The sequence below is a fragment of the Staphylococcus coagulans genome, from assembly GCF_002901995.1.
In the GTDB taxonomy this organism is placed as follows: domain Bacteria; phylum Bacillota; class Bacilli; order Staphylococcales; family Staphylococcaceae; genus Staphylococcus; species Staphylococcus coagulans.
In genome coordinates this window covers 1-54,763 of sequence record NZ_PPQN01000017.1, presented here as the reverse complement: position 1 = coordinate 54,763, position 54,763 = coordinate 1, and the positions used below count along the sequence as shown (strand labels likewise).

Below are 54,763 nucleotides of genomic sequence, written 5' to 3'. Positions count from 1 at the left end.
GATTTTGTATATAGAGTATAAGTATTTTGATTATTTTTATATTCATTGATTTATATTAATAAAATAGAATACCTAAGATCATACCTATCAAAACAATAGACCAAGAAGGCAATTTAAAATACATTAATGATATGAATAATGAGCTGACTAAAGCAAAATCTAATTCGGATTTAATCGTTGATGTCCAAATCGGGTTATAAAAAGCAGCAATAAGTATACCAACTACACCTGCACTAATCCTTTCAAAAATCCTTCAGCATAAATATTAGATTTAATATTATCCCAGAATGGCAAAATTCCAAATAACAAAAGAAATGCTGGTAGAAAAATAGCAATAGTAGCCAATATTGCTCCTCCAACACCTTCTATAGACATCCCAATATATGAAGCAAATGTAAATAACGGTCCGGGTACAGCTTGAGCAGCAGCATAACCTGTTATGAAGTTATCGGGCGATATTAATCCTGATGGTACAAACTCATTTTTCAATAAAGGTAAGACCATGACCTCCCCCAAAAACTAAAGACCCTGATCTATAAAAACTATCAAACATTTTTAACCACAGATTATTTGTCATAGAACTGGCTAAAGGTAATAAGGTTAATAGAAAAAAGAATAATGATAATGAAAAAACACTTAACTTTTTAGATAGCTTGAATGAATTGTTTTTTATTGTAGTTCTATTTGTTGAACTTTGCTTTAGAAAGATGAGACCATATACACCGGTTATTGGTAGTGCAATAACCTGTACATAAAGATTATTACTAATGATAACATAAGAACAAACAATGCTAATACAATAGTGGTTTTGGTATTGGTTATTTTTTTACCCATTCCTATTAATAGCTTGAGCTACAACAGCAACAGCTACGAGTTTTAAACCTTGCATCCAAGTAAAACTTGTATCACTACTCGTAAATAGCGATGAAAAAAGCATTAGTATAATTACAGAAGGAGCGTAAATCCGATAAATGAGATAATACCTCCACTGACGCCACCTCTTATAGTTCCTATACCAATACCTACTTGGCTACTTGTAGGACCGGGTAAAAACTGGCAAAGTGCTACCAAATCAGAATACTCTTTTTCATCAAGCCATTTTCTTTTTTACATATTCATCATAAAAATAGCCTAAATGGGCAGTAGGTCCGCCGAATGATAATAAACCAAGTTTTAATGCAACAAAAAATATATTTATATATTTATACATAAAACCCTCCTTGTATTTGGCAGATTCATCCTTTACTTAACTATTGAATTCTTTAATTTTTTTGCCAATTTCATCTCTAATACGCTGGAATTCTGACCACTCTTTACCTGCTGGATCATCAAATCCCCAGTGCTCTTTTTTTACGTTTGGTGGTAGTGTAGGACAATTATTGTCTGCATCGCTACATAAGGTCACGACTAAATTCGATTGTTTTAAAATATCATCATCAATCAAGTCGGATGTATGATTTGAGATATCAATATTTACTTCTTTCATAGCTTCTATTGCTTTAGGATTAACACCATGTGTCTCAATACCAGCAGAATACACATTCCAATTTTCACCTAATATTTTCTTTCCCCAACCCTCAGCCATTTGACTACGACATGAGTTTCCAGTACATATAAAATAAATTGTTTTCTTTTCCATAATTCATTCCCCATTTCTTAAAATATGATTAGTGTAAGGTATAAACCCAAGAGTGTTACAAATAATACTGGGATAGTAATAACGATTCCAGTTTTAAAGTATGTTCCCCAAGAAATCTTTACACCTTTTTGAGTTAAAACATGTAGCCACAATAATGTTGCTAAAGAACCAATGGGTGTAATCTTAGGCCCTAAATCAGAACCGATGACATTCGCATAAACCATACCTTCTTTTAATATTCCTGTAGCACTGGATTGACCAATCGCTATCGCATCTATTAAAACAGTTGGCATGTTGTTCATAATTGAAGATAAGAAAGCAGCTATAAAGCCCATGCCTATGATACTGCTGAATAATCCATGATTTGAAATGTTTGATAGTACATTAGCCAAAGTTGTTGTGATTCCTACGTTTTTTAAACCAAATACAACTAAGTACATACCGATAGAAAATAGAACAATATTCCAAGGAGCACCTTTAATTACTTTTTTAGTATGAACTGCTTTAGATTTACGGGCTAACAATACAAAGATGAAAGCAATGATGCCAGCAATAATTGATACAGGGATCTGTATAAACTCACTAATAAGATAGCCTAAGACCAGTATTGCTAATACAACCCACGAAAACTTAAATAATTTAGGATCTTTAATTGCATTTTTAGGCTCTGTAAGATCTTGTGTATCGAACATTTTAGGTATAGATTTTCTGAAATATAACCATAAAACGAGAATACTAGCAATGAGAGAGAATAGATTAGGAATAATCATTCGGCTAAAATATTCAATAAATTCAATATCAAAGTAATCTGCAGAAACGATATTAACTAAGTTACTTACAATTAAAGGTAATGATGTAGTATCCGCTATAAAACCGCTAGCAATAATAAAAGGGAAAACCATTTTTTCATTAAATCCTAGATTTCTTACCATTGCTAATACAATAGGCGTTAAAATTAAAGCTGCACCATCATTTGCGAAAAACGCAGCTACTATCGCTCCTAATAGCATGATTAAAACAAACATTTTTAAACCGTTACCGTTTGAAGTCTTAACCATATGTATCGCAGCCCATTCAAAAAAGCCAATCTCATCTAATATTAGTGAAATGAGAATAACAGCTACAAAAGTTAAGGTAGCATTCCAAACAATACCTGTTACTTCTAATATATCGGAAAAACTTACAACCCCTGTAATGATAGCAACGATAGCTCCAATTAAAGCTGTAATACCAATATCTAATCCTCTAGGTTGCCATATTACAAAGATTAAAGTTAAAAGAAAAATCACAATTGCTAAAATGGTCATCCACACTCACCTGATTTCACATTTTTGCATACACAACGTTGATTAGATGTATTAATGGTGTTTAAGTTTTGAATAATCTCACCTAAAATAACATGATTAAGTTGATACATGTGTTTGTTACCTTTTTTTCGTGAGGTAACTAACTCACTTTCTACTAAGAATTTCATATGATAACTTAATGTAGGTTGCGAAAATTGAAAATGCTCCAGCAAGTCACAAGCACATAATTCGCCACAAGATAGTAAGTCTAGTATTTCTAACCGACTTGGATCTGATAAAACTTTTAATAGTGCTGATAGTTCTTTATAAGACATTAATCCACCTCCTTGATAATAAATAGATTAACATCTATATAGATTACTGTCTATGTTCTATTCTATATATCGTCTGACGAGTCATAACAACTTCTTTTGCTATAGCGCTAATAGACTTGCTCAGTTTAAGTAATGCAACAGCACGATAATAAACTAAACGTTTGTATGGATCTTTAGCACGAGGAGAATAAAGTACAGGACGCCCCCTTATAAATACCTTTTTCTTTTAAGTAGTTAACGGTTTGAATAATCTCATCATAATTTCGTCCTAATCTAACAATTGATCCCACCACTAAACGGTCTCCCATTCTCACGAAATTCAACTTTTCTTGAGAAATAGATCTGTTTTTAGTATTTTATCAGGTCTAGTATTTTCTGAAATGAATTTTGTTGACAGTTATAAAGGCGTTAATGTTAAAGGGGATGACTTTTTGCTAATAAAACAGGATTGCGTTTAAAACAAGTATTAAATGATGTATGGGCGTTTTCATACCCAATGTTTCCTTTTTTATGGAGGTACTTAAATGGTTGGAAATTTAGCTGACTTTCCCTGAAGCAGAATGTCAAAAAACGATGGGAAGATATCATATACTTGAATGTTATTTAAAGAATTTAAAATTAGTAAGAGCAGTTAGTAATTTAGCAAAAGTGCCAAATCGTCTACTTGATAATTGACAACAAAGTAGGGCAGAATATGTGATATAGTTTTAAAATTTAAGACCAGATGGTAAAATTAAAAGTATCATGTTATTAAAAGATAAAGGAGTAATCACATTGATGAATCTTGAAGGTAAAACTTTTGTAGTGATGGGTATTGCGAACAAACGAAGCATCGGTTTCGGTGTTGCAAAAGTATTGGATCAACTAGGGGCGAAGTTAGTATTTACATACAGAAAAGAAAGAAGTTTTAAAGAGCTAGATAAATTAATTGATCAGTTAAATCAATCTGAAAAACACGTTTATCAAATCGACGTTCAAAGCGATGAAGATGTTGTGAATGGCTTTGAACAAATCGGTCAAGATGTGGGTAAAATTGATGGCGTTTTCCATTCCATCGCTTTTGCACGTGTAGAAGAGTTAAGAGGTCGTTTTTCAGATACATCTCGTGATGGTTTCTTACTTGCACAAGATATTAGTGCATACTCACTCACGATTGTTGCGCGTGAAGCAAGAAAAATTATGAATGAAGCGGGTAGTATCGTGACTTCAACCTATATTGGCGGTGAGTTTGCTGTACCAAACTACAATGTGATGGGTATCGCTAAAGCTAGCCTCGAAGCGTCAGTGAAATATTTAGCAGCAGATTTAGGTCAGGATAATATTCGTGTCAACGCGATATCTGCTGGTCCTATTCGTACGTTGAGTGCGAGAGGTGTCGGTAGCTTCACTACAATTTTAAAAGAGATTGAAGAACGCGCACCATTGAAACGTAACGTTGATCAAGAAGAAGTAGGTAAAACTGCAGCTTATTTATTAAGTGACTTTTCATCAGGCGTTACTGGAGAAAACATTCACGTGGACGCTGGTTTCCACGCGATTCGCTAAGTCATTGATAGGATAAAGAAAAGCGATTAAACAGGTTTCTCCTACGTAATTGAGTTGACAGTTTAGCGCGCTAATCTAATAAGTGATAAAAAAAAGCAATTTCGCTCATCGAGAGGGAAATTGCTTTTTTCGTTGAATCTCAAAACTGAAATTCGAGGCGTTTTTAATCGTTCTTTATAAAGCCATATGACATTTATATCTTTTAAAAAGACTTAGAGAATACTGTTATCATCTACATTACTTTGTGCTTTGTGTAAAATTTGATGACGATATTTGTAAACATTTCGTGCAATTGTCTTAAGGACAGCATATAACGGGACAGCTACCAAGATAAGCATGAAACCGCCTAAACTACCAGAAGCTAAAATAACAATAATAATTGTTAATGGGTGGATGTTTAAAGATTTACCCATTACGTTAGGCGTGATAACATTACCTTCTAATTGTTGCGCTATTAAAGTGACAACACAGACCCATATAAAGGTTGAAGGACTTTGAATCAATCCTAAGATACCTGCTGGTAAAAATGCCATCCATGGTCCTAGAAATGGAATCATATTTGCTACGATGGCAAACATGACGAGTAATAATGTATATTCTAGACCAATGATACTATAGCCGATGTACAAAATTGTTCCGAGGATTAAACTCACTGTAACTTGACCTTGAATATAAGATTTTAATGTTTGGTTCAAATCTTTTAAAAGTGTAACGACAAATATTTTACGCTCACCATTAAAAAAACGTGCAACTGCTGGAATAAAACGTTCGTGATCTTTCAACATATAGATTAAGAAAAACGGAACTAAAATTAACAAGAAAAGTGTGGACACAATACTTGTTACAATATTGAGTGAGTTAGATAAAATATTTGATGCCATTTCACTAATGTAAGAAACGATATCATTAATTTTGTCAGTGACTTGTGATGGAAGTCGATCACGTTGGTCTAATGCAAAATTAATAAGACGTTCAGCTTCACGTTGTATAAACGGGATTTGGTGAATCAGATTCTCAATTTGTGTTGCAATGACAGGTCCAATAACACCAATGACAGCACCAATAAGGGCTGTAAGACCAAGTAAAATAATTGTAATACTTGCCCAACGTGGAATATGCCGTTTTTCTAACATCTTTTGAAAAGGCAAACAAATATAGAATAAAAAGCCACTTAATAGTAAGGGCAATATGATAGATTGAATAATGATAACGATCGGCATAAAGATATGATTGACATCTATGAATAATTTAATGAGTAAAAATAAAAGCAACAGTGCGATGCCTGAACGAAACCACACTTTATTCGTCATAAATTGTTCCTCCTTTTGTAAACACTTATATTTTAGTATAGCCCAACTGAATACGTGTTAAAAGAAAAAAATGAAATCTCGACAATAAATCTTTTCAATTTTTATTTAGTATGTGAATTTTAATAATAAGTTGCACGGAATTTATTAAATGTGTATACTGATAGCAGATTTATCAGAAAATTTAAAAATTTAACGGGATGATAGGGGGCATGTGTATGTTAGAAGTGATTGTGGGATGGCTAAATGAAGTGGTGTGGAGTAAACCGCTCGTTTATGGTTTGTTACTTACAGGTATCGCTTTTAGTTTAATGACACGTTTTTTACAGGTTAGACATTTTAAAGAAATGATTCGATTAATGTTTCAAGGTGAAAAGTCACCGACAGGGATTTCAAGCTTTCAAGCGATTGCCTTGTCTTTAGCGGGTCGTGTCGGTACAGGGAATATCGTGGGTGTTTCTACTGCAATTTTTATTGGAGGCCCCGGAGCCGTTTTTTGGATGTGGATTACAGCATTTTTAGGGGCAGGCACAGCTTTTGTTGAATCAGCATTAGGCCAAATTTATAAAAAAGAAGAAGATGGAGAGTATCGAGGAGGTCCAGCTTACTATATCGAACGTGGCATCAAAGGTAAATTGGGCAAAATTTATGGGTTGATATTCGCAATTGTCACGATTATTTCTGTTGGTTTATTATTGCCAGGTGTTCAATCCAATGCAATTGCAAGTTCCATGCATAATGCATTCGGAATACCGTCATGGATTATCGCCGTAGTACTAGCGGTCATTTTAGCATTAATTATTTTTGGTGGTGTCAAATGGATTGCCAATGTAGCAACAGCTGTTGTCCCTTTTATGGCAATTATTTATATTTTAATGGCTGTTGTTATTATTGTGTTAAATATCCAAGAAGTGCCTGCATTATTCGCACTGATTTTTAAATCGGCTTTTGGTATGGAAGCCGCATTTGGAGGCATTATCGGTGCAATGATTGAAATTGGTGTGAAACGAGGGCTTTATTCGAACGAAGCGGGCCAGGGGACAGGCCCCCATGCAGCTGCTGCGGCAGAAGTTTCTCACCCAGCGAAACAAGGTTTGGTTCAAGCGTTCTCTGTTTATGTTGATACGTTATTCGTTTGTACAGCAACAGCATTAATCATTCTTATTTCTGGCACATATAATACTACGGATGGGTCAATGGCTAAAAATGGGATGCCGAATTTAATTAAAGATGGTGGTATTTTCGTACAAAGTCCCGATGGTAGTAAAGATTACTCTGGAACTGCGATGTATGCACAAGCAGGGATTGATAAGGCGATTCAAGGATCAAGTTATCATTTTGACCCAAGTTTTTCAGGATTCGGCTCATACTTTATAGCGATTGCACTGTTCTTTTTCGCATTCACAACGATTCTCGCTTATTATTATATTGCCGAGACGAATGTAAGTTTCTTAACGAATCGAATTGCTAAAAATCAGAATAAACTTTGGCAAAATGTCACACGTCTTGTACTCATTGCTGCGACAGCTTATGGTGCAGTTAAAACTGCTGATACTGCTTGGGCAATGGGGGATTTAGGTGTCGGTATGATGGCTTGGTTAAATATTATTGCCATTTGGATGCTGCATAAACCTGCAATGCATGCATTAAAAGACTTTGAAAGACAGAAAAAAGAAAAAGGAACGGGCAAAACAGCAACCTATCAACCCGATCCGAAAGAGATTCCAACAGCTACATTTTGGTTAGAAGACTATCCTAAGCGATTGAAAGAGAATCAACTCGAGTAAATAATATAATATTTTATATAGTCTTTCGTTTAATAACATACCAAATGAGTCGTACATCATTTGATAGATAAATTCAAATTATATAATAAAATTAAGTTTTTTAGATTAACACATGAGACGTCTCCTGATACAATGAGATTAATTCGTATGAGGAGGCGTCTTTTTATGACATCATTTACGCCAGGACAAATAACAGAAACACAATTTAAAAGTGATTATTTAGAAAGAGAAATCACATTATCCGTCTATTTACCGAAAGATTATTCGGATTTATATAAATCAAAAGTAATCATATGTTTTGATGGCCAAGACTTCTTTAGATATGGTCAACTTCATCGTGTATATGAAAAGCTGAGGAAAAAAGGTGAAGTTGAGCGTGCAATTATTATTGGTTTTCATTATGAATCAGTGAAAGATAGAAGTACTGAATTTCATCCACAAGGGGAAAAAGCAGCGAAGACGGTTCAAGCTGTAGTTAAAGAGTTACTTCCATGGATAGATCGTCAGTTTGCAACGTATAAGGTTGGCAATGCGCGCTTATTATTAGGAGATAGTTTAGCTGGTAGTATTGCACTTTTAACTGGCTTAAGTTATCCACGTGTGATGAGTCAAATTGGGATTTTGAGCCCTTATTATGACGACATTGTGAAACAGATTTTCGAAAGATGTCAGTTTAAATCACATTTAAATATTTGGCATGCGATCGGCAAAGAAGAATGTGATTTTAAATTACCGACTACAGGGAAACAAGCAGATTTCTTAACACCGAATCGTGCATTCAGAGATTTAGTAGAATGCGAGCAAGTGACTTATTATTACGAGGAATTGGATGGTGGACATAACTGGAAAACTTGGCAAAAAGAACTACCAAAAATACTCGCACACTTTTTAAGTAACTAATTATTAGAAAATTTGCTATAATAGAGGCAAGCGAAAACAAAGGAGGAATTGAAATGATTCTAGGGTTAGCGTTAATTCCATCAAAAGATTTCCAAAATGAGGTTAATGCATATCGTAAACGTTATGATAAACACTACACAAAGATTAAACCTCATATTACTATTAAAAGTCATTTTGAAATTGATGATCAAGAAATTGATAGTGTAAAAGCTGAAATTGAAAAACGTTTAGAAGGGGCTAAAGTTGTTGATATGCATGCAACAAAAGCTTCTAATTTTGCGCCAATCACGAATGTAATCTATTTCAAAGTTGAAAAAACAGAAGCGTTAGTGGATTTATTTAACCGCTTTGATGGAGACGATTTTTATGGGAAATCAGAGCATCCATTTGTTCCGCACTTTACAATTGCTCAAGGTTTAACGAGCCAAGAGTTCGAAGACATTTATGGTCAAGTTCGTTTAGCAGGTGTTGATCATAAAGAAACAATTGAGCAAATTTCATTGATGAAATATGATGACACAGAAGATGAATGGAAAGAAATTGAAACATATTCATTGGGGTAGAACGCGTTATGAGCGTTTTTGAAGATGGCCCTTCATCACGCATACTTAAATAATAAAAACCTTTTAAAGCAAACACTTTAAAAGGTTTTTTCGTACTGTCGATTTGCCTTGAATGTGGCGATTGACAGTTTTTATTTGATTAGATCCAACCCTAGCATGTTGAATTATTTTAATATGTGTTTTTAAGTCAAAATCGATTGCTTGAAGTAGCCATGTAACTTTATGATTGATGACGTTTTACAAAATAGCTACCATAAAAAATAGCTAAGAAAAAGATAATCAGTGCTGCAAAATAAAAAGTATAAATAGGACTGCCAAAAAATTGTGATAATGGACCACCAAATAAAGGCCCTATCATGGCACCGAAGCCTTGTATACTATTAATCACGCCCCAAGTTTCTTCTTGTTCACTTGGACGGATAAAACTTGCCATGAAAGTGTTCCAAGCTGGCAACAGGATACCATAAAGCACACCAATGAAAAAGGCGATTATCCACACGACAACAATATGTGTTAAGAACGTTAAAATAAAAATAGAAGTACCGTAAATTACAAACCCTAAAAAGATAACGAAGTACATGAAACGTGTCGAATGGGCATCTATGATTTTTGATAAAAATAACATTGAAATGGTGCAACCTACGCCACCAATAACAATTGCAAGCGTGTATTCAAGCGTCGTCACACCGACTATATCCAAGGCATATTGCGGGAGCACAGGGACTAATGCACTGATTGCGAGCCCTTGCAATAAGATGCCTGGAAATAAAATCAAATGACGTTTAGATACACTCACAATTTGACGTAATTGCTGCTTCACATTTTTCGTATTGTAATCGGTCAACTTAACTTTTACAAACCAATACAAGATGAACGCGATTGCGACACATAGCGACATTAAAAAATTGAAATGTGTTGGATGTGATTTGAATATAAGGTTCATCGTAATCATACCGGCTAGCATCCCGGAGAGCCAAGAAAAATAGACATAGCCCATCTGTTTTCCTCGTGTTCGTTCATCGACACTTGCCAACATAATCACCCAAATTGGACACACAGCAATACCGAGCATAATAGAACTTAAAATGAGCACTACAGGTGAAGTAGGCATAAAAATAACTAAAAACAGGCTCACAAGGGCTAATATAAAACCTAAAGTGAGCACGATTGTTGGTCCAAGACGCTTTAAAACGAAGCCAACAAAAAAGTTACTAATAGAATCTGATATAAAATGTATGGAAATTGCAATTGAAGTGATACTGACTGCAATCGATGTTGCTGTTGGCAATAGTGGTAAATAACTCAGTACGTACATTCCTCGCGCAAATTCCATCAAAAATAAAATAACTAAGAGAATATAAAAATTTCTCATAGTCATTTTATTTGACGAGTAGTTTTGCATATAAAGGCACCTTTCCATAAACAGTTTCACATTGTGATGCGTTATAAAGTAGGTCGAGTAAATCCTGACATAAACGTTGTGTTGCATTAGGTTGACGTGCTTCTGCCATATTTTGAATCATTGCGTTGATTTCATTAGGATGACGTGTAAGATGTGTGACGATATCAATCGCTTCAGAAGGTGTATCTGCAATTTTTCCAAATGCTTTTTGTTCGAAGTATAAAGCATTTTCAAGTTCTTGACCTGGTGCAGGATTTAAGAAAATCATTGGCACTTTTTGAGTAAGTGCTTCTGAAATTGTAATACCACCAGGTTTCGTAATCATGAGGTGACTTGACGCCATCCACTCGTTCATATTGTTCGTATAACCTAAAATTAAAACATGGCGATTCCCTTTAAATGCTTTACTTAATTGACGTTTTAATTCTTTGTTGCGACCACAAATCATGACTACTTGGGCATTTGGACTTTCATCAATGATACGTTGAATCATTTGTTCAAACCCTTTAGATACACCAAAGGCGCCTGCAGACATTAAAATTGTTTGTGCTTTTGGGTCTAAATGATGTTGAGTCAGCCATACTTCTCGATCGATACGGTCTTCAAACCGTGCTGAAATAGGAATACCAGTGACTTTAAGTGTTTCTCTTGGAATGCCAACACTCGCAAATTCGTCTTTTAAATCTTCTGTTGCTAAATAGTATCGTGCAGAATAAGGTGTAATCCAGTTTTTGTGCATGCGATAGTCTGTCATAACAGTGGCAATAGGGATGTTCATATTAAATTGTTCTGTTAAAACTGACATGACAGGTGTTGGGAACGTCAACAAAATTAAATCTGGTTTTTCTTTTAATAGTAAGTTTAATAATTTATTTAAACCGTAATATTTATAAAAACATTTATCTAACTGGTCTGGGCGGCTATAATAAAATGCTTTATACATACGACGAAAATATTTAAAACTATTGATATACCATTTCTTACAGATTGATGTCATAATAGGATGTGCTTCTAAAAATAAATCATGTTCTATCACTGTAAGATGTTCAAGATTCATATGACTGAGTTCTTCAATAATACTATTTGTCACTTGTATATGACCATTACCAAATGATCCCGTGATAATCAATATTTTTTTCTTTTGAGCTACCATGATAGCCACCCTCCGAGATATTCAGACTTATTACTTTTCTATGTAAGTGTATCGCAATTTGGGTTATTTGTGAAAAAATTAAAAGATTTATTACAAAAATCTTAAAATGTTAAAATAAACAGTATATATGTTCATAAAATATTTAATGTTATTTTTTAATACATAGTATAATAGAAAGAAAAAACAAATAACACCTAAAATCGGCGACAATTTCATTATATTATCTTAATATACAACAAAACTCGGCACAATAGTAATTTAAAGATTTAGGGCTGCGGACGTATTAAAATCAAGGACTAAAGTTAATTTTATTTACCCTTAAAATGTAGAAGGTAATCTTTTTTATCGCTTAAAATGTTTAACACGATGTGAACTAACTCACGCGCTGAAATCATAATGTACGCTGAGTATGGCCTCAAAACGGTTGAGTATGAAGTGATAACCTTGTATTGTCTAAGAAGAAATCTCAAATGAAATTAACTTTTCATTCTCGTTCTCACGAGAGAAAAGTGTATAATATATGCGTATATCAAAAAAGGAGAGATGTCTGTGAACGCGCAACAATTGTTCGAAAATATATTAATAAAACAAGTCATAGGAAGTTTAGATAGAGACATAAATGATATTACGACTGATTCTCGGACAGCGAAAGCCGGAAGTATTTTTGTAGCGTCTAAGGGCTATACTGTTGACAGCCATCGTTTTGCACAAAATGTTGTTGATCAAGGATGTCAAGTGGTCGTGGTGAATAGATTATTAGAGCTAGAAGGTGATGTCACACAAGTGATTGTACCGGATACGTTACGTGTTGCGAGTCATCTCGTACATCATATTTATGATTTTCCAAGTCAACATTTAACAACAATCGGTGTGACAGGGACAAATGGAAAGACTTCAATTGCGACAATGATTCATCACATCTATAGAAAGCTTGGAAAAGGAAGTGCCTATCTCGGTACGAACGGCTTTCAAATTAATGAAACATTAACAAAAGGTGAAAATACGACGCCAGAAACCGTTGTACTTACTAAGAAAATACACGAAGCTGTTGAAGCTGGCGCCGAAGCAATGACTTTAGAAGTATCCTCACATGGCTTAAGTTTAGGGCGTTTAAGTGGTGTGGAATTTGATGTTGCTATTTTTTCTAATTTAACGCAAGATCATTTAGATTTTCATGGCACGATGGAAGCATATGGACATGCTAAATCATTATTATTTAGTCAACTCGGTCAAGACCTTAGCCGTGATAAATATGCTGTTATCAATGCAGATGACGCTTTTTCAAACTATTTAAAATCGGTAACGCCATATGAAAGTATGACATATGGCATAGACAATGAGGCACAATTTATGGCAACAAATATTGTTGAAACGTTGCAAGGGGTGACGTTTGATTTTGTAACGCCATTCGGTACATATCCTGTTAAATCACCTTATGTTGGACGCTTTAATATTTCAAATTTAATGGCAGCGATGATAGGCGTTTGGGTTAAAGGCACAGACCTCGACACGATTTCTAAAATCGTTGCTGACCTTGAACCTGTAGAAGGCAGATTAGAAGTATTAGATCCTTCATTACCTATCGATTTAATTATTGATTACGCGCATACGGCTGACGGCATGTCTAAACTTATCGATGCCGTGCAACCTTTTGTAAAACAAAAATTAATATTTTTAGTAGGTATGGCAGGAGAACGTGATTTGACGAAGACTCCTGAAATGGGACGTGTCGCATCTCGAGCGGATTATGTCATTTTTACACCTGACAATCCAGCAAATGATGACCCTAAAATGTTAACAGCTGAGCTCGCAAAAGGCGCAACGCATGATAATTACGTAGAATTTACAGATCGCGCTGAAGGCATCCGGCATGCGATTGCAGTTGCTGAACCCGGAGATACCGTTGTACTTGCTTCGAAAGGAAGAGAGCCTTATCAAATTATGCCAGGTCATATCAAAGTACCGCATCGAGATGATTTGATTGGATTAGAGGCAGCTTATCAAAAATTTGGTGGTGGTCCAAGTGAAGATTAGAGAAAGCCATAGTGAGCATCTTTCAGTAAAAGTATGGCTTTATCATAATAAAGGTGAAGGCTATATTCTCGTTTCTATACCTGACTTACATTGGTCAATTCAAGTTGACGATACAATGTTTGGAGAAACGCTAACAGAACACTTATTGATGCATTTATTTAATGTTATTGATGAACAAGAAGCGGAAGTTTTAGCTTTACGCATCACACGTTGGATACAAGAAGTATAATTAAAAGGAGATTTAAGATGAGTATTAAAGAAGAAGTGACGTCTCGGAAGACCTTTGCGATTATATCGCATCCGGACGCTGGGAAAACGACATTAACAGAAAAATTATTATATTTTAGTGGTGCTATTCGAGAAGCAGGTACAGTCAAAGGTAAAAAAACAGGTAAATTTGCGACAAGTGACTGGATGAAAGTAGAACAAGAACGTGGGATTTCTGTAACAAGTTCAGTCATGCAATTTGATTATGATGATTTTAAAATCAATATTCTCGATACACCCGGACACGAAGATTTTTCAGAAGATACCTACCGTACATTAATGGCCGTAGATAGTGCAGTGATGGTTATTGACTGTGCGAAAGGAATTGAGCCACAAACTTTGAAACTCTTTAAAGTTTGTAAAATGAGAGGTATTCCTATTTTTACATTTATTAATAAGCTCGATCGTGTAGGGAAAGAGCCTTTTGAATTGTTAGATGAAATAGAAACGACGCTAGGGATTGAAACTTATCCAATGAATTGGCCAATCGGTATGGGACAAGGGTTCTTTGGTATTATTGACCGTGCAACACGTACAATTGAGCCTTTCAGAGATGAAGAAAATGTGTTACACATCAATCAAGATTATGAACTTGAAGAGTCACATCCTATCGCGAATGATAGTTTATTTGAACAAGCGATTGAAGAACTCATGTTAGTAGATGAAGCAGGCGAAACCTTCGATGAAGAAGCACTTATGAAAGGGGATTTAACACCAGTATTTTTTGGTTCTGCCCTTGCGAATTTTGGTGTGCAAAACTTCTTAAATGCGTATGTCGATTATGCGCCAATGCCTCATGCGCGTCAAACTGAAGAAGAAGTTGAAGTGAGTCCTTTCGACCCACAATTTTCTGGATTTATTTTCAAAATTCAAGCCAATATGGATCCTAAACATCGAGACCGCATCGCTTTTATGCGCGTAGTAAGTGGTGCTTTTGAAAGAGGCATGGATGTCACACTCCAAAGAACAGGTAAAAAGCAGAAAATCACACGTTCAACAAGCTTTATGGCAGATGACAAAGAGACAGTCAACCACGCTGTAGCAGGAGATATTATCGGTTTATATGATACAGGTAATTACCAAATTGGAGATACGTTAGTGGCCGATAATCAGAAGTTCCATTTCAAAGCATTACCGCAATTCACACCAGAAATATTTATGAAAGTATCGCCAAAAAATGTCATGAAACAAAAACATTTCCATAAGGGGATTGAACAATTGGTACAAGAAGGGGCAATTCAATATTATAAATCTCCGCATACCAATCAAATTATTTTAGGTGCTGTGGGTCAACTTCAATTTGAAGTGTTTGAGCATCGTATGAAAAATGAATACAATGTTGACGTGGTCATGGAGCCTGTAGGTAAAAAGATTGCACGTTGGATTGAAAACGAAGAAGATGTTCAAGACAAGATGAGTACTAGTCGCTCAATTCTTGTTAATGATCGTTACGACAATAAAGTCTTTTTATTCGAAAATGATTTTGCGACACGTTGGTTTGAAGAAAAGTTCCCAGAAATTAAACTGTATAGTTTACTGTAAGAAGTGGGACGTGTACTTTAAAGAGTGAAAAAATTATTTTTGTATTGTTATTTTGATAGAAAATTGGGTATAATGTTTACATCATAATTAAATACCTGTGACTGACTTTGGTCAGAGGGGAGTAACTTGATTAACGTGTCAATCGTTAATAACGCTTTGTCGTCATTACGAAGAACAGTGATTCTTCCGGTGAAGCGGGCATCTGTTTGTGCTAAGTGAGACCTTTGCTATTGATTTAGCATGGGTCTCTTTAATTATGTCTGTGACATAAAGACAGTAACAGAGACGCTTAATCAAATGACTATTGATATATTGAGTGTTTATAAAAACTTTTTGTCATATTTCAATTACTGATAAAAGTCGAAGGAGTGATCTTGCAATGGATCCAAGTTTGTTATTAACTTACGGATGGGTTGTATTGGTTTTAGTCTTTTTAGAAGGCTTATTAGCAGCTGACAACGCCATCGTAATGGCTGTTATGGTTAAGCACTTGCCACCAGAACAGCGTAAAAAAGCCCTCTTCTATGGTTTGTTAGGTGCTTTTGTATTTCGTTTTATTGCTTTATTCTTGATTAGTATTTTAGCTAATTTCTGGTGGATTCAAGCGTTAGGTGCAGCTTATTTAATATACATGTCCACTAAAAATCTATATGAGTTTTTCAAAACTAAAGATAAAGGCCACGAGTACCCTGACAATGATGATCATCATTATGACGATGAGGGTGTAGAGAAAAAAGTAAGCGCTAAAGCGTTTTGGTTAACTGTGGCTAAAGTTGAATTTGCAGATATTGCGTTTGCCATCGATTCAATGCTGGCAGCATTAGCAATTGCCGTGACATTGCCAAAAATTGGTGTCCACTTCGGTGGTATGGATGCCGGTCAATTTGCGGTTATGTTTGTGGGTGGATTAATTGGTGTCATTTTAATGCGTTTTGCAGCCACATTCTTTGTTGAGTTATTAAATAAATATCCTGGCCTAGAAGGTGCGGCTTTCGCAATTGTAGGTTGGGTTGGTATTAAACTTGTCATCCTAGTACTTGCGCATGATGACATCGGATTAATTCCACACGATTTCCCACACTCAGCAACATGGCAAATTATATTCTGGACAGTGATGATTGGACTTGTCGTTATCGGATGGTTCACATCAATGGTTAAAAATAAAAAAGATCAAAAACATTAACATGTTAAAATCAAATCTTGATATACAGGGTTCGAACAAAGGATTGTTCGGACCCTTTCTTCTTAAAAAAGACTTATGCTATGAGAGATTAAGATTTACTTTTTGAGTCTTGAACGCAATTGGTTTCATACCGTTTTGATAATGTATCTTGTAACGAAGGATTTAGGATTTTTGATATTAAAAAGTGAATTTTACAGAAATTTAAGCGCTGATATGTCATAATAGAGTGAGAGCAACATAAGGAGGGCGTGCAATGGATCAGGATAAAAAACATGTGATTCCGAGACATCTATATAAAAGAAAAAGACGTGAGTTTTTTCATAATGAAGAGCGTGAAGCCAGATTGAAGGCAGAAGAAGAAGAAAATGCGCTCAAAGCTGAAAAGGAAAAGGCTCAAGTTAAAAATAATGAAGAGCGTGTGAAAGACAATCTACGCAAAGCACGCATTGAAAAAATTACTCATGATGATGGTGATAAGTCCCAAAACAAAGTGAAGCACGAAACAGAACCAAACAAAGAAGCTTCAAGACCGATTCAGGAAACATCGTCTGTGTCAATTAATGGCAGTGAAGCAGAGCAATCAAATCATAAAGATGCAGAGACACAACAAGAAAGGTCTGAACAGGTGCAATCATCCAAACAAGTGGATGACAAAGAAAATCAAGATGATCATCAAGACGCAATGACTGAAACACCTGACAAACACCAACAAGAACATCCTCCGAAGCATCAGTACTCAACGAAGCGCGATTGGACTGAAAAAATCACGCAATTTCTTTCTAGAGAATGGGCTAAAATTCTCATTATATTAGCGATTATTTTAGTGGTCATTTTATTATTTGCAATATTTAATAATGTGAATAAAAGTGAAAATGACAATGTCAAACAAGCGATTCAAGAACAGCAACATCAAAAAGGTACAAACAAAACGGTTACTAAAACGATGGAAAACGCAAATCTCGCAGTTAAATCCGTGGTATCTATAGAAAATAATAGTAAGAGTACACCAGATACAGTTCAAGATGCTAAGCAACAAACGCAAGAAGAAAAAGAAAGCGGATCAGGTGTCGTCTACAAAAAAGTGGACGACACCCTTTATATATTGACGAATGCCCATGTCGTCGGTGATAGAGAAAAGCATGAATTAACATTTGGCGACCATCAAACCGCAATGGGTAAAGTAATAGGAAAAGACAAATGGTCTGATCTTGCAGTCATGACCGTTCATGCACCTAAAGGCGATGTTTTAAAGCCAATTAAACAAGGCGATTCAAGTGCTTTAATTTTAGGTGAGCCTGTGATTGTAGTAGGAAATCCTTTAAGTTTAGATTTTCAAAATACAGTTGGAGAAGGCATCGTATCGGGTCTCAATAGAGATGTACCTGTTGACATCGATAAAGATAATGAATACGATACACTATTAAGTGCCTTTCAAGTGGATGCACCGATTAATCCAGGTGATTCTGGCGGTGCCGTTGTTGATCAAAATGGTGAACTGATCGGGATAGCATCACTAAAAATTAGTATGCCGAATGTACAAAGTATGGGTTTCGCGATTCCTATTAATCAAGCGATACATACAGCAAAATTGCTCGAAAAAGATGGTGAAATCAAACATCCAAATACACATCTTCAGTTAGATAATGTCATCGATGTGACAGATGCAACAAAAGATGATTATAACGTGAATAAAAGTTTAACAGAAGGCGTAATGGTGAGTAATATTGACGATGACAGTTCTGCTCAAAATTCAGGGTTGAAAAAGGGTGATGTCATAGTAGAATTAGATGGTAAGCCGGTTAAAGATAAATTGGCCTATCGACAAAAATTATTTGAGCATACAAACTTGAAAGAAGCATTAAAATTAAAAGTGATACGTGAAGGTGAGGTTAAGCAAATCTCATATAAATTGAATTAGCTTTGGGGTGAATGGCTTTGTCCATAGTCAAATTTTTATTGAAAAGATCGAGCCCACAGCAAGGGATTGTCTTATATTACCTTGTCGCTATCGTTGGTGCGTTTTTACTGTTGAATTTGCCGGGTGTACATAAGCCTGGTGTCAAAGTAGCACCCATCGATACTTTGTTTGTCGCTGTTTCGGGTGTAAGTGTAACGGGGTTAACACCGATAAACATTTCAGAAACATATTCTGCCTTTGGTTACATTGTCTTATTGATTATCCTTAACATTGGCGGTATCGGTGTAATGGCGATTGGTACATTATTATGGGTTGTATTAGGAAAGCATATTGGAATTCGAGAGCGTCAACTCATTATGTTGGATAATAACAGAGAATCGATGAGTGGGACAGTTAAGTTAATTTTAGATATTGTAAGAGCAATTTTAGTGATTGAGTTAGTAGGGGCAACACTGTTAGCATTTTATTTTTATCGTGACATTCATAACATCAAAGAGGCTATCTTACAAGGTGTGTTTGTTTCTATCTCAGCAACAACGAACGGAGGTCTCGATATAACAGGTGATTCACTCATTCCATACGCGAATGACTACTTTGTCCAAACGATTGTTATGTTTCTGATCGTATTAGGCTCAATTGGTTTTCCTGTGTTATTGGAGATTAAAGCTTATATTAAAAATAGAATACCTAATTTTAGATTCTCTTTATTTACGAAAGTTACGACCGTCACTTATTTAATGATATTGATCGCTGGTGTACTCGGTATTTTAATGATTGAAGGTCGTGGTGTTTTTGCACACGAATCTTGGCACAAAACTTTGTTTTATGCCATGTTTCAGTCTGTGACAACGCGAAGTGCGGGATTAGAGACATTCGACGTTTCTCAATTTTCAGATGCAACCAACTTATTAATGGGTGCATTGATGTTTATCGGTTCCTCTCCAAGTTCTGTTGGTGGCGGTATACGTACAACGACTTTTGCGATTATTATTTTATTTGTGATTAATTACAAGCCGAATGCTGAGAAATCCTCAATTAAAGTGTTTAATCGAGAAATCCATAATCAAGATATTCAACGCTCATTTGCAGTGTTCTGTATCGCGATAATGCTCACGTTTTTAGGGATGTTTATAATCATTCTGTCAGAAGGAAGTCATATTGAATTTGTTAAAATTTATTTTGAAATTATGTCTGCCTTTGGTACGTGTGGGTTATCTACGGGGATTACTTCGCAGTTAAGCAATGTCTCAAAAGTTGTGTTGATGGTTTTAATGTTTATCGGTCGTGTAGGTTTAATCTCATTTATCATCATGATTAGTGGTAACCGTGAACCATCAAAATATCATTATCCAAAAGAAAGAATTCAGATTGGTTAAAAGGGTAACTTTGCATTATTTCTTTGAAAGTAGCAATCTATTTTAATCTATAAAAAGGACCTCCATCTTATTTTGGAGGTCCTTTTTATGTTTCATACTTTTAAGGAAGTATGATTAATTTTTAGAATGAATATGTTCGTCAATGTGACGTGTCACATCAACCCAACCACGCCAACCAACGTGAACGGCATCACTCATATAGTAAGGTTCATAATCTTTATCTGATAAATCTACGACATGGCCATGATGAGCCTCAATTGTTTTTACTATTTTTTGAGTAACCGGCAATCTTCTTTCTTTTGGAAGATTGATATGGTCATACCACTTACCATTAACAGGTAAGAGTACGTATTGCACGTCTGCACCTGAGTGGTTTAACGTATCTACGAGTAAAGCGAGGTCGTCATATTCAACTGAATTTGTATGGAATTCATGTTGACGGCTTACAGATTTTTTCTTCTGTAATTTTTTCCAATATTTATCTTTAATGTGATATGGATTTGTTTGACTTTGACTTTTTCCATATTCTAAAGCGTTTTCGTCTAATTTATTCCAGTTTAATGGTTGTTTCTTGTGTTCTTCTAACAGTTGTGGAAGTTTATTCGTGTGATGAATCGGTAAATAAGCACGTATCGCTTCCATTTTTTCCAGATGGTTCTCATATAAAGGATTTAAGAAATGACCATCTGAATGATGTTGAGTAGCCATATTTTTTAAAAACTCATTATCTTTATTATCTTTAAAGTGCAATAAGCGTTTTGCAAAACGCACTTTGATATCATTTGGAATATGTGGATTTTCAAAAATACTGTTGATTTGTAACTTAGAAGAACGCCCTTGATAGTTTAACTCAGTTAATCCATGTTTAGTAAACCATTGAGGTGAAACAATCACTGTCATTTTTTTGTCTTTCAAATGATCATATTGAGCGCCCAATGTCATCACTTGAATCAGGTCCGTCGAACCGCCGATACCCATATAAAATAAATCTTTTGTATGTCCTTTAAGTAATAATGCTGGTTGAAAAGGATCATCTTTTGTAAGTTCACTTGAACCATATACAGGGTAATAATGTGAGTCTTTAAGCATGTCAGTTTGTAAATATTCACCTTTTAACATGTTACTGTCATTAGCAACTTGATATTTAGGTAATTGGCTTGAGAGGTGAGGTGGAACAAACCATTTTGCTGGTAACAATATAAAGACAACAAATAATACGATACTTGTTAAAAATGCAATGAAGTAATGTTGCTTTGATTTCATCGTAATTTTGCCAATTCGTTAATGATTTGATTTGGCGTTGCCCAATCCTCTCTATTAAAGTCCATAATTGATACTTCGATATCAAGTTCCTCTTGAAAAGCAACTAATAATTGAACTGACTGTAAAGAATCCATAATACCCTCTTCGAAAAGTTGAATGTCAGGGTTTGTTTTTACAACATCGTCTTCTGCAACTTCCGCAATAATATCTAAAACTTTTTCATTAAAATCCATAAATATCGCTCCTTGTAAATTAAGTTTTAATCATTAAATTAATTGGCCTGAGAAAATTAAAAAGCCGAATGCAACAAAGTGGAATGTGATCACAATGCTTAATACATTGATGACAGGGTGATTCCATTTGCCAAAACGTTTCTTACGCCATTTTTCATAGTAGTTATAAAGGAAAAATAGCAATGCGTGATAGAGGCCATACGCGACATAAAACCATTCAAATCCATGCCAAAGCCCCATAATACCAAAGTTAAGTAAAAATGCGATATTAGAAACATGGAACGTTGATTTAATGTATTTTTTCTTTGCCATAAAGAACACAAAACGCATGTAAATACAGTCACGGAACCAGAATGATAAAGTCATATGCCATCTATTCCAAAAGTCTTTGATGTTTTTAGCACGGAAAGGTTGATTAAAGTTCATCGGTGTTTCGATGCCATAGATATAACTTAATGCAATCGCAAATAAACTGTATCCAGCAAAATCAAAGAATAGATAGAAACTGTAAGTATACATATAGAACCAGTAATCCCCAAATGTTTCTAGATGTCCTGTGTAAGGTGTAACCCCATAGTTTTGTATAACATGGGCAATGATATATTTATAAAGAAAACCAAGCATAATAAAATGAATGGCTTTGCCTAGTAGTTGACGATAACGCTCTTTTGTAAGTTCTTTATCATCATCTTTCTTAAAGCGACGATAGCGATCAATTGGACCTGAAGAAATCGTAGGGAAGAATGAAATAAACTGAATCAGCTTTATGACGTCTACTTTTTCTTTGAGTGTATGGTCATGAATTTCCATAATCAATTGAACACTTTTGAATGTGATATAAGAAATACCAAGGAATGCAAATAATTCAACAAGTTTTGAACTATGCATATGCAATTGTCCTTTACCAAGCCATGAACTTTGTAAAAGTTTAACCATAAATAATGGTGCAATCGATAAAACTAAAGCTAAGACATAGTAAGATGTTGAGCGATTTTGTGAAGTCATCCGCTCATAAACTTTAATAATCAAAGTTTGCCATAAAATATACGCAATGAAACTTATTAGTGGATAACTTATATAGCTAATTCCAAATAAGTTATGTTTTTTGTCAGCAAATATAATGACAATCATGATTGCTGTACTGATAAAATTGTATACTTTAGACCTTTTTCCGAATAACCCTAATATAATAACAGGGAGTAAAACAATGAGTGCAATCACAAAGAAATGAAAACTAGTGTATGGCGTCATGATTGATATACCTCATTAATTCGTTTGCGGTCTAATTTACCATTGTTTGTCAATGGCATTTCATCAGCAATCTCGATTTTTTTAGGAATCATATAGTCAGGTAATTCTTTTTTTAGACGCGTCTTGATTTCATGGCTAATGTCTTCAAAATGAGCGCCTTCAGCATTCAATTTTACAACCCCTGTAAGATAAACAATCTTACCTCTTTTATAAATAGGGACTACCATTGAAGCACTGATAAATGGTAAAAGGTTCATTCTTGATTCGATTTCTTCAAGTTCCATACGATAGCCGTTATATTTGATTTGGTTATCGATACGACCTTTAATAAACCACATCTCATCCTGATGTACAGCGCGATCACCTGAATAGTAAGCGCGTTGTGCATCTTCTTTAAAGAATGCTTTTTCCGTCTTTTCAGGATCTTTCAAATAACCTGCACTTACCGAGTTTCCTTTGATGATTAATTCGCCTTCATCAGTTACACTTAACGTGGTACCTGGTCTTGGTACACCAACAGGTACAGTGTCATATTGTTCTAATAAAGATTGTGTGACTCTCACACTCGTGATGGCAACAGTGGCTTCTGTAGGACCATATGTGTTGTATAAATAAGAATCTGGAAACTTATTTAACAATGTTTTAGCTGTACGATGTGCCAAAACTTCACCACAAAATAAAAACGTTCGAAGCCCTTCCATGCCATTAGCATCAAATTGAGGAAGCATCAAACAGATTTCCATAAATGATGGTGTGGAGACCCAAACATTAATTCGTTCACTTTGGAACAATTCATATAAAGATTTAGGTGCAGCAATCATTTCTTTATCAATGAGTAACAGTGTGCCTCCTGAAAGTAAACAAGGATAGATGGCCATTACTGATAAATCAAATGAAAACGGTGCTTGGTTGACCCAAACATCTTTAGTTCCATATTGATTAAGTGAATCCACCCAGTTTGCAAATTCAACGAGACTATCGTAGTAAATTTCGACACCTTTTGGCATCCCTGTTGATCCAGATGTAAAGATGGTGTAGGCAATTGCATCACCTTTAATCGATGTGAAGGGTACCTCTTCTGTGAATGATTGAATATCTTGAATAAAATATTCAGTTGATACGTGTTGACCTATTGTTGCGTCAGTTGTATTAATAATATATTGCGGTACAACTTTCTCTAAAATATGAGAAATACGATTTGCAGGGATGGATTGATCAATTGGGACATAACCACATCCTGCTTTAAGTGCAGCAATCATACCCACAATCATAAATGGTGACATATGACCATATACAACAACTGGTGCGCTGCTATTTGAGAGTTGTGCCGCTAAGCGGTTCGAGTATGTTTCTAATTCTAAATAACTTAATGATTCACCACGATGTTGAACGGCGATATCATTAGGCTGTGTCTGACTGTACTGTGCAATCATTTTTAAAACATCTTTCATGTTTTAGCTCCTTTAATATTAAAAATCATTATAAATAAATGTGTTATGCGCATCGCCATTGCCATATATAAAGTACAAAGTCAACATAATAGCAAAATAAAGTAACGTTAAGGCGACGAATCTAACAGATGAGCGATTGAAATTCATAAACAATATTCACCTTTCGTGTAATGATTCATGACGTTTTGATAATGTAATTTAATCCGATAAAGTTAATTTAAGTTAATATTTTCTGAAAGTCAATTCATTTCTTGTAAAAAAGGATAAAAATACAAGAAAATAGGTCTGAAGATGTATGAGAATTTGTTAAAAAAATAAAAATATTTTTATAGTAAAATGAATAACTGAAAATAGATATATAATTAATAAGGTGCAGTTTAATCAAGGGCTATTGAATTTGATTGTGTTTATTAATGAAAGAGGATTTTTTTTATTCAATCGTTAAAGGGTTAAAAAATATGGTAAAATACGAATTGAATAATAATGATTGGGGTGAAAGCAATGAGTCAGCATGATGAAATGAATATCCAGATTATTGCGACGTCTGATATGCATAGTCATATTTTAAATGAAAGTGAGCGTTCAAATATTTATCGGGCAGGTACATATATTAATGAAGTAAGACGTCAATATGACCATGTCGTCTTATTGGATAATGGTGGTAATTTAGCTGGAAGTATCACTGCGTTTTATTATGCCGTCATTGCACCATATAAACGCCATCCGATGATTAAACTTATGAATGCAATGGCATATGATGCAAGCGGGATAAGTTCGAATGAGTTTAAATATGGTTTGGACTTTTTAAACCGCTCTATAGCACTTGCACGCTTTTCTTGGTTATCAGCTAATATTGAATACTCAAGAACAAGAGAACCTTATTTTTCAACGCCTTATATGGTGAAAAATATTAATGGTTTAAAAATTGCGGTTGTGGGTTTAACTTCAGAAGGGCTAATGAAAAATGAAAATATAGAAATGGAATCAGATGTTACAGTAGAGAAAGCAACTGTAGCTGCTAAAAGATGGATTCGTTATATTTACGAAACGGTAGAACCTGAATTTTTGATTGTATTGTATCATGGAGGATTATCTAAGTTAAGTCATGATTCGAAATCACAAGGTGAGAATCAAGCAGAAATGATTATGAAACAAGTGGGAATCATTGATTTAATGATAACAGGGCATCAACATGAGACAGTAATTGAAAATGACGGTGAAACGCTATTTGTTCAAGCGGGACAAAATGCTGAGAATTTAGTGCATGTAAATGTTAAATTTCGTAAAAGACGGAATTCATTTGAACTGCTCGAAATGGAGCCTGAAATTGTCTCTTTAAACGAATATGAAGAGGATCAGTCACTGTTAGATTTAACACATTATGACCGAAAAGCGGTGAGAAGTTGGAAAAATGAATCCATTCATCATCACGATATAGATATGTGTTTTTCACATCTTCATGAGCTCCTTGTTCAACCACATCCATACATCCAATTATTACATGAAAGTCTCGTTCAAGAATTGGAAGCAAACATGACATGCGTCAATTTGCCTTTACCTAATGCGACGGGTTTAAAAGGTGTCTTGAAAAATGAAGACATATACAATATGTACCCACATCCTGATAAGCCAATGGATATGACACTGAAAGGGAGCGTTATTAAACAGCTCATTGAAGAAAGCGTAGCCCACCTTGAATGGGATGACAACTATTTAACTGTTGGTGACATGGATCCGACGCACTTTTTATTTTGGTCAGGTTTTGATTTCACAATTGATATCAATCAGCCGCCATATCATCGCGTGACACAGTTCGGTTTACGTGAAGATTATAGTTATCGCATTGTCATGACAGATTATATTTATCGTCACTATAAGGAAATTTTACAAGATGTGACATTACATCAAACTTATCCAGTAACGATGCCAGAGCTAATTGCGAAAATTCTTAAACAACAGTTAGAAATTAAAAGACCTAAGTCGAATATGTCCATTACCGGTTTATAATAAAAACCCCGTAAGACTAAGCGAAAGTGCTTAGAACTTATGGGGTTTCTTTAGGATAAAGTTGATGTTTTGTAATGAAATGAAGTAGGGGTTTCATTTACAAAATATCGTTACCATATCAGAAAAACGTGAAGATTATTTATCTTGACGGTGACGACGTTTACGTAATAAGAATAAACTACCTAATCCAGCTAATAAAGTACCAAACAGCATACCTTGATTTGAAGAAGTTTGACCGGATTTCGGTAATGCTTTAGATTTTTGCTGTTCATTCATCCCTTCATGATTTGAAGCATTTGATTGAGTCATATGCTGTGCAGGAGATAGAGTCGTTTCATGTTGTCCTGGCATTCCTGGTTCATTTGGCATATTTGGTGATGGCTGATTTGGATTACCAGGTTGGTTCGGTTCATTCGGTAATGGTTGGTCCGGATTACCTGGATCATTCGGTTCGTTCGGTAATGGTTGGTCCGGATTACCTGGGTCATTTGGTTGATTCGGTGATGGCTGATCCGGATTGTCTGGTTGATTCGGTGATGGTTGGTCCGGATTACCTGGATCATTTGGTTCGTTCGGTGATGGTTGATCAGGATTGCCCTGTTGATCAGGTTCATCTGGTGATGGTTGATCAGGATTGCCCGGTTGACCAGGCTCATCTGGTGACGGCTGATCAGGATTGCCCGGTTGACCAGGCTCATCTGGTGACGGCTGATCAGGATTGCCCGGTTGATCAGGCTCATCTGGTGACGGCTGGTCCGGATTACCTGGGTTGTCCGGCTCATCTGGAATTACTTTATAAAAGCCACTATCGATAGTCAGATCATTATCATCAACTAGAATCTTTGCTGTCGTACCGTTTGAGTCACTATTTAAAAAGCCTTGACCTGTAATTGTTGGTGTATAGCCATTAGGTGTTTCAAAGTCTATAGTATATTCACCTTCTGTAACATCTTTAAATAAATATTTACCATTCTCGTCAGTCACTTCTGTACCGATGATATTGCCATCTGCATCTTTAAGTGTAACGGTTACGTTGGCAATACCAGGTTCGTTATCATCTTGAATACCATCTTTGTTTGTGTCTTCCCAAACTTTATCACCCACATTATATTTAGGTTTTTCTGTTCTATAGAAACCTTGGTCAACTGTTAAATTGTTTCCATCACTAATTATTGCTAAAGCATCAGCTGGTCCATCAGAATCTAGAGCGTCATTGCCTACATTTGGCGTAGTTGGTGAGTAATTGTTAGGTGTTTCAAAATCGACTTTGTAAGTTCCGTTAGGTAGATTATCAAAAGAATATTTCCCATTTGCATTTGTCTCTGTCGTTTCAATAACTGTACCATTACTGTCTTTTAATGTGACTTTTACACCCGGGATGCCGAGTTCATCATTATCTTGAATCCCATTTTTGTTTGAATCTTCCCAAACTTTATCACCGAGTGAGTAGACAGCTTGTGAGCCATCAGCTGTACCACTTGAACTACTTTTTAAGATGTTATTATCCCAAGTTAAACGATCGTATTGGCGATATTGATTTTGAGTGTACATCGATGAGCGTAAGTTAAGATCAGCTTTAGAATCAGGTTTTTCCTTACTTGTCACTTTAATAATATAACGCGCACCATTTAAATCGCCAAAATTAATATAGGCTTTACCATTATCATAATAATAAACTTTGAATTGGTTCGTAACATCTTGATACTGACTATCTTCTACACCAAAACTATCATTTAGTTTGTCATTAGGACCGACTTTGAAAATTTGGATTTTAGAATTTTGAGGATCTAATTGACCATTACTTTTAGCTGGATCATCTTGATAAGATTGAAGAGCCACAACTGTTCCGTTAGCTTTGCGTTGCAACGGATTGATATAAATGTATTGTTCATAATCGCCTTTATCTGGATCTTCGAGCGTAATCATTGATTTAAGGTTAGAATCGCCAACGTAGTAATATTGACCATAATTTACAGTGATTTGTGTATCTAAACTTTCATCCGCAACTTTGTAGTTCAAAGGATAGACTTTTGAGTCTGTTGCAACTTTACGATCCATAAACTGTGTTAAATTAAACTGACCTGAGATGTTCGTTAAATTATTTACAGCATCAGTGAAGGTATAAGTCATACGATGATTTTGGACATCGTAATCACCTAAAGCTATCACTTGACCATCCGCATTTTTAATTTTCTCTTGATGCTTAGGATTAAAACGTGTATCTCCAAATACGTTGACTGTATTTGGCATTTCTACTGTGAAGTAGTCGCCACTTTTTACTTGACCATCAATGCTGAATTTACTTCTCAAATAATAGCTCCCTGAGTTGTTCGGTTCAATATAAGTTTCAGATGTAGAGATATCTGTAGCTTTGACTTTATCATTTACATTTGAACCACCTGCTGCGACAGGTTGCGCTTCATTTTTACTTACAGCACGTAATTTCGTTGTCCCTTTAACTTTTTTGAGTTCTGAAGATGTCGTAGGTGAAGTCGTCGCATATACACTTTCTGTAGATGCATTTTGACTGTTCGTGTCCGAAGATTCAACAGATTGGGGAGATGGTGTCGTATCCTTTTGAGGAGTACTAGAATTTGAAAGATTTTCTTCTGGTGCATTATTTTGATCTGTTGAATTTTGGTCTTTAGTTGTTTGAGTATTTGTAGGTTGTTCATTCACATTTTGAGTATCTGTTGTTTCTTTTTCAGTAGATGTTGAATCTGGGGATGCTTTAGATTGTGTTTGTTGCTGTTCAGTTGAAGGTTGTTTTTCAGTTGAGTTCGTAGGTTGATTGTTCTCTGTTGTGGCATTTGCAGAATTTGTTGTTGAAGATGAATTTGTAGGTTGCTCACTTTCTGTTGATGCTTTTTCTGGGCTTTGTTGTTCTGCTTGATTTGTGTTTGTCACAGATTCTTGATTTTCAGGAGACTGTACATTTTCATTCTGAGTATTTGCGTTATCTTTCGGTTGTGATGCAGACGCTTCTTTAGTTGCATTTTCATCAGCTGAGGGACTGTCGTTATTTGTTTCATGTTGGGTGCTAGATGCATCTTCGTTATCTGGTGACTGTAACTGGTTAACAGTCACAGGTTGTTGCGTATTTTCTGCCGCAAATGCTTCGTGATGAATACCAAAAAATGCAACGGTACCTATTAAGAATGAGGCGGTGCCTACAGAACATTTTCTAATCGAAAAACGAGAAAGTGTTCTAGCCTTAGTTGGGTAATGCTTGTTCATAAAACTATCATCTCCAAATTCAAATTTATTGATTAACAGATTAATTAATCGTGTAAAAATTCTATCACAACAGATTGTTAATTACAAAGAGTTAAATTAAAGGTTTTAATTAAACACATATATTTAAATAGAAATTTATGATATTAAAAAAATGACGTTAAACAACTGTAATGATATTTTTGATAATGAAAAAATATATATTTATTAGAATTAATAGATTTTAAAAATAGGTAGTTGACGAAATCGTCGTAGGTTGAGAATCAGTGCTATTTTTAATTTGTATACGTAAAGTTATAAGGATTTTTGATAGATTGAGGCATGATTCTCTATATTTTTGGGGGTGAAGGTAAAAGGGGAAGCGGGTATAAAAAAACAGCAAACGGCCTATAAATCGGCAACATTTGCTGTTGAAATTAACCATGAAAAATTAATAAAATTACAACCGCTACAATTTGGGCTACTGTCGTTGTGACAATACGGCGTGTATACGTATAACTTAAACTGAGGAATAACTGACAAATAAATATAAAGACGACAATCCACCATTGATCAAGGTAGATAAAAAATGAACTAGAAAGTAATGCGCTTATCAAAATTGCAGGCCAATCGCGATGTGTCAACTGCGTGACTGACTTTTGCAAAATTGAGCGAATATAAAGCTCGTGGCAAGGCATAACAAAAAGCAATGTGACGAGCATTTGCCATTTGAAGTAAACCCCTGTCCGCGATAACTGTCGAATTAATGACGTATAGGATAGGTCACTTGTAATCCAAGAAAAAATGACTTGGACAAGGACGAGGACCACACCTGTAATAAGTCCTGTAATAATTGACGTCGTTAAACGCTTAGATTCAAAATCACGTTGGTAAAAAACATAACTAATTCCAGCAATCAGCATGATGCCCGTATACAACTGCCAATAAACTTCATGTTCACCCCACATGATAAATAATATAATGTGAAAGGCAATAAAGCTGAGTATAAACCAAAGTAGCGACTTATTTATTTTTTTCATACGAATTTATCCTTTGTGTTCAATAATTTTATATCTTTTATGGTTAATAACGGTTTTTTCTGGTAAATCTAACTGATTAAAGTTCTCCATAATTGTTAAGTCAACAATAACAGAATTGTCGTTAATCTTTTCCACTTTTCCTTTTATACCATCATAGAATTCTACAATATCTCCTATTTCAGCGATTGTCATTATCGTAGCCCCCTTTAGAAATTAACTAGCATTTATTGTACTAAAATTTACATTTTAAATAAACAATTTACGTCATTTTTCCTAAAATAGTTACATTATGAGAAATTTTAAGGTGAATTATTGGAAAAAATAACTGGAATCATGCATAACTGAGATAAGGGCATATTTTGGGAAAGGAGCGTACGTATTATGAAATTTATTAGTAACAACAATCATACCGATCCAACTTTAAATTTAGCTATGGAAGAGTATGTGTTGAAAACAGTGCCGATGGACGAAGATGACAGCTATTTTTTATTTTATATCAATAGACCTTCTATTATTGTAGGGAAAAATCAAAATACAATAGAAGAAGTGCACCAACCTTATATTGACGCACATCACATTGATGTGGTAAGACGAATTTCAGGTGGTGGTGCGGTTTATCATGATTTTGGGAATTTAAACTTTAGTTTTATTACTAAAGATGATGGAGATAGCTTTCATAACTTTAAAAAATTTACTCAGCCTATCGTAGAAGTATTAAATGAATTAGGCGTGGCAGCAGAGCTAACAGGGCGTAATGATATTCAAGTTGGGCAAGCGAAAATATCGGGTAATGCAATGGTCAAAGTTAAGGACCGGATGTTTAGTCATGGTACCTTGATGTTAAACAGTGAATTGGATGAAGTTCAAAATGCATTGCGTGTTAATCCAGCTAAAATACAATCTAAAGGTGTTAAATCTGTTCGAAAACGTGTGGCGAATATTCAAGAGTTTTTAGATGAGCCATTAGATATTGAAACGTTCAAATCAATTATTTTGAAAAAGCTGTTTGGCGATGCCGAAGTAGAATCCTATCCATTAACTGAAGAAGATTGGAAAAATATTGAAAAACTAAGTAATGAAAAATATCGAACATGGGACTGGAATTATGGCAAAAATCCTAAATATAACTTTGAGCGAGAACATAAGTTTGACAAAGGGTTTGTTCAATTGAAGTTAGATGTGAAAAAAGGGCGCATTGCGCATGCCAAAATATTCGGTGATTTCTTTGGTGAGGGGGATGTCACAGATTTAGAAAATGCGCTCGAAGGTGTTTCTCATCATAAAGATGCGATTGAAGAGGCGCTAAAAGATTATGATATGTACCATTATTTTGGGGATATTCCACGAGACGCATTAATTGAGTTAATGGTATAAAAATAACAGGACTATTCATTAATAAATGATGGATAGTCCTGTTTAATTTGGAAGTGAATGTGTGATGGAATTACTCAACGTTAACTTCCTCCAACTTCAAATATTCTTGAGTGTACATGTTAAATGCCTGTTCATTTCTATCAATCAGTGCAGTGTCAATTAATTGTTGAAGCTCTCGCTTTCTTTGATTTTTTAAAGCTTCTTCAATGACAAGTTCAACACCAAGCTGGTTAATTGTGTGTACAGAATTTACAATAAAATGTCTTTTTACATCTGTTTGGTTTTCCATGATGTGTCACTCCTTTGTGTATTGTGTATGAATTAAGTTATTAAACAGTATAACGAATGAAGCTATAAAACGCAATAAGTTTTCTGAATTTTTAAAGTAATTAAGGCAGAATTTTAACATATTTGTGTAATTAAACATATTTAGTAACTAATTATCATTGACTTACATTAAGATAAACATATAATAAGTATTAGAAAGAGAGAACCTACACCTTTTGACGAATAGGAGGGGTTCTAATATGAACCATAAATTTAATTCAGCCTACGCCATTTGTAAAGGAGATATGTTTCTTAGACCTGTCGATGGACCTGACGGTATTCTCATGAGCACAGAGGTTTTCAGATATGATGGTGAACAGTTTGTTGTTCATGATCGCACACAGCGTATCATGGAAAGAAGTTGTAGGCATTATGGTGAAACCTATGCAGGAAGAAAAGGCCAAGCGAAGCGTATTGCAAGTATCTCCAATAAAACACCAATTTTACTCACTCCCATTTATCAAACTTATTTTTTCCCCACACATTCCGATAGAGTTCCCGAAAACTGCTGGATTAACATGCATTATGTAGTCAAATTAAAATCGATGAAAGGATCGCGCTGCAAAGTTACTTTTGCGAATGAACAATCCATTATTTTAAATGTTTCTCATCATAGCATTAAGCATCAATTTTTAAATTGTATTTATTTCGCTTATTTGATGGGAAGATCTAATCAAGTCCAAACGCATAATCCAGAGAAACCCATTGATTATAGCCAAGAGCGCTTTAATATTTTTGAAGCTTTGTCTCAATATGCATTATTAGAAAAAGCTAAAAAAGACATGAGCGAGAAGAAAAATAATGATAGTCATTTTTTAAATCTTTAGAAAACACCGCATAGTTTTTCGTTTAGGCTGCTTGAACCTGAATGACTGTAGCCGAGTAGCCTAAACTAATATTACATAGCAACATGTAGATTTTTAGCATTATCGCCATAAATAGGTTAAAATTAAACATTTTAACAGTGCTTGGTTAGAAGCGGAAAGTTAAGCCAAAGTGCGTTAGGGTGAGATTTTTTAAACAAAGTGTAAAGATTACAGAATATCTATCCGCATAGTGTAAATGTTCTATTAACTTTTTTACAAATTTCTCTTGATTTCTTCATTGATGTTGCTATAATTGTATTTGTGATTGAAAATTAATCCACAGTAGCTCAGTGGTAGAGCTATCGGCTGTTAACCGATCGGTCGTAGGTTCGAGTCCTACCTGTGGAGCCATGGAAACGTACTCAAGTTGGCTGAAGAGGCGCCCCTGCTAAGGGTGTAGGTCGCGAAAGCGGCGCGAGGGTTCGAATCCCTCCGTTTCCGTAAATTATACTTTAAAACCCTTGATTTAATAAGGTTTCCAAAGAGCAAGTGTCAAAAAAGTGTCAAGAAAATAATTCTCTGACACGTTGACCTTGCTCTTTTTTATGTTCGTCGAGCAGATGGGAATAAATATCAAGAGTAATAGATATTTTATAATGTCCTAAACGTTTGCTTATATATTCAATCGGTATCCCTTTTGAAAGTAAATAAGATGTGTGCGTGTGACGTAATGCATAAGGTGTTATAGTGTTATCTTTTAATCCAGTTTCTTTTTTAGCATGATTGAACGATTTAGACACAGCCGTATGACTTAATTTGAACAGCTTACCATCAACACGTTTCGGGAGGTTTGACAACTTAGATTTAATAAGTTTTATATCTTTTTGAGCAACTTCTACAAAGCGATCAGCATTGGCTGATTTAGTACCTCGTAAATGTATAATACCGTCTTTTTCATTCAAATCTATATCCACCATATTTATTGCGTCACTAAATCTTGCACCTGTAATTGCTAAAATAAAAAGAAAAATATAACTTTCTTCATTTCGTTTTTTAAAATATTCAATCAACTTTTCGTATTGTTTTATTGTCATAAATTTTGTAGCTTCTTCTTTTGATTTTTTCGTTCCTTTGACTTCCACATTATAGGTAGGGTCCTTTTTTAAATAACCATCATATAATGCATCACGCAAACAACGAGATAAACAGCCATGCACTTTTCGTACAGTTTCATCAGTATGACCCTCACCGTAATCATTTAAAAATTTCTGATACTCTGTTCGAATGATATTTTTTATTAACATACCTGCACCGAAATATTTTTCAAACAAAATAATAGAACGTTCATACCAATAATATTGGCGCTTAGATAAATTTTTCTTATTTTTTATCACAAGCCAATCATTGTAATACTCCTTAAATGTTTTATCCTCAATTGCATTCCCATCTTCTAAATCGCGTATTAATTGTTGTGCTGCATTGACTGCTTCAGCTTTCGTTTTAAAGCCTGACTTACGTTTTTTGCCTGACTTAAAAGAAGGGTGTTTGACGTCGTATTGCCAAGACGATGACGTTTTATTTTTACGTTTTGTTACTGTAAATGAAGCCATTTTGTAGTTCCTCCTCAAAAATAGTAAAAAATAATAAGGGTACAGGAGTACCCATGATATATAGTTTTTATTTATTAACTATCCAATAAACGATAATTATATGTTATAATTTGTGTAAAGTAGGTGATTTTAGTGAACTTTTCCCAAGATGAAATAGCAATTATATACGACGCGCTTTACCATTTGGAATGTACAACAGATGTGTATTCTAATCCCTATAATGAATTGTCTAAAGAGAAGTACATTAATGCGTTTATAAGCGCATTCGATAAAATTAGTGAATCTTCTATAAAAGAAAGAAAAGGTTTGCTTTATTTTGAATAGTGTTCGTCTATTAGAATTTTTATACAAGATAATATTATTTGGCAATCTGCCTTTGAAACTTCTCCTGGATTTGAATGTGAAACGGAATTTCTTAAGGAATAAGTAATATCAATCCTTTTATGCATTCTATAGTTTATCTTTCCTTCACTTAGTAATCGTTGACCTAAGTAGTTCATCATGGTATCGTTGGTGTCTTTACTTTTCAATTTAACGTTTTCTTTATCGCATATAGCCATTAGCAAAGTCTCTAATGCAACACTTAACGTAGCAGCGGCAGGCAAAAATAATTTACGTTTGTAACATTCGTTAGCTTGTTCCATTTGATATGAGAAATCACTATTGTATTTTTGGCTATCGAAGTTTAATATTAGTCCCTCGTAGTCTAAATGGGAATAGGGGCTAACCTTATCATGATTGTAATTATCTAGATGAGTTTTGTTTTCATCTGACCACTCTTCGTAGTCTCTGTCTGCTTCAAACTTTCCATTTAATGTTAAATCGTTATTATGGATCAAATGAATAGGTACAATTTTAAAAACTTTTTTAGACGACATTTCTTCATAACAGTGTTCGATGAAAAATTCGAATCTTTTACGTTTTTCACTATCCATCAAGAATCTTTTTATATTTTTATAATCCTCTTGTCTCACTTTTATTGTTTCTTCAGGGTAGTTATAGTTGTCAACTATAACTAAAAAATTTGGAGCATCAAAAACATCTTTATCGACTTCGAAAAAAATAAAAGTTAAGTATTTTTCAAATTTCATTAAAGGAAAAGCGTTTTGAATATCGTCGCCTAAAAAATCGTAGTGAAACGCTTGAGTTTTGTATCCGTTCATATAGCTATTTTTCATTGTCTTTATATCCATATTTTACACTCCTTAAAAATAGTTTCTACATATAGAGCCACAAGGGCGCTAAAATAAAAAGGTAGGCGTGCTACCTTTTTATTTAATATCTGTTTTTTGTATCTTCCACTTGCCTTTTACTTGATTTAAATCAGGCACAGCATTAAGTTCTAAGGTGTAGCTATCTGCATCAGGTACATCATAATAGATATAGCCGGTAGCCGTATTATCTTCATTTAGTTGATGCGTAAAAGTTCCATTTGTATCTCCCGAACCATACCACTCTTCAAAATTTTTGCCGTTAACTTTCATAGAAAAATCAGCATTATCAACTAATACCTGTTGATCGTTTTCGTTTTTAAAACTCACATTCACTTTTAAAGCAATCCCATTTTCAGGTGCTGAAGCGTCTTCGCTTGAAGTATCTGCGTACTCTACACTATCTAAAGTATAAGTTACTCCATCTCCTTTAATTGAGTCCCCAACTTTAAAAACCTTTTTGGTATTATCTTTTCTTTGTTGTTGTTCTTCTTTAGTGCCATTTAGTTCTTCATCAAAGCCTTTAAAAAAGGCATTGGCTACTGCAAAAAGAATTATTATACCGATAATCAACAGAATTAAACAGCCACCACAGCCCCATAGCCATTTCTTTTTACCTTTCTTGTTTTGTTGCTTCTGAAATTCTTGGAATTCAGCCCATTGTCGTTGTCTTTCTTGTTCGTTCATATCAGACATTGATAATGCCCCCTTCGTAGTATTTATATAAAACGCATAAAGCGATTTAATCAGGTTTCTAAATTTTTATATATTATTAATGGTTCAAACTCTATTATGTATTTACCATATCGAGTTCTTAAACCGTATTTTTGTTTGTAATGTTGTATGGTATCTAGTACAAAATCTTTATATGTAGCTAAATCATAAATATTTTGCACACTATAATCAAAAGCGTTTATTAAGCCTTGCAATGTAATCACTGATTCATTTGCATGGCGTCGCGCTTTTAATTCGAATTTACAATTAAGTATATTAGATTGATCTAAGATGTTACCTGCAGAAATTTTATAATGTGCAATTTCTTCGGCTAAAATTTCGTGCTTCTGATAGGTTTTTAAGCTTTCTATCAACAAGAATAACGTCGTTGTCATAAAATCCTTTGAAGTTACCGATTATATTTGTCCTTGATGTCGATATGGTCATCTTTGAATACGTTATAAAAATTGTGTGCTCATTTCGTACTGCCTAATATCAAATATAGTGTCTCATGGTTTCTTTTTTTATTGTAATAAATATGTAGAAAATAAAATAATTGCCAAAATTTCGGGTATATTAATGTAGGACACGCGAGATGACGTGCATTTTAATGTATGAGTAGCAAGATGAATTATCGTGATGGTTTTCTTAACGATAGGATTATTTTTATTTTATATTATTCGACGCCGTAAAGTTCATTTAAGCCAATTGTGAGTTGATCGGTACGTCGTTCATTCGCAATGACCAATATATTTTCTAATGTGTTAATGCTTGCAATGTAGCCTTGAATGGTATGAATCTGTCCAGAACGCCAATAGCTAATTTGAGTGAAGGCGTTTTTAGCAATTTTAAAATGCAACATTTGATTGATTTCGTTGATTTGATCTTCGCTTAAATCTGGGCGGTCGATTTTTAGTTGATTGGCTTCGAATTGTTTAATCTCTGAAAATTGTTCGGGTAGTGTCGCAAAGGGCGCCCATTTCACAATACCGCGTCCTTTAGGGATGCTCGTATTTAAATATTGTCTAGGAATCTTTCGATAATCAGTTTCAGATTGATACGCAGTCGGCAGTGTTTTATCTTTCATTGGAAATCACCTCACATCAATTATAGAACATACGTTCTGTTTTGTGAAGTAAAATTAGAACGTATATTTGCTAATTTAAATTATTTATTTTAAATCTTGCGTTATATAGACTAAAATATAAAGGGATTACATAGAAGAGGTGTGGAGAATTATGATTAGAAAAGCAACATATGAAGACGTACATGCGATTGCGGAATTGACCTACATGATATGGCAAGATATGGAATTGGAAATTGTGCAACGTTATGCTAAATCGACCGTCATCCATGCACTGATGAAAAGTATTACGGATGTACATTATCGAAATGCATTGGCACATGTTCATGTCTGTGAGGTGAACCAACAAGTAGCAGGTATGATTGTGGCATATCCTGGGAAAAATGAAGCACAATATGAAAAAGAATGGGAGCGTTTACAGTTTGATACGCCTATTGAACTTGAACATACGACGCCTTTACCTGTGTTAGAGGCAGATGAAGGTGATATTTATATTGAATCAATTGCGACATTTCCTGAGTTTCGAGGACGTGGTATTGCGCGTCAGTTAATGCGCTATCTTTTATCATCTGATAATCATGCTACATGGGGGTTAAATTGTGAATATATCAATGAAAAGGCATATCAACTCTATCGAAAAATGGGCTTTGAAACAGTAAAAGATAAAATGTTGTACGGTCATCGTTATCGCTATATGAAATATAAAGGTGGGAACAAAATAGATGCTTGACGTGAAAAATGTGAGTTACTGTATCGATGATCAGCGAATTTTAGATCATGTCAGTTTCCGTGTAGATCAAGGTGAAGCGATTGCGGTTGTAGGACCTTCTGGCAGCGGAAAAAGTACACTATTAAGAATAGTAGCTGATTTGATTAGTCCAACGGAAGGAACGATACAGTTTAAAAATGAGCCTTACGAAACATACGAACCAGAAGCTTTAAGACAAAGAATTAGTTATTTACCACAATCGGTTGAACTCTTTGGTGATACGATACGAGATAACCTCATTTTTCCATCGCACGCACGAAAAGAAGAATTTGATAAATCCCGTGCGAAATTTTTATTGGATGCGATGGGGTTGAAAAAGTATAAACTTTCAGACTCTGTTCATCACATGTCCGGCGGTGAAAAACAGCGCGTGACAATCGCGCGTCAATTGATGTTCAAACCAGATTTGCTTTTACTGGATGAAGCAACGAGTGCATTAGATGATATTAATAGCAAAAAAATCGAAAAGTTTATTTTTGATTTAGTCAAAGAAGGAATGTCTGTGATGTGGATTACACATAATACAGAGCAAAGTCACCGTCATTTTCATCGACAACTTGAAATTACAAACGGCACCATCACAAAGGAGGAACAATGATTATGATGAGTACAACTTCTTTGTTGTTAACGTCTTTATTGTTATTGATTCCGATACTAATTTCTTTTAAAGAAAGATTGCACATCGCGAAAGATTTAATTGTTGCTGCGATACGTGCAGTGATTCAGTTGGTCATTATTGGTTATTTGTTAGAATTTGTCTTCAAATTAGAACAAGTATGGATTGTTATCGCTTTAATAGTAGTCATTATGATTAATGCTGCAGCGAATACGCGAAAACGTGCTTCAAAAATCATGCATCATGTTTTTTGGGTTTCGTTTGCTGGAATAATGACAGGTGCTGTCCTTTCTTTAGGAGGCGTTCTGTTAACAGGTGCGATAAGCTTTAAGCCGAATGAAATTATTCCGGTTGCTGGTATGGTAGGGAGTAATGGAATGATTGCGATTAATTTGAGTTATCAAAATTTAGATCGGATTTTTACGAAAGAGACAGAATCTATTGAGGCAAAATTATCGTTAGGTGCGGGACCTTCATTAGCTGCAAAAGAGGCAATTAGGGAGAGTATTAAAGTGGCAATTGTTCCGACAATTGACTCAGTAAAAACATACGGGCTAGTCTCTATTCCAGGAATGATGACTGGGCTTATTATTGCTGGCGTCCCACCTTTACAAGCGATTAAATTTCAACTCATGGTTGTTTTTATTCATACAACGGCAACGATTATTTCAGCGCTTGTTGCAACTTATTTAAGCTATCGACAATTTTTTAATTATCGCCATCAGTTAATTCAAATTAAAGCGGATTAAAACATTTGTATATATCGCTATATATCATTACAATGAAATTGATAGTCTACAAGAGACTTTTGAAAAAAAGAAAAAGGTGGGAAGTGAAATCTCATGATTGAAGCGAGATTTCGTACTTCCACACCCGTCGTGATTTAAAAATACATCACATAAAATGAATGCGTACTGGATGTTTTATACGCCACCCAGTAAAGCGCTGATATAAATGCCTAATGCATACAAAACACCGAAAAATGTATTTGTTTTTCCTGCTGCTGCCATTGCCGGCATCATCGTTTGTGGTGTATCGTTCTTTTTAAAACGGCGATAAACTTTGATTGGCAGTGGAAAACTTAATAGTGCAAGTAAATAGAAGAGAGATCCACCATCTTTGAAAAGTGCCGTATAAATCACGAATAGATATGCTAAAATATAGCATGCTGCCATAAAAATAAGCGAGCCACGTTTGCCTAATAAAATAGGCAATGTACGACGACCACTTTGTTTGTCTTTGACGCGGTCACGAATATTATTAGCCATATTAATGAGGCCGATAGTAATTACAATTGGAATGCTAATCCAAAAAGCATAGTTTTGCAGGTTGCCTGTTTGTATGTAAAATGCGATGACGATAATAATCATCCCCATGAATACACCAGAGAATAATTCACCTAGGGGCGTCCATGAGATTGGGAATGGCCCACCTGTGTAAAGGTAGCCTACTGCCATACATAAAAGTCCAACAGGTATTAACCAAAATGAAGTTTGGATTGCTAAGTAAAGTCCAAGTAAAGCTGCGATGACGTAAAAAATGAGTGCGAGTCTTAAAACGTGCTCAGGTGTCATGCCATTACGGACGATGGCACCACCGATACCAACTGACTCATGATCATCTAAACCTTTTTTAAAGTCATAGTATTCATTAAACATGTTCGTAGCAGCTTGGATGAGTAGGCAAGCGACCAACATTGCTAAGAATAGACTAAAGCGTAGATGATCTTCGCTGCCTAATAAAAAAAGTTTAGCAGTTGCAGTTCCAACTAAAACTGGAACAACAGAAGCGGTGAGTGTATGTGGGCGCATGAGTAGCCAGTATTTGTGAAATGTTGAATGTTTTTCAAATTCAGTCGCCATATCAATAACCTCTTTTTATAATATTTATAATACATGGCTATTATAAATAAATTTTACTATTAAATCAATAATAATATTATAGGAAAGGCACTTGCGCACACAACGACGATTAAAAATGTTAGAATGGAGTAATGGATGAAACTTGATTATGATGAAAGAAGTGAGAATGAGATGACTGTTGACGTCTGTGAACAGGCAATCATGGATGCGGTCAAACAAACAACACAGCAATGGGTTTCGATTGAAGTGAAGTTGCAAAAACAATTGGATCCGATCACGTTGTTTGAAATGTCAAAAGAAGATGCAGGAGATCGTTTTTACTTTCAGTTAAATGATAGTAAAACAGCTTTTTTTGGTTACCGTGTTGCAACAAAAATTAAAAATGATTTCACAAATAAACGCTCTATTTTTAAAGAATGGGAAAAATTTAAAGACAACATTGCACTAATCCATCCTGATTCTGAGCGCCATCATTTGCGAATTTGTGGGGGGTTTCAGTTTTCTACAAAGCGTCTAGGGGATGAATGGCGCCGTTTTGGTGTGAATCACTTTATTTTGCCTGAAGTTTTAATATCACAAGTAAACGATGAAACGTTTTTAACCTATACAGTGCAGAAAGAAACGTTTTCTATAGATCAATTTAATGCGCTATTCGATCAATTGAATCATTTAGAAACAATCGAAATAAAAGATACGGCACCGCCACCGGTGAAACGTATGGAAGACATATATAAAGATGAGTGGGAAGCATTAGTTGCAAAGACAACAGAACAGTTAGCTCATGATGAAAAAATTGTGTTATCGCGCAGACGTATGGTGCAATTTGATGCAGATTTAAGTATTCCAACGATACTTTATCGGGCGTTACAAAATGAAAAAAACAGTTATCTATTTGTTTTAGAATCCGAAGAAGATGTCTTTATATCTCAAACACCGGAACAATTGTTTAAAGTTACAAACGGTGAATTATCTACCAAAGCCGTTGCGGGAACAATTCGTCGTACGCATGATGAAAAATTAGACCAAGCACATGTCGAAGCTTTTCTTAAAGATGCAAAAAACTTAGTTGAGCATGAAATTGTAGTCGAAAGCATACTTGAAGATATACGACCTTTTACGACACATGTCGATTATAATAAGGAACCTAAAATTTTAAAAAATGATCATTTATATCATTTATATACAGAGATGGGTGGTCCACTTGCACAAAAATCATATATCGAATTGATAGACGACTTGCATCCTACACCTGCACTTGGAGGATACCCGAAAGCGCGTGCATTAGATTATATTGAAGCGCATGAATTCGGCGCACGTGGTTTATATGGGGCACCTGTAGGCATGATTGATATGTATGATGATTGTGAGTTTATTGTGGCTATTCGTTCGATGTTAATGAACCGACATCAAGCCTTGCTTTTTGCTGGCGCAGGTATTGTTCAAGAATCTAATGCAGCTGAAGAAGTAGCAGAAACAGCTTTAAAATTTAAACCAATGATGGAGGCACTAGGGGTGACTGAATATGACTAATCAAAGTGATTTAACAGAACAAGTTTTTCATTTCGTTTCTGAGCTCTATGCGTATGGCTTGCGAGAAGTCGTGATTAGTCCAGGTTCTCGTTCAACACCAATCGCTTTGGCGTTGGAGTGTCACCCTGAAATTAAAACATGGATTCATCCAGATGAAAGAAGTGCTGCTTTTTTTGCACTAGGATTAATGAAGGGAAGTCAACGTCCAGTTGCAATCGTATGTACTTCTGGTACTGCGGCTGCGAATTATGTCCCTGCCATCGCAGAAAGCCATATTAGTCGTCTGCCACTTATCGTATTAACGAGTGATAGACCACATGAGCTTCGAAATGTAGGGGCACCACAAGCCATTAATCAAGTGGGGATGTTTCAAAATTATGTTCGGTTTCAATGCGATTTGCCAATAGCAGATGGTACGATGCATATGACTGAATTCAATGCATATCAAATACAAAAAGCGAGCCAATATTTTGACGGACCACAACAAGGGCCTGTCCATTTTAATTTGCCGTTTCGCGAGCCGCTTACACCTGATTTATCACGTTTAGACTTACTGAAAACAGAGACGTATGACCGTCCTAAATATCAAAAAGCAATAGATTTAAGTAGTATTAAAAAAACATTGAAGCAAGCGAAAGGCTTAATTGTCGTTGGTGATATGCAACATCAAGATATATCACAAATTTTAACGTTTGCTACCGTGTATGATTTACCGATACTAGCTGACGCATTAAACGGCATACGTGCCACACAACATCCAAATGTGATTGCAACCTATGATTTACTTTTGCGTGCTGGACTTGAAATTGAAGCCGATTTCGTTATTAGAGTAGGAAAGCCGGTCGTATCTAAAAAATTAAATCAATGGTTGAAAACAACAGATGCGGATCAAATTTTAGTTCAAAACAGCTCAAACGTAGATGCATTTCCTAAAAAACCTGATTACTTTTTTGAAATGTCACCGAATGACTTTTTTAGAGCTTTAGGTGAGGTGCCTGGTACATATCGTAAAATGTGGCTAAGTCAATGGCAAAATATGGAAGAACAAGCCCGTTTAACGATTATTGAGCATCAAAAAAATGCTAATGATGAGTCTGCATATGTGAGTCAGTTACTGGATAAATTAACAGATGAAGATTGTTTGTTTGTAAGTAATAGTATGCCAATACGCGATATTGATAATTTATATTTTAGTCAGCGCGGGCGTATTTATGCTAATAGAGGTGCAAACGGAATAGACGGGGTTGTTTCAACTGCTTTAGGTATGGCTGTCCATCAAAAAGTAACATTACTTATTGGTGATATTGCCTTTTACCATGATATGAATGGTTTACTTATGTCTAAACTAAACGACATTCATATGAATATTGTACTACTCAATAATGATGGGGGCGGTATTTTCTCATATTTACCACAGAAAAAGAGTGCTTCCCAACATTTTGAACGCTTATTCGGGACACCTACAGGGTTGAATTTTGAATACACTGCGTTGCTTTATGATTTTAATTTTAAGCGTATTCAAGACTTACAGGCATTTGCGTATGCTAATTTGACGACGATGACGCCAACATTGTTTGAAGTGATGACGAATCGTGAAAAAAATTATGACGCCCATCAAAATCTTTATCAGAAATTGAGTGAAATTGTAAATGTTACATTATAATTGGCATCGGGCACAACAACCGACCGACAAGGTTTTAGTATTGCTACATGGGTTTATTAGTGATCAACGCACATTTGATTCACATATCGAGAGATTGACGAGAGAAGCGGACTTAGTTTGTGTTGATCTTCCAGGACACGGCCAAGATCAATCTCCTACAGATATTCAATGGGATTTTGATTGGATTGCTTCTGAATTGCATATAGTGCTTCAACAATTTGACAGCCAAGCTATTTATTTACATGGCTATTCAATGGGGGCGCGGGTAGCACTTTATTATGCACTCAATCATGCTTCATTGTTGTCAGGTTTAATACTCGAAAGTGGTTCTCCAGGAATTCAAGATCCTGTTGCACGTCATGAGCGACAACAAGTGGATGCAGCACGTGCACGTGTACTTGAGATTGCAGGGCTCGAAGTATTTGTGAATGATTGGGAGAAGTTGCCATTATTTCAGACACAGAAATGGATGCCTGAAGCGAAACAGCTTCAAGTTCGACAGTTAAGAATGGCACAGAACGCGACAGGCTTAATTAAAGCTTTAACAGATTACGGAACGGGCCATATGCCGAACTTATGGAATCAGTTGAATACTTTGGAGTTACCTGTGCAATTAATTGTTGGTGAATGGGATGAGAAGTTTGTATCGATTGCACATCAAATGAAAGTGGCGTTACCTAATGCGAGTTTAGAAATTGTAGAGCGTGTAGGGCATACAGTTCACGTGGAAGATTCACCCAAATTTGATACAATATTATTGGAGTTTATTAAAGGTTACTAGAGGAGGCCAACCATGGAAAGACAATGGGAAACATTAAAAGAGTATAAAGAAATAAAATACGAATTTTTTGAAGGGATTGCAAAAGTCACAATTAACCGTCCGCATGTACATAATGCATTTACACCTAATACAGTACAAGAAATGATTGATGCTTTTACACGTGCACGTGATGACGAGCGTGTAGGTGTCATCATTTTAACTGGAGAAGGCGACAAAGCGTTTTGTTCAGGTGGAGATCAAAAAGTACGCGGTCATGGGGGCTACGTTGGAGATGACCAAATCCCACGTTTGAATGTATTAGATTTACAACGTTTAATTCGTGTTATTCCAAAACCGGTTATTGCGATGGTAAAAGGTTATGCTATCGGTGGAGGAAACGTTCTTCAAGTCGTATGTGATTTAACAATTGCTGCAGATAATGCACGTTTTGGACAAACAGGACCAAAAGTGGGTTCATTTGACGCAGGTTATGGTTCAGGCTACCTTGCACGTATCGTAGGACACAAAAAAGCACGTGAAATTTGGTATTTATGTCGTCAATACGATGCACAACAAGCACTTGACATGGGTATGGCGAATACAGTCGTTCCTTTGGCAGATGTTGAAGATGAAACAGTGAAATGGTGTAAAGAAATCATGCGTCATTCTCCAACAGCTTTACGATTCTTGAAAGCAGCAATGAATGCAGATACAGATGGTTTAGCTGGGTTACAACAATTTGCAGGTGACGCAACACTCTTGTATTACACAACAGATGAAGCAAAAGAAGGTCGAGACGCGTTTAAAGAAAAACGTGATCCTGATTTCGATCAATTCCCTAAATTCCCATAAGTTGAAAAGAAGGAAAAGCGATCAAAAATAAAAACCGATGGACTTTTTGTAATCAATGGGTCCATCGGCTTTTTTTAGGTCGTAAAGAGGAGGATAAACGAGCATTTTTAATTATCTTAAATCGCTCTGATTTTTAGTGAATAAAGTATTTATAAGTAAACAAGCTTATTCAATATTTTAATGATATGTCGATAATGGTGATTATGAGTTGATTAAACGGTCTGCATATTTGCTGTGTAGGTATTGTCTTAAGCGCGCCATACCTTCTTCTAATGACTTCATATCATAGGCATATGAAATACGGACATAACCTTTTCCATAATCCGTAAAAGAAGATCCAGGAACCATAGCGACGCCAACGGTTTCTAAAACATCGACACAAAAGGCAAAGTCATCATCGGTATAGTTTTGAATGTTAGGAAAGATGTAAAACGCCCCTTCAGGTTGCCCTTCTAATTCAAAGCCCATATCTGTTAATGCTTTAATCAAGAAATCACGTCGCTTTACATAAGCAGCATTCATCGTTTGAGGGGCATCTGTAGCCTCAGTTAAAGCAGCAATCGTAGCCATTTGAGCCGGAACATTGGCACAAATACAATTATAAGCATGCATAAATGTTAAGCGATCTATTAAGTATTGAGGACCAGATAAAAAGCCAATACGGATGCCTGTAGCTGAATGTGACTTGCTTAAACCATTAATCAATAGTAACTGGTCTCGGATGGATTCGTATCGTGCAAACGACGTATGTGTAGCGTGAAATGTATTTTCTGCATAGATTTCATCACTAATAATAAAAATCGACAATGTTTTCAAAGTGTCGACGAGTGCTGTCACTTCTGTTTCAGAAAGTATAGCGCCAGTAGGATTAGATGGGTAATTGAGCAGTATCGCACGTGTCTTTGGCGTGATATGTTGTTTGATGAGTTCTGGTGTCACCTTAAAACCGCTTTGACGCGTATCCATAAATATAGGTGTACCACCGAGCGTCTGAATTAAAGGAATATAGCCAGCATAAACAGGTCCTGGAAGTAAAATTTCATCACCTGGATTGATGATACAGCGCAGTACAGTGTCTAATGCTTCAGAAGCGCCATTAGTAATAATGATTTCTTCAGGGTCGTAATGGATATTGAAACGTGTTTGATAGTATTGAGAGACTGCTTCACGTGTATCCAATCGTCCTTTATTATGCGAATAGGTCGTCTGATTATTTTCAATGGCTGTTTGATATGCCTTTTTTACAATATCGGGCATATTAAAATCAGGTTGGCCAACTGTAAGGTTGATGACATCATCCAACTGATTAATTCGACTCGAAAATTGTCGGATACTTGGTGCTCTTAAATATTTTGCATATGTATTGAGTTCTAATTTCATTTTTAAATCACGTCCTAAAAAAGAGAAGTTAACATTTAGAATAACATGTGTACGCATGAGAAGCTATCTAAAATGATAGTCAACGATACGTACACATGATCATGTTCTAAATGGTATCTTCTCTAAAAATAAGGTTTAAACTTTGATGGTCGTTGCAAATTAATCATAGGATTAGTCCATTTCGCCACAAAATCACTCGACCATAACCAAACGATGAAGCATGAAAGTACTATATTGTAAAGTAATCCTAAAATTGGTGTATCAATAAAAGGATAAAATTGGTGGCCACGAATGACACCGATAAATAAGCCATGTAATAAATAAACATACATCGTTCTTGACCCTATATAAGTATACCAATGATGGTGTCTTGGAACTAAGTTAAAGAAAGAGAACATCGTGACAAAGATAATACCGTATAAAGATAATCTTTTAAGCGGACTCATCAGTAAATGCATGCCGTCCACGTGTTTATATGGTGTACTTGCTAATAACCAGTCCGCATCAATAGGGTGAACGATATAAATTACAAAAAAGCCTACTAAAACTAAAATAGAGATAGGGATAAAACGTTTCATCTTAACGAAATGACTAAATTCAATGTTTAATAAATACCCAACATAAAATATAGGGAAAAATACGAGTGTACGTGACCAACTTAAATAGTCTCCTACATTTGAAGAAAAACCTGCTAATAGTGCTACAATGATGGCGATAGGTAAAACGTATTTAGGTTTAAACTGCCGGACAATAACGATAATGACGTTAAAGAAAAACAGTGTTAATAAAAACCATAGTGCAAAAACAGGTTCAAATGGATCTAAGTCTAACTCACTATTTTTTCCTGTAATAAAATAATAAATTGAAAAGAACGCAAAAAAGATGAGATATGGACCTAACAATTTTTTGCCTACTTTTTCTATGTAACCAGATTTACCCACATTATTGGCGAAATAGCCAGAGATGAATAGAAAGGCGGGCATGTGAAAACTATAAATAAGCAAATATAATGCATTAATCGCAATATGAGTATCAACATAAGGCCTAATTAAATGTCCTAAAACGACAAGAAATATTAAACCAGCACGTGCATTATCAAAAAATGCATCTCTTTTTTTCACAGTTGTCATAAATAGGTGACTCCTTTTAACAATCTCATAGTTAATGTATTATAAATACCTTCAAAAATGCAATGAAAATGTATATATGATAAATTAATAGCATACTTATTTTATACAATGCCCAAACAAAAATAAAAAAGAACTTTGAAGCATAAGATTATTTTATTTTGCAAAACCTCATCGACTCACGGTTTAAATTCTACTATTTTTGTGGTAAATTGAAGGGCGTATATCTATAAATCGTTCCTTAAAAAATTGGAATAGGAGAAATCAGCTATGTCTCATAATAATTTTACTGGAATGAAACGATTGAAGCATCCTCCACGATATTTGCCGGGTTTAGATGGTTTGCGTGCGATTTCAGTTATAGGGATTATCATTTATCATCTTAATTCTCAATGGCTATCTGGTGGTTTTTTAGGTGTAGATACGTTTTTTGTAATTTCAGGTTATTTAATTACATCTTTACTACTATTTGAATATGAAAATTACGGTGAAATCAATTTAGTGAATTTTTGGATTAAACGGTTTAAGCGTTTAATTCCCGCAATGTTATTTGTTACTTTATTTACAGTACTCTACGTCTTAGCATTTGATCCTAAGCTTTTAGAGTCAATTAAAGGTGATGCGATAGCAGCTTTACTCTACATCTCAAATTGGTGGTATATTTTCCAAGATGTTGATTATTTTGATCAATTTAAACCTATGCCACTTAAGCATTTATGGTCTTTAGCTGTAGAAGAGCAATTTTATATCTTTTATCCTATGATTTTAATGTTATTTTTTAAATTATTTAGACGAAAAAAATGGGTCGTTGTCGTATTCGCTATCATTTCTATCGCTTCAGCAGCATTAATGTTTTATTTATCCGCACCAGGTGCGAATAACTCACGTACATATTTTGGAACAGATACGCGATTACAAACACTATTATTAGGTGTTATCTTTGCATTTGTGTGGCCAGCATTTAAATTGAAAGCCAAGCCACCACAACTTGGGAGAAATCTGATTGATATTTTTGGTATTATCGCATTAGGTGTTTTGTTATGGTTATTCTATGCTGTCAACGAGCAACAGTACTTTCTGTATAGCGGTGGCTTTTACGCCATTTCATTAATGACTTTAGTTATTATTGCAAGTGTAGTGCAACCGTCGGGCTTACTTTCTAGATTTATGGGTAACCCACTTTTCTTATATATAGGGAAAAGATCGTATAGTTTATACTTATGGCATTTTGTCATCGTTACATTTGTACACCATCACTTTGTAGCGGGACAATATCCATTTTACATGTATATTATTGATGTCGTATTAACGTTTGTTATGGCAGAAATTTCTTATCGATTTGTGGAAACACCTTTCAGAAGACATGGTTTTAGAACGTTCTTCCTTAAAGAGAAACCTGTGATTTCAATCATTCGTACACCACTTGTTTTAGCTGCTATTGTGTTAACTGCATTTGTGTTAACTGGACATTTTGATGGTTATGCAAAACAAGAGCAAAAAGCAACGGCTTATAAGACAAATCATAAAACGACTGAAAAACCTAAAAAGCCCGAGCCTGAAAAACAAAACAAAACAACTGATGAAAAATCTTTTGATCCTAAAAAAGAGTCACCTCTATTTATTGGGGATTCATTAACAGTAGGGATGGGCTATTATTTAGATGATCATTATCAAAAACCAACCATTGACGCAGAAGTCGGACGTTCTATGGGTGTTGCCCTCAATGTTGCTAAGAAATATACAGATTACAATAAAGCAGGGCAACCAGTCGTGATTCAAATTGGTACAAATGGAGATTTCAATGAGGCGCAGTTAGAAGAAATCGTGAAAGATTTTGATAAAGCGGATGTTTACCTAATTAATACGACAGTGCCACGTGACTATAAAGATCATGTCAATCAATTAATGAAAAAAGTCGCTAATAAACATAAGCATGTCACATTAGTGGATTGGAATAAAGTCGGCGTAGGCCATACGGATTACTTTGCTTATGATGGTATTCATTTAGAACATCCAGGTATCCAACGTCTCGTGAAAGAATTAGATCAAGAAATGAAAGATAATCAAGACGATAAATAACGACCAATATAAATTTGGATATCTAAAGTAAATATTATAAGTGTTAAATAGGACCGGTGATTTAAACACCGGTCCTATTTTTAATACAAAAAAGCAAGCCCCAAAAGTGAGGAACCCACCTTTGAGGCTTTTAGTATAAGCAATTTTATTTACTTTGACGATATAAATCGATATCGAAGTATTTACCAACTTCACCAATTTGATCATAGAATTGTTTCATACGTTTTGCGTTAAAGTCTGCCCATGCGATATCTGTTGCATATTGATGTGTCGCTGGGTTTTGTGGATTCCAACGCATGCGGTATAACGTGTTTTGACCTGCGTGGATGTAATTTTGACCAATAAATTTAGCGCCGCCGACGATTGCTTTTTTAACAGTATCCCAGCCATATTTTTCAGCTGTTTTAAAGCCACCGCGAATGGCGTCAGTGTCAACTGCCCCGATACCAAACATATTGTAGTATTTTTTAGGACCGTTAGTGATTACTTTATTGTTTTTATCTACGTATCCACCATTTGCTAATTTAGACGTACCGTTTCCAGTTTCTAAAAATGCGTGTGAAATCAAGTAAATTTCATTAATATTATTTGCTTTTGCCGCTTCTGCAAACGCAGCACCTTGGCCAGCTAAGATACCTTTACCTGCGAGTAATCGGTTCAATGCATCTGCACTTAAGCCTTGATATTGATCGAGTTTTAAGAATTGATAAATGCCTGAAGCGCTGTTTTTAATGTTTTGTGTATCCATTGCCGCTTGCACTTCTTGACGGTTTGCATCTTCCCATTTACCTGGTACATGTTGAACTTGTGGTTTGTATGACAATGACATTTGTTTATTAACGGCTTCTTTTAAAGAGGCGTTAGCATTGTAATATTTAACAAGTAATGAGCGTAAGTCACCAGATTTAATCCAACCTTGTGTACCATTCTCGAAAGTACCGTAAAGCCATGTCACACCATTTACCTTTTGTGTACTTGTCACTTTAAATAATGTTTCATAATACGCATTTAAAGAGCCTAATATTTTCGCATTTGGTTTCGCATAGTAATAGCCATTTCCATTATAAACAAAGTAATCTTGAGATTGGCTTAATTTTGTGGCTTTAGTTGCTGAAGTCGACTTAACTGTGTAAGCAGAAGCAACAGGTTTTAAATCTTTAAGATTAATCCAGCCCATTTTATGGTTCACTTGACCGAATAAATAAGTGTCTGGGCCTGCAACAACAGATTTAACGGCACTAAAAGTACGATTTTTTACGGTGCTAGATAGGGCATCGATACGTTGTTTCGCCGTACCCCATGGGATCGAATATAATCCAGCTGTTTTGTCATTAACTTTATATTGACCATGCATTGGTTTTTCAGCACCAAGAGAACGTAGAATCACGTCATTTGCGTTAAACCAACCTAATGGTGTGCGACCGTCAGCGTTTTGTAATAAAACGTAATTGCGATTTTGGTTAGACGCTGTCTTAGCAATTTTGTAAGTACGATCAGTGAATTGGGCAGCATTTTTAGCTGTTTTATCATAGATTGAAGCTCTTATTCCTTCAGTTGATGATTTTAATTGACCAATTTGAGATACACTTTGTGTGGCTTTTTTAGCTGCTTTTTCTTGTGGTTGTGTTAATAATGATTGGTTGATCCATCCAGATAATTGATTAACAGTGCCATAAACGAAAGTTAAGTTTCCAACTTTTTGTGATTTTGTTGCAGCAAAGTTTTGTGCGCTCTTACCAGCGACTTTACCAGCCACTTGTGCGCTAGTGCCCCAAGGGACTTTGTAAAGTGTAGCGCCTGGTTTGATTGTGTAGTTTTGCTTCACGTTTTTAGCTGCTTGACCTGCACGATAGTCAACATCTTTTTGTTGAACCCATCCAACATAAGTGCCCGTTGCATAGTCAGATACAAGATAGAATGATTTTCCATTGAGCGTTGCTTTTTTCTGAACACTTAAAGTTTGATTTGTTGTTGATGTAGGTTGGCCTTTCGCATCGTATACGGTTTTATATAAGCCGTTATTTTTATTATTAATACGACCAAAACCTGAGTCACTCGTCACTTTTAATGGTGAAGAAGGTGCAGTTGTTGATGAAGATGGTGTTTTTACAACGTTACTTGCATCAATCCAACCTGTTAAATTGTTAACTGTACCATAGAGCCAATTTGTATTTGCGACTTTCTGTTCTTTTGTTGCTTTGAAAGCTTGGTTTTTGCTACCGCTAATTGTACCTGTGGCTTGCGCTTTTGTACCCCAAGGCACTTCATAAACAGTTGTACCTGGTTTAACTTGGTATGATTGCTTCACATTCTTTTCAGGTTGTGCACTTTGATAAGTGACATCATTGCTACGTACCCATCCGAGTAAACCATTGTTTTTCGAAGTGGATACAAGATAAAATGATTGACCATTTAGTGTTGCTTTTTTAGTGACTTTTAATGTTACATTTGTTTGATTTGTACGTACACCAGATTGATCATACACTGTTTTGTATAAACCGTTGTTTTTAGATGAGATACGGCTATAACCTGTATTGTCAGTCACTTTTAAATTGTTATTTTGTGGTTTAGGTTTTGATGTTTGACCAGAAGTGCTACCAGCAGGGGAAGCATAGCCCATTTTCACTTGGTATTTTTCATTTATAAGATCATACAATTCATCATAAGAATAACCATGTGCTCTTAAATAGCCGTGTGGGTCTACGTGGTCTGTACCACCTAAATATCTAGAAACAGCGTCATGTGTCCAAACTGTCCCTTTACCGTCATATTCTGCACTATCAGGTTTTAAACCATAGTATTGTAAGTTAGTTGCTGCGTAATCAGCAAAGTTGTTCATTTGACGTGCAAAGGAATTATAGTCATGCACATGAACAAGTTCAATATGAATAAAACGTTGGTTCGCAATAGGGCCAGCACCCCAAGCTAAATAATCAGTTGGTTGCGTTTCAATAATGCGGTTACCATCGATAAATCCATGAACAAAAGCATTTTGATAATTATTTTTCATATATTGTATTTCACTTGTAATTGTTGAATTATCGTTAGCTGTATCATGAACTACGATGCCTTCAGGTCTTCCAACACCGTAGCGATAACCATAGCGTGGAATAAAGCTTGAATAGTCTTCTTCATATTTAGGGACTGTAAATTTTTGTTTTCGTATGTAGTTGTTAATTTGTGATTTGACTTGTGGTTGATATGCTTTAGGTGTAGTGGCTACTGAACGAACTGAATAGTTTGTAGGTTCAAGTTTAACTGTTGCAGGCCCACCTTTACCTCCAACGCGAGGCGGTGTGGGTCCATTTGGATTAGCATTGATATCTACTTTTTCATTTGTTGGTGTAGATTGTTGTTTTACAGTTGGTGTTTTTTCTGCTGAACGTGCAACGACACGTGCTAAATTTTTCTCTTGATTAGATGTAGCAGTAGTTCTCTCTTGTGCGGAAAAAGCTGTTGTATTTGATTGTACTGTTTTAGCCGTTGGTTGCGTGTTGTTAGTTGGTTGTTGCGTATGAGTTGTTGGTTGCTCAGTTGACGCTTGATTACTTTGTTGTCGTACAGTGACATTTTGTGAATCATTTTTCGGTAATGCATCAGAAGGGGATTGCTGTGACTTTGTGACATCTTGTGGTGTCTCTTGTTGTGCATCTGTTTTTTGATCTTGTGCAGCATGATAAGCTTCAGTTGATACTTCAGCTTCGTGATGTGGATTGATTTCTTCAGCAGTATAAGGTGATGCAACAGGTTGTTCAGCTACGTCTGCTTGTGTATGGTCATTTTGAGAAGTTGCTTCTTGTTCAGTAGCTTGTTGCGTAGCTGATGAAGAAGCAGAAGGTTGTTCTAAAAGACTTGAGTCTGCTTTCGGTTGTGTCGGTTTTTCAATTTCAACTTGATTTGGATCTTTATACGCTTGTGTTCCAGAAATCGTAGGAGCTTTCGTTTCGTTCTTGGCCTGATTGGCTTGCTGAACTTGTTGATGCTCGTCTAATATATTTGTTGGTGTTTCTTGCGCTTTTGTTTGTTCAGCTGCATGTGCTTCATGCGCAGTTAATGCAGACCCCGCTAATGTCAATGCAATGATAGTGGGCGTTTTATAACCTAATTTTTTAACCATTTCATTACTCCTTTTAGATAAGTTAATATAAAGTTGATTAATGCCATTATAGAATTAAAGATACAGGAATTGTGCATTTTAACTTGATTGTAATTTAACTTTAATAATTGTCCCCGTTATTTTATGTAGTTCATGCATAATTAGAAATTATAGAATATTTCAAATAAAGTAATATATAAAGTGAAAG

45 protein-coding genes, 2 tRNA genes and 3 pseudogenes are annotated in these 54,763 nt (G+C 35.3%); 24 read left to right on the top strand and 26 right to left on the bottom strand.

Annotated elements, in window-relative coordinates:
• Window positions 1-55: 55 nt before the first annotated feature.
• The 5 genes and pseudogenes from chrA to CD118_RS05185 all read right to left on the bottom strand — a co-directional run bounded on the left by chrA (window position 56) and on the right by CD118_RS05185 (window position 3,568).
• Window positions 56-1,210: pseudogene (chrA, locus tag CD118_RS05205) on the bottom strand (chromate efflux transporter).
• 36 nt (window positions 1,211-1,246) lie between these two features.
• Window positions 1,247-1,639, bottom strand: a complete 393-nt coding sequence (gene arsC, locus CD118_RS05200) for an arsenate reductase (thioredoxin) (RefSeq protein WP_060830157.1) — start codon at window positions 1,637-1,639, stop codon at window positions 1,247-1,249.
• A gap of 17 nt (window positions 1,640-1,656) precedes the next feature.
• Window positions 1,657-2,946, bottom strand: a complete 1,290-nt coding sequence (gene arsB, locus CD118_RS05195) for an arsenite efflux transporter membrane subunit ArsB (protein WP_060830156.1) — start codon at window positions 2,944-2,946, stop codon at window positions 1,657-1,659.
• Entirely contained in the window at window positions 2,943-3,260 is a 318-nt protein-coding gene (locus CD118_RS05190; protein WP_060830155.1) for an ArsR/SmtB family transcription factor, read from the bottom strand. Before CD118_RS05190 ends, arsB begins: the two co-directional genes overlap by 4 nt.
• 43 nt (window positions 3,261-3,303) lie before the next feature.
• Window positions 3,304-3,568 (bottom strand): annotated as a pseudogene (locus CD118_RS05185) (helix-turn-helix domain-containing protein).
• A 33-nt stretch (window positions 3,569-3,601) separates the two neighbouring features.
• Here CD118_RS05185 and CD118_RS12195 point away from each other — a divergent pair.
• Window positions 3,602-3,774: pseudogene (locus CD118_RS12195) on the top strand (permease); the annotation flags it as partial.
• A gap of 260 nt (window positions 3,775-4,034) precedes the next feature.
• Window positions 4,035-4,805, top strand: coding sequence for an enoyl-ACP reductase FabI (fabI, locus tag CD118_RS05175; RefSeq protein ID WP_050331983.1), 771 nt, complete (start codon window positions 4,035-4,037; stop codon window positions 4,803-4,805).
• Window positions 4,806-5,017: 212 nt separating this feature from the next.
• On the opposite strand, the gene cozEa is transcribed toward fabI, so the two are convergent.
• Entirely contained in the window at window positions 5,018-6,115 is a 1,098-nt protein-coding gene (cozEa, locus tag CD118_RS05170) for a lipoteichoic acid biosynthesis protein CozEa (RefSeq protein WP_050331439.1), read from the bottom strand.
• Window positions 6,116-6,330: 215 nt separating this feature from the next.
• Here cozEa and CD118_RS05165 point away from each other — a divergent pair, with 215 nt between their 5' ends.
• From CD118_RS05165 to CD118_RS05155, 3 genes are all read left to right on the top strand, one after another.
• A complete protein-coding gene (locus CD118_RS05165; RefSeq protein ID WP_060830154.1) occupies window positions 6,331-7,899 on the top strand; it encodes an alanine/glycine:cation symporter family protein in 1,569 nt (522 codons plus the stop codon).
• Between the two features lie 165 nt (window positions 7,900-8,064).
• Window positions 8,065-8,799: an esterase family protein gene (locus CD118_RS05160; protein ID WP_050331437.1), complete on the top strand. Its 735-nt coding sequence runs from the start codon at window positions 8,065-8,067 to the stop codon at window positions 8,797-8,799.
• A gap of 53 nt (window positions 8,800-8,852) precedes the next feature.
• Window positions 8,853-9,362: a 2'-5' RNA ligase family protein gene (locus tag CD118_RS05155; RefSeq protein WP_060830153.1), complete on the top strand. Its 510-nt coding sequence runs from the start codon at window positions 8,853-8,855 to the stop codon at window positions 9,360-9,362.
• Window positions 9,363-9,582: 220 nt separating this feature from the next.
• On the opposite strand, the gene ltaA is transcribed toward CD118_RS05155, so the two are convergent.
• Together ltaA and CD118_RS05145 are read right to left on the bottom strand one after the other, a co-directional pair.
• On the bottom strand, window positions 9,583-10,764 hold the full coding sequence (gene ltaA / locus CD118_RS05150; RefSeq protein WP_103356359.1) for a lipoteichoic acid biosynthesis MFS flippase LtaA: 1,182 nt from the start codon (window positions 10,762-10,764) through the stop codon (window positions 9,583-9,585).
• A complete protein-coding gene (locus tag CD118_RS05145; protein ID WP_060830151.1) occupies window positions 10,742-11,917 on the bottom strand; it encodes a diglucosyl diacylglycerol synthase in 1,176 nt (391 codons plus the stop codon). The genes ltaA and CD118_RS05145 overlap by 23 nt, the downstream gene beginning before the upstream one ends.
• Window positions 11,918-12,466: 549 nt before the next feature.
• On the opposite strand from CD118_RS05145, the gene CD118_RS05140 reads away from it, so the two are divergent.
• The 6 genes from CD118_RS05140 to CD118_RS05115 all read left to right on the top strand — a co-directional run bounded on the left by CD118_RS05140 (window position 12,467) and on the right by CD118_RS05115 (window position 20,237).
• Window positions 12,467-13,951, top strand: coding sequence for a UDP-N-acetylmuramoyl-L-alanyl-D-glutamate--L-lysine ligase (locus tag CD118_RS05140; RefSeq protein WP_060830150.1), 1,485 nt, complete (start codon window positions 12,467-12,469; stop codon window positions 13,949-13,951).
• Window positions 13,941-14,180 carry a YueH family protein gene (locus CD118_RS05135; protein ID WP_050331432.1) on the top strand — a complete coding sequence of 80 codons (240 nt, stop codon included), beginning with the start codon at window positions 13,941-13,943 and terminating at the stop codon, window positions 14,178-14,180. The genes CD118_RS05140 and CD118_RS05135 overlap by 11 nt, the downstream gene beginning before the upstream one ends.
• Window positions 14,181-14,197: 17 nt before the next feature.
• On the top strand, window positions 14,198-15,760 hold the full coding sequence (locus CD118_RS05130; RefSeq protein ID WP_060830149.1) for a peptide chain release factor 3: 1,563 nt from the start codon (window positions 14,198-14,200) through the stop codon (window positions 15,758-15,760).
• A 379-nt stretch (window positions 15,761-16,139) separates the two neighbouring features.
• Window positions 16,140-16,943, top strand: a complete 804-nt coding sequence (locus tag CD118_RS05125; RefSeq protein WP_060830148.1) for a TerC family protein — start codon at window positions 16,140-16,142, stop codon at window positions 16,941-16,943.
• A gap of 253 nt (window positions 16,944-17,196) precedes the next feature.
• Complete coding sequence (locus CD118_RS05120; RefSeq protein ID WP_060830147.1) at window positions 17,197-18,861, top strand: S1C family serine protease; 1,665 nt, start codon at window positions 17,197-17,199, stop codon at window positions 18,859-18,861.
• Between the two features lie 17 nt (window positions 18,862-18,878).
• Complete coding sequence (locus CD118_RS05115; protein WP_060830146.1) at window positions 18,879-20,237, top strand: TrkH family potassium uptake protein; 1,359 nt, start codon at window positions 18,879-18,881, stop codon at window positions 20,235-20,237.
• A gap of 114 nt (window positions 20,238-20,351) precedes the next feature.
• Here the strand turns inward: CD118_RS05115 and dltD are convergent, their stop codons facing one another.
• From dltD to CD118_RS05090, 5 genes are read right to left on the bottom strand one after another with little or no spacing between them, the layout of a single operon-like run.
• Window positions 20,352-21,500, bottom strand: a complete 1,149-nt coding sequence (dltD, locus tag CD118_RS05110) for a D-alanyl-lipoteichoic acid biosynthesis protein DltD (protein WP_060830145.1) — start codon at window positions 21,498-21,500, stop codon at window positions 20,352-20,354.
• Window positions 21,497-21,733 carry a D-alanine--poly(phosphoribitol) ligase subunit DltC gene (dltC, locus tag CD118_RS05105; RefSeq protein ID WP_050331426.1) on the bottom strand — a complete coding sequence of 79 codons (237 nt, stop codon included), beginning with the start codon at window positions 21,731-21,733 and terminating at the stop codon, window positions 21,497-21,499. The genes dltD and dltC overlap by 4 nt, the downstream gene beginning before the upstream one ends.
• A 33-nt stretch (window positions 21,734-21,766) precedes the next feature.
• Entirely contained in the window at window positions 21,767-22,984 is a 1,218-nt protein-coding gene (dltB, locus tag CD118_RS05100; RefSeq protein WP_050331425.1) for a D-alanyl-lipoteichoic acid biosynthesis protein DltB, read from the bottom strand.
• Window positions 22,981-24,435: a D-alanine--poly(phosphoribitol) ligase subunit DltA gene (gene dltA / locus CD118_RS05095; RefSeq protein WP_060830144.1), complete on the bottom strand. Its 1,455-nt coding sequence runs from the start codon at window positions 24,433-24,435 to the stop codon at window positions 22,981-22,983. Before dltA ends, dltB begins: the two co-directional genes overlap by 4 nt.
• An 18-nt stretch (window positions 24,436-24,453) precedes the next feature.
• On the bottom strand, window positions 24,454-24,582 hold the full coding sequence (locus tag CD118_RS05090; RefSeq protein WP_081635134.1) for a teichoic acid D-Ala incorporation-associated protein DltX: 129 nt from the start codon (window positions 24,580-24,582) through the stop codon (window positions 24,454-24,456).
• A 354-nt stretch (window positions 24,583-24,936) separates the two neighbouring features.
• Between CD118_RS05090 and CD118_RS05085 the strand changes: the two genes are divergently transcribed.
• Window positions 24,937-26,442 (top strand): bifunctional metallophosphatase/5'-nucleotidase, encoded by a 1,506-nt coding sequence (locus CD118_RS05085; protein WP_060830143.1) that lies wholly within the window; start codon window positions 24,937-24,939, stop codon window positions 26,440-26,442.
• Between the two features lie 135 nt (window positions 26,443-26,577).
• Here the strand turns inward: CD118_RS05085 and CD118_RS05080 are convergent, their stop codons facing one another.
• The 3 genes from CD118_RS05080 to CD118_RS05070 form a co-directional block, all read right to left on the bottom strand.
• A complete protein-coding gene (locus tag CD118_RS05080; protein WP_103356357.1) occupies window positions 26,578-29,679 on the bottom strand; it encodes an SdrD B-like domain-containing protein in 3,102 nt (1,033 codons plus the stop codon).
• A 413-nt stretch (window positions 29,680-30,092) separates the two neighbouring features.
• Window positions 30,093-30,695, bottom strand: a complete 603-nt coding sequence (locus CD118_RS05075; protein WP_050331421.1) for a CPBP family glutamic-type intramembrane protease — start codon at window positions 30,693-30,695, stop codon at window positions 30,093-30,095.
• A gap of 6 nt (window positions 30,696-30,701) precedes the next feature.
• Window positions 30,702-30,887 (bottom strand): YkvS family protein, encoded by a 186-nt coding sequence (locus CD118_RS05070; RefSeq protein ID WP_016424687.1) that lies wholly within the window; start codon window positions 30,885-30,887, stop codon window positions 30,702-30,704.
• 189 nt (window positions 30,888-31,076) lie between these two features.
• On the opposite strand from CD118_RS05070, the gene lplA reads away from it, so the two are divergent.
• Window positions 31,077-32,069, top strand: coding sequence for a lipoate--protein ligase (lplA, locus tag CD118_RS05065; RefSeq protein WP_060830141.1), 993 nt, complete (start codon window positions 31,077-31,079; stop codon window positions 32,067-32,069).
• A gap of 70 nt (window positions 32,070-32,139) precedes the next feature.
• Here the strand turns inward: lplA and CD118_RS05060 are convergent, their stop codons facing one another.
• On the bottom strand, window positions 32,140-32,358 hold the full coding sequence (locus CD118_RS05060; protein ID WP_060830140.1) for an IDEAL domain-containing protein: 219 nt from the start codon (window positions 32,356-32,358) through the stop codon (window positions 32,140-32,142).
• A gap of 238 nt (window positions 32,359-32,596) precedes the next feature.
• Between CD118_RS05060 and CD118_RS05055 the strand changes: the two genes are divergently transcribed.
• The 3 genes from CD118_RS05055 to CD118_RS05045 all read left to right on the top strand — a co-directional run bounded on the left by CD118_RS05055 (window position 32,597) and on the right by CD118_RS05045 (window position 33,703).
• Window positions 32,597-33,223 carry a competence protein ComK gene (locus tag CD118_RS05055; RefSeq protein WP_050331419.1) on the top strand — a complete coding sequence of 209 codons (627 nt, stop codon included), beginning with the start codon at window positions 32,597-32,599 and terminating at the stop codon, window positions 33,221-33,223.
• A 315-nt stretch (window positions 33,224-33,538) separates the two neighbouring features.
• Window positions 33,539-33,613, top strand: a tRNA-Asn gene (locus CD118_RS05050).
• A 1-nt stretch (window position 33,614) separates the two neighbouring features.
• Window positions 33,615-33,703 (top strand) — tRNA-Ser (locus CD118_RS05045).
• A 62-nt stretch (window positions 33,704-33,765) separates the two neighbouring features.
• Here CD118_RS05045 and CD118_RS05040 read toward each other — a convergent pair.
• From CD118_RS05040 to CD118_RS05015, 5 genes are all read right to left on the bottom strand, one after another.
• Window positions 33,766-34,812, bottom strand: a complete 1,047-nt coding sequence (locus tag CD118_RS05040; RefSeq protein WP_060830139.1) for a tyrosine-type recombinase/integrase — start codon at window positions 34,810-34,812, stop codon at window positions 33,766-33,768.
• Between the two features lie 311 nt (window positions 34,813-35,123).
• A complete protein-coding gene (locus CD118_RS05030) occupies window positions 35,124-36,005 on the bottom strand; it encodes a hypothetical protein (RefSeq protein ID WP_060830137.1) in 882 nt (293 codons plus the stop codon).
• Between the two features lie 78 nt (window positions 36,006-36,083).
• Window positions 36,084-36,719, bottom strand: coding sequence for a DUF4352 domain-containing protein (locus CD118_RS05025; protein WP_060830136.1), 636 nt, complete (start codon window positions 36,717-36,719; stop codon window positions 36,084-36,086).
• Window positions 36,720-36,769: 50 nt separating this feature from the next.
• Window positions 36,770-37,132, bottom strand: coding sequence for a toxin (locus CD118_RS05020; protein ID WP_197665907.1), 363 nt, complete (start codon window positions 37,130-37,132; stop codon window positions 36,770-36,772).
• A gap of 281 nt (window positions 37,133-37,413) precedes the next feature.
• The gene (locus CD118_RS05015) at window positions 37,414-37,824 is read right to left on the bottom strand and encodes a YolD-like family protein (protein ID WP_060830135.1); all 411 of its coding nucleotides are present in this window, start codon (window positions 37,822-37,824) and stop codon (window positions 37,414-37,416) included.
• 151 nt (window positions 37,825-37,975) lie between these two features.
• Between CD118_RS05015 and CD118_RS05010 the strand changes: the two genes are divergently transcribed.
• Genes CD118_RS05010 through CD118_RS05000 form a run of 3 tightly spaced genes read left to right on the top strand, consistent with a single transcriptional unit; the run spans window position 37,976 to window position 39,955 of the window.
• Window positions 37,976-38,551, top strand: coding sequence for a GNAT family N-acetyltransferase (locus CD118_RS05010; protein WP_060830134.1), 576 nt, complete (start codon window positions 37,976-37,978; stop codon window positions 38,549-38,551).
• Window positions 38,544-39,188, top strand: coding sequence for an ABC transporter ATP-binding protein (locus tag CD118_RS05005; protein ID WP_103356356.1), 645 nt, complete (start codon window positions 38,544-38,546; stop codon window positions 39,186-39,188). The genes CD118_RS05010 and CD118_RS05005 overlap by 8 nt, the downstream gene beginning before the upstream one ends.
• Window positions 39,189-39,190: 2 nt before the next feature.
• Window positions 39,191-39,955: an ABC transporter permease gene (locus tag CD118_RS05000; RefSeq protein ID WP_082165761.1), complete on the top strand. Its 765-nt coding sequence runs from the start codon at window positions 39,191-39,193 to the stop codon at window positions 39,953-39,955.
• A gap of 174 nt (window positions 39,956-40,129) precedes the next feature.
• Here the strand turns inward: CD118_RS05000 and CD118_RS04995 are convergent, their stop codons facing one another.
• Window positions 40,130-41,068, bottom strand: coding sequence for a 1,4-dihydroxy-2-naphthoate polyprenyltransferase (locus CD118_RS04995; RefSeq protein ID WP_060830132.1), 939 nt, complete (start codon window positions 41,066-41,068; stop codon window positions 40,130-40,132).
• Between the two features lie 171 nt (window positions 41,069-41,239).
• On the opposite strand from CD118_RS04995, the gene CD118_RS04990 reads away from it, so the two are divergent.
• From CD118_RS04990 to menB, 4 genes are read left to right on the top strand one after another with little or no spacing between them, the layout of a single operon-like run.
• Window positions 41,240-42,598 (top strand): isochorismate synthase, encoded by a 1,359-nt coding sequence (locus CD118_RS04990; RefSeq protein ID WP_060830522.1) that lies wholly within the window; start codon window positions 41,240-41,242, stop codon window positions 42,596-42,598.
• Window positions 42,591-44,261: a 2-succinyl-5-enolpyruvyl-6-hydroxy-3-cyclohexene-1-carboxylic-acid synthase gene (gene menD, locus CD118_RS04985; RefSeq protein ID WP_060830131.1), complete on the top strand. Its 1,671-nt coding sequence runs from the start codon at window positions 42,591-42,593 to the stop codon at window positions 44,259-44,261. The genes CD118_RS04990 and menD overlap by 8 nt, the downstream gene beginning before the upstream one ends.
• Window positions 44,248-45,042, top strand: a complete 795-nt coding sequence (gene menH, locus CD118_RS04980; protein ID WP_060830130.1) for a 2-succinyl-6-hydroxy-2,4-cyclohexadiene-1-carboxylate synthase — start codon at window positions 44,248-44,250, stop codon at window positions 45,040-45,042. The genes menD and menH overlap by 14 nt, the downstream gene beginning before the upstream one ends.
• Window positions 45,043-45,054: 12 nt before the next feature.
• Window positions 45,055-45,873 (top strand): 1,4-dihydroxy-2-naphthoyl-CoA synthase, encoded by an 819-nt coding sequence (menB, locus tag CD118_RS04975; RefSeq protein ID WP_016424699.1) that lies wholly within the window; start codon window positions 45,055-45,057, stop codon window positions 45,871-45,873.
• A 201-nt stretch (window positions 45,874-46,074) separates the two neighbouring features.
• Here menB and CD118_RS04970 read toward each other — a convergent pair whose 3' ends face one another.
• Both CD118_RS04970 and CD118_RS04965 read right to left on the bottom strand, forming a co-directional pair.
• Entirely contained in the window at window positions 46,075-47,253 is a 1,179-nt protein-coding gene (locus tag CD118_RS04970; protein WP_050345853.1) for an aminotransferase class I/II-fold pyridoxal phosphate-dependent enzyme, read from the bottom strand.
• A gap of 122 nt (window positions 47,254-47,375) precedes the next feature.
• Window positions 47,376-48,383 carry an acyltransferase family protein gene (locus CD118_RS04965; RefSeq protein WP_050331409.1) on the bottom strand — a complete coding sequence of 336 codons (1,008 nt, stop codon included), beginning with the start codon at window positions 48,381-48,383 and terminating at the stop codon, window positions 47,376-47,378.
• Window positions 48,384-48,650: 267 nt separating this feature from the next.
• On the opposite strand from CD118_RS04965, the gene CD118_RS04960 reads away from it, so the two are divergent.
• Window positions 48,651-50,459: an acyltransferase family protein gene (locus CD118_RS04960; RefSeq protein WP_060830129.1), complete on the top strand. Its 1,809-nt coding sequence runs from the start codon at window positions 48,651-48,653 to the stop codon at window positions 50,457-50,459.
• Between the two features lie 145 nt (window positions 50,460-50,604).
• On the opposite strand, the gene CD118_RS04955 is transcribed toward CD118_RS04960, so the two are convergent.
• Window positions 50,605-54,576: a GW dipeptide domain-containing protein gene (locus tag CD118_RS04955; protein WP_103356355.1), complete on the bottom strand. Its 3,972-nt coding sequence runs from the start codon at window positions 54,574-54,576 to the stop codon at window positions 50,605-50,607.
• Between the last annotated feature and the right edge of the window lie 187 nt (window positions 54,577-54,763).

Coding starts and splice junctions, on each gene's coding strand:
- menB (WP_016424699.1), top strand. CDS start 45,055: ATGGAAAGACAATGGGAAACATTAAAAGAGTATAAAGAAATAAAATAC.
- CD118_RS05160 (WP_050331437.1), top strand. CDS start 8,065: ATGACATCATTTACGCCAGGACAAATAACAGAAACACAATTTAAAAGT.
- lplA (WP_060830141.1), top strand. CDS start 31,077: ATGAAATTTATTAGTAACAACAATCATACCGATCCAACTTTAAATTTA.
- ltaA (WP_103356359.1), bottom strand. CDS start 10,764: ATGCAAAACTACTCGTCAAATAAAATGACTATGAGAAATTTTTATATT.
- CD118_RS04970 (WP_050345853.1), bottom strand. CDS start 47,253: ATGAAATTAGAACTCAATACATATGCAAAATATTTAAGAGCACCAAGT.
- arsC (WP_060830157.1), bottom strand. CDS start 1,639: ATGGAAAAGAAAACAATTTATTTTATATGTACTGGAAACTCATGTCGT.
- CD118_RS05080 (WP_103356357.1), bottom strand. CDS start 29,679: ATGAACAAGCATTACCCAACTAAGGCTAGAACACTTTCTCGTTTTTCG.
- CD118_RS05085 (WP_060830143.1), top strand. CDS start 24,937: ATGAGTCAGCATGATGAAATGAATATCCAGATTATTGCGACGTCTGAT.
- menD (WP_060830131.1), top strand. CDS start 42,591: ATGACTAATCAAAGTGATTTAACAGAACAAGTTTTTCATTTCGTTTCT.
- arsB (WP_060830156.1), bottom strand. CDS start 2,946: ATGACCATTTTAGCAATTGTGATTTTTCTTTTAACTTTAATCTTTGTA.
- CD118_RS05130 (WP_060830149.1), top strand. CDS start 14,198: ATGAGTATTAAAGAAGAAGTGACGTCTCGGAAGACCTTTGCGATTATA.
- CD118_RS05090 (WP_081635134.1), bottom strand. CDS start 24,582: ATGAATTTCAATCGCTCATCTGTTAGATTCGTCGCCTTAACGTTACTT.
- CD118_RS05165 (WP_060830154.1), top strand. CDS start 6,331: ATGTTAGAAGTGATTGTGGGATGGCTAAATGAAGTGGTGTGGAGTAAA.
- CD118_RS04990 (WP_060830522.1), top strand. CDS start 41,240: ATGACTGTTGACGTCTGTGAACAGGCAATCATGGATGCGGTCAAACAA.
- CD118_RS05060 (WP_060830140.1), bottom strand. CDS start 32,358: ATGGAAAACCAAACAGATGTAAAAAGACATTTTATTGTAAATTCTGTA.
- CD118_RS05125 (WP_060830148.1), top strand. CDS start 16,140: ATGGATCCAAGTTTGTTATTAACTTACGGATGGGTTGTATTGGTTTTA.
- CD118_RS05075 (WP_050331421.1), bottom strand. CDS start 30,695: ATGAAAAAAATAAATAAGTCGCTACTTTGGTTTATACTCAGCTTTATT.
- CD118_RS05000 (WP_082165761.1), top strand. CDS start 39,191: ATGATGAGTACAACTTCTTTGTTGTTAACGTCTTTATTGTTATTGATT.
- CD118_RS05155 (WP_060830153.1), top strand. CDS start 8,853: ATGATTCTAGGGTTAGCGTTAATTCCATCAAAAGATTTCCAAAATGAG.
- dltD (WP_060830145.1), bottom strand. CDS start 21,500: ATGAAATCAAAGCAACATTACTTCATTGCATTTTTAACAAGTATCGTA.
- CD118_RS05020 (WP_197665907.1), bottom strand. CDS start 37,132: ATGACAACGACGTTATTCTTGTTGATAGAAAGCTTAAAAACCTATCAG.
- cozEa (WP_050331439.1), bottom strand. CDS start 6,115: ATGACGAATAAAGTGTGGTTTCGTTCAGGCATCGCACTGTTGCTTTTA.
- dltC (WP_050331426.1), bottom strand. CDS start 21,733: ATGGATTTTAATGAAAAAGTTTTAGATATTATTGCGGAAGTTGCAGAA.
- CD118_RS04955 (WP_103356355.1), bottom strand. CDS start 54,576: ATGGTTAAAAAATTAGGTTATAAAACGCCCACTATCATTGCATTGACA.
- dltA (WP_060830144.1), bottom strand. CDS start 24,435: ATGAAAGATGTTTTAAAAATGATTGCACAGTACAGTCAGACACAGCCT.
- CD118_RS05120 (WP_060830147.1), top strand. CDS start 17,197: ATGGATCAGGATAAAAAACATGTGATTCCGAGACATCTATATAAAAGA.
- CD118_RS05070 (WP_016424687.1), bottom strand. CDS start 30,887: ATGACAATCGCTGAAATAGGAGATATTGTAGAATTCTATGATGGTATA.
- menH (WP_060830130.1), top strand. CDS start 44,248: ATGTTACATTATAATTGGCATCGGGCACAACAACCGACCGACAAGGTT.
- CD118_RS04960 (WP_060830129.1), top strand. CDS start 48,651: ATGTCTCATAATAATTTTACTGGAATGAAACGATTGAAGCATCCTCCA.
- CD118_RS05005 (WP_103356356.1), top strand. CDS start 38,544: ATGCTTGACGTGAAAAATGTGAGTTACTGTATCGATGATCAGCGAATT.
- CD118_RS04995 (WP_060830132.1), bottom strand. CDS start 41,068: ATGGCGACTGAATTTGAAAAACATTCAACATTTCACAAATACTGGCTA.
- CD118_RS05145 (WP_060830151.1), bottom strand. CDS start 11,917: ATGGTAGCTCAAAAGAAAAAAATATTGATTATCACGGGATCATTTGGT.
- CD118_RS05015 (WP_060830135.1), bottom strand. CDS start 37,824: ATGAAAGATAAAACACTGCCGACTGCGTATCAATCTGAAACTGATTAT.
- CD118_RS05055 (WP_050331419.1), top strand. CDS start 32,597: ATGAACCATAAATTTAATTCAGCCTACGCCATTTGTAAAGGAGATATG.
- CD118_RS05010 (WP_060830134.1), top strand. CDS start 37,976: ATGATTAGAAAAGCAACATATGAAGACGTACATGCGATTGCGGAATTG.
- CD118_RS05030 (WP_060830137.1), bottom strand. CDS start 36,005: ATGGATATAAAGACAATGAAAAATAGCTATATGAACGGATACAAAACT.
- dltB (WP_050331425.1), bottom strand. CDS start 22,984: ATGACGCCATACACTAGTTTTCATTTCTTTGTGATTGCACTCATTGTT.
- CD118_RS05040 (WP_060830139.1), bottom strand. CDS start 34,812: ATGGCTTCATTTACAGTAACAAAACGTAAAAATAAAACGTCATCGTCT.
- CD118_RS05190 (WP_060830155.1), bottom strand. CDS start 3,260: ATGTCTTATAAAGAACTATCAGCACTATTAAAAGTTTTATCAGATCCA.
- CD118_RS05025 (WP_060830136.1), bottom strand. CDS start 36,719: ATGTCTGATATGAACGAACAAGAAAGACAACGACAATGGGCTGAATTC.
- CD118_RS04965 (WP_050331409.1), bottom strand. CDS start 48,383: ATGACAACTGTGAAAAAAAGAGATGCATTTTTTGATAATGCACGTGCT.